We start from the raw sequence: 44296 nt of genomic DNA on the forward strand, positions 1-44296 counted from the left end.
CAGATATCCAATGTAATTTATTGTCGGAATGCGCTTTAAAATAGTGGCGGCTTCGCGGATATTATCCAGCCCTTTACTCTCTTCTGTACCAATGTTAAGCAATGCTACCGCGGGATTAACCACACCGACCACTTCCTCTGCCATCACTGAACCCATGATGGCGAATTGCACTAGCATGCGGCTATCGCAATTAACATTGGCGCCTAAATCCAATACGACAGTTTGCCGCTGTTTCAGGTTTGGTAACACGGTCATCAAAGCGGGTCTTTCAATGCCCTCTATCGATTTTAGCATTACTTTAGACAACCCCATCAATACTCCGGTATTCCCTGCACTGACACACGCCTGCGCTTCACCAGATTTCACTAAATCCAATGCAATACGCATTGACGTTCCGCGGCTATTACGAATTGCCTGCGACGGCTTCGCATCGTTAGCCACGACCTGTTCAGCAGGAACCACTTGCAAACGACTAAGCAACTCAGCATCACTGTTTGCAAGCATCGGGGAAATGGTATCGGGGGCGCCGACCAGCAATAATTTAAGTCTAGGGTTAGATGCCAGTGCCTGCAATGCAGCAGGCACCGTAACGCGAGGACCAAAGTCCCCGCTCATGGCATCTAACGCTAAAGTCAGATTAGTCAAGGTATCAACTTGCTAATGACTGGCGGAGATTATTTGTTGATGACTTTGCGGCCACGGTAGTAGCCATCAGCAGTCACATGGTGACGCAGGTGAGTTTCACCAGAAGTTTTATCTACAGATAGTAATGGTGCAGTCAGTGCATCATGAGAACGACGCATACCACGTTTAGAACGAGTTGGTTTATTCTGTTGTACGGCCATTGACCTTACTCCTTAAGTACTTTTCTTTAAGCTGGCTAATACGGCAAATGGGTTTGGTTTTTCAGCCTCTAGAGGTAATTCACCAAACACCATGTCCGCTTCGGACACTTCACAGTGTTCAGAATCATGTACCGGAACCACCGGCAGAGAAAGAATTATTTCATCTTCAATCATTGCCAGCAAATCTATTTCGCCAAATTCGTTAACGTCAATTGGCTCATACTCTTCCGGTAATGCTTCAGCCTGTTCATCATTGACGACCGGGCTAAAACAATATGTTATGTGAACGTGATGGCTGAAATTACCGCCACAACGCTGACATTCAAGCGTAACATCCACATCGGAATGCCCACGCACAACCGCCAGACGTTGGTTATCTATCTGAAACGATAAAACGCTGTCTACATCATTGTCCACGCTAACCACAGATTCCGCGATACGCAAAACTTGCTCAGGTGAATAACTACCTGCGTAGTCTAATCGTTTCTGAGCTGCGCGAAGCGCATCAATGGTCAGGGGTAATTTTACCTTTTGCATAAGGCGCGCATATTATCTTTGTAATGAGATATAGTCAAAGAAAAAGGCCACACATCTGCACCTTTCCGCCAAATATTCGCTTATTAAGCGGTGCCTAGTTTAAAATGCCTGCAATTATTTCGCCATGTCTTTTGGAAAAATTATGACACAAATCATTTTAGCTTCCACATCAGCTTACCGCCGCATGTTACTGGAAAAACTTCGTTTACCCTTTATATGCGCGGCTCCTAATACTGATGAAACACCTCGAATGAATGAAAATGCGGAACAGCTCGTTATGCGTTTGGCACAAGCCAAGGCACAGGCATTACAAACAAAATATTCTCAGCATTTGATTATTGGTTCTGATCAAGTTTGTGTTATTAATGGCGAAATCACCGGCAAGCCCCATAGTTTCGAAAATGCATTTAAACAATTACAGCAAGCCAGTGGTCATTGCGTCACCTTTTATACCGGCATTTCTCTCTTTAACAGCAAAACAGGTATAACTGATACCCGTTGTGAATTATTCAATGTCTATTTTAGAGAGCTGACTGATGATGAAATCTGGGCTTATTTAACCACGGAAAACCCCCTTAATTGTGCCGGAAGCTTTAAAAGCGAAGGGTTAGGAATCACTTTATTTGAACGACTTGAAGGGAAAGACCCGAATACGCTGATAGGTTTACCATTAATTACATTGACTGAATTATTAATCCGCCAGGGGATAAACCCACTGACGGCGATAGGTTAATTACTGTGATTCCGACGTAGCGTTTTTATACAATAGCGCAATTGCTCATCCATCGGTGCTTCAAGACGTAATGTCTCCCCCGTCGAGGGATGAGTAAATTTTAGCGCGCTGGCATGCAAGAATAGGCGGTTAAGACCCGTATTTGACAATTGCGAATCAAAAATTTTATCCCCATAGCGATCATCAAAAGCGATCGGATGCCCAGCATATTGAGCATGAACACGGATTTGATGAGTCCGACCTGTTACCGGGCTGGCTTTCACTAACGTTGCATTGGCAAAACGCTCTTCTACTTTAAAACGTGTTTCAGAAGGCTTACCTTCATTGCTTACTTTAACAATCCGCTCACCACTTTGCAGGATATTTTTCAGCAATGAAGCCTGAACCACCTTACAATGTGATTGCCATTGTCCTTGAACTAAAGCCAGATAATCTTTCTGCATCTGTTTAAGGCGTAATTGCTCGTGCAAGGCCCGTAAAGCTGAGCGTTTTTTAGCAATTAACAAAATTCCAGAGGTATCACGATCCAGACGATGCACCAATTCGAGGAATTTTGCTTCCGGACGCAATACCCGCAATCCTTCGATAACGCCAAAACTTAAACCACTACCGCCATGAACGGCCGTACCAGAAGGTTTATTGAGCACCAGAATATGGTCATCTTCGTATAAGATACAGTCGTCCAATGCAGCGACTTTATCCAGTTTAGCTGAAACTGGTATCTCTTGCCGTTCCGCAACCCGAACCGGCGGAATTCTGACAACATCCCCCTCAGACAATTTATACTCAGGTTTTATCCTGCCTTTATTTACCCGGACTTCGCCCTTACGCACAATCCGGTAAATCATGCTCTTAGGAACACCCTTCAAACGCGCTAATAAAAAATTATCAACTCGCTGTCCAGCCTCATCGTCATCAATAGTGACAAATTGTACAACTTGATTATTCGTTTTCATGATAGCAATTTTAATTATCACTCAAGCAGAGTGCTACTCATTTTTAAATTATGTGTAAAAATCACGCATACTTTCTGGTTGTTACCTTCCCTACTTTAAGATAAAGATTAAATATTAACTATTTCTTCCTATTTCATCAGAAAAACCGCTTAAAGACATAAAGTCACCTTGCTATCACCCCAACAGCAATGGAATAATACGTAGCCACCATCAGTTTTTTAATCCTGAATGGCGAAGTTAAACGTTTGTTCTATATTTGATTGCACAAAAACGCAGCAATGGCGTAAGACGTACTGGGAAATCAAATAATTAGCGGGCTATGGGTAGCAGATTACTGGAATTGGATCAAATCAGCTTCATTTATATTTGCAGATTATTCCTAGAAAAAGGTACTGTTTTCTAAGTGAAAATTCAGACCTGCCGAAAATATGCGTCTCTATACAAACGACAACCGGGAGGTTGGCGGATTTGTAAAAGACACGAGACCATCGGTTACCAGTCACTTATCTATATTTGCCCATAGCTCTATAACTAATGTAAAAAATAATGAGTAAGTTACAATGAAAAGAATGCTAATCAACGCAACTCAGCAAGAAGAGTTGCGTGTTGCTCTGGTTGACGGGCAACGCCTTTATGATTTGGATATCGAAAGCCCAGGACACGAGCAAAAAAAAGCAAATATCTACAAAGGTAAAATCACCCGAATTGAACCTAGTCTGGAAGCTGCTTTTGTTGACTACGGCGCTGAACGGCATGGTTTCCTTCCTATTAAAGAAATCGCCCGCGAATATTTCCCCAATAACTACCATCCTCACGGTCGCCCTAATATCAAAGATGTTTTAAGGGAGGGCCAGGAAGTTATCGTTCAAGTCGATAAAGAAGAACGAGGTAATAAAGGGGCTGCCTTAACCACTTTTATCAGCCTGGCGGGCAGTTATCTGGTACTAATGCCTAATAACCCTCGCGCGGGTGGTATTTCCCGCCGTATCGAAGGAGATGACCGAACAGAACTGAAAGAAGCTTTGGCATCGCTAGAAGTGCCAGAAGGAATGGGACTGATTGTCCGCACTGCGGGCGTCGGTAAGTCCGCAGAAGCACTACAGTGGGATTTATCATTTCGCCTTAAACACTGGGAAGCGATCAAAAAAGCCGCCGAAAACCGCTCTGCGCCATTCTTAATCCATCAAGAAAGTAATGTTATCGTCCGTGCTTTCCGAGACTATTTGCGCCCAGACATAGGTGAAATTTTAATCGACAACCCTAAAGTTCTCGATCTGGCACGCCAGCATATCACCGCGCTTGGCCGCCCAGATTTCACCAGTAAAATCAAGCTGTATAGCGGCGAAGTTCCCCTGTTCAGCCATTATCAGATTGAATCACAGATTGAATCTGCGTTTCAGCGTGAAGTTCGCCTGCCATCAGGTGGTGCCGTGGTTATCGATACCACGGAAGCATTAACTGCGATCGATATTAACTCTTCCCGAGCAACACGCGGAGGAGATATCGAAGAGACCGCTTTTAATACCAACCTTGAAGCAGCGGATGAAATTGCCCGTCAATTACGCCTGCGTGACCTTGGTGGTTTGATTGTTATCGATTTTATCGATATGACACCAGTACGTCATCAACGTGAAGTGGAAAACCGCCTACGTGATGCTGTTCGTCAGGATCGTGCTCGTATTCAAATTGGCCGTATTTCCCGCTTTGGTCTACTGGAAATGTCCCGTCAGCGCCTGAGCCCATCACTAGGTGAATCTAGCCACCACGTTTGCCCGCGCTGTAGCGGCACAGGGACTATTCGTGATAATGAATCCCTGTCACTATCCATTTTGCGTCTGATTGAAGAAGAGGCACTGAAAGAGAACACGCATCAAGTCCATGCTATTGTTCCAGTACAAATCGCCTCATATCTACTAAACGAAAAACGCCAGGCTGTCAGTGCAATTGAGCGCCGTCAAGGAGATGTTGGCGTGGTGATCGTGCCTAACGATCAAATGCAGACTCCCCACTTCTCTGTTCTGCGCGTGCGTAAGGGCGAGGAAATTTCTACCCTGAGTTATCTGCTTCCTCAATTCCATGAAACTGGAACGACAAATCCTCAAGAAGATGTCCAACCTGAACGTAAGCGTCCTGAGCAGCCCGCTATTTCTGCCTTTGCTTTGCCAGCCGATACGCCAGCACAACAATCATCACACAAAGCAAAAGAGAAAAAGCCTAACCACACTGCTCAGACTATAACGGAACAACCTGGTCTCTTAAGCCGCTTCTTGACTGCTTTGAAAAAAATGTTCAGTACAAAAGCAGAAGAAGAAAAACCGGCACAGAAAAAAGAGAACAAATTATCCGGTCATGATAACCGTCGCTCTTCTGAACGACGCAATCAACGCCGCCAAAATTCACGTAAAGATCGTGATGATAATAATCTGCGTGATGAACAACGTAATAACCGCGATCGTGACGAACAATGGAAAAATCGTAATACTCCACAGAAAAATGGCACTCAAGATAACAACGTGACGATAGATACTGCTGCTCGTGAAACCCAACAGCAACAGCAACGTCGCGAGCAACGTGCGGAACGTCAACGCCGTCGTCAGGAAGAAAAACGCCAGCAGCAACTTGAAACCCAGAAACCAGAAGTCGTTGAAAATGAGGTTGAAGAACGTCTACCGGTTATGCCACGTCGCCAACGTCGTCAGCTTGAACAAAAAATTCGCATCATAGATGAAGTGAAAGAAGTTACAACTGTCGCCTCACTGCCCGTACCTGTTGTTACAGAAGAGCAATTACCAGTACCTGTTGAAATACCCGTAGAAACAGCTCAGCCACAACAATTGACTGAAAATAAAGAGCAACAAGATAATGTTATGCCACGCCGCTCTCGTCGCTCACCTCGTCATTTGCGCGTTAGTGGTCAGCGCCGCCGCCGTTACCGCGATGAGAGAAATCTACTTCAATCACCGGCACCATTATCCATGGCTGTTGCATCACCAGAAATGGCTTCCGGTAAAGTTTGGGTTCGCTATCCAGTGGTTCCGATTTCCATAGAAATTCCTGAGGAAATTTCCATGATCGAACAGCAAAATGGGGTATTGCCAGCAATAGCAGCAGAAACAGTACCTGCAATCATCGTTGTCGCAGAGTCTGAACAAACCATCATTGAATCGCCTAAGGTAGCAGGGATGCCAGAAGCTCACCAGAATGGAATCAAATCTGAAACAGGCATTACAAAACAAAATGATATTGTTCTACAGCAAACTGAATCAGTGCAAGAAGAGCGGTCAGTTATTGAACTGGTTGCAATAACACCGATTATCCCTGAATTTGAACAGCAATCTGAAGCAGAAGAAGACATTGTTGTTTCTGAAGAAATTGCAGCAGTGATGATTATTGAAGAGAGTAAAGATGAAATGGTTAAACAACCTGTTGCTATTATAGACAAATTTCATCATTCTTATGCGCCGATGACCAAAGCGCCAGCCCCTGAGATGATTGAAAAACCTATTATTATCAGCGAATGGCAACGGCCTTTTTCTCATTTTGAAGGGAAAGGGGGAGCTGGAGGCCACTCAGCCACTAATGCGGCTACTTCACCAATGGCTAAACCGCAATTCTTTAAATAAACAACATTGTTTAATATTAGCAGAATGGCTCTTTTTAGGGAGCCATTTTTTTTGCCACTAACCCCACAAAAATACTTACCGTTAATTTTATTCTATCCACATAAGGGTTAGTTTAAACGGTCATTACCGTTACCCTGTTCAATTAATTATCATTTGATTTCTTATTTTAACCAGGAGAATAACCTATGAAACCGTGGCTTATTTTTGGTGCAGGTAGTGGCGTTGGACGTCATCTCGTGACCGTTGCACTGCAACAAAAACGTCCCGTCATTGCGCTTATCCGCAATTCTCAGCAGGCTACTGAGCTGAGTGCTTTAGGTGTCAAAGTGATACAAGGTGATGCCTGTAATGCTGAAGATATTGAAAAAACGGTACAACATGTCAGTTCAGAAGCAATCGTCTTTTCTACTATTGGTGGAATTGATTCAGATCTCTTTGGCAATATGACTATCATTGATACTATTGAGAAAGCTGGAATAACACGTATGTTACTCGTTACCTCAATAGGTTGTGGCGAAGGCTGGAAAACCCTGTCACCCAGAGCTAAATCATTGTTTGGCCAATCTGTCAGGCGTAAATCAATGGCAGAAAGCTACCTTCAAACAAGTTCCTTGAATTACACAATTATTCGTCCAGGAGGATTAACAGATAAACCGGGAACAGGCCATTGTCAAAGATATCAGCATGAAATTCATGGTGTAGTTAGCCGCCAAGATGTTGCACATCAACTGGCAACTATGGCAGAAGAAGAATCTTCATATCAGCAGATTTATACCTTAGTTGATCCAGAGCTTAAACCTGATTGGGCTGTTGCGTAGTTGGTAAAAATAACCACGCATTCATGCGTGGTTATTCTAATGATGCTATTTCAGTTCACCCATTGTTTTAAGCTTTTTAGACAATTCACGACGCTCCTTAGAAAGATCCGCATTTTTAATTATATGATCATCTATACGGTCTTCATAATCACTTCTCATATTCATAATGATGCTCTGAATATCCTCAATTGACATACCAGGCTTGATGTATTCGCTCAAGTTATCAAGCAATAAAACACGCTTCTGGTTATCGCGTATTTTCTTTTCATTGTCTGCAATTTCGCGCTGTAACTTATTCTTACGACGAAACATATGTACAAACTCCAACACATTGTGGAATGATGGCTTATTTACGTTGTCCATTTTCATACCTTTCTTTAACTCAAACGCACAGATTATCCAATTGGATTACACAATACAACTTAACGTTATTAATAGACAAGTCAGTTTCCATTCCTTATTGATTTTAATTGATTACGTAAACCTGTTAGCTTGCTGATGAAGAGTTCAGCATATTGCTTTAATCGAAAACAACGGGTTAATATAGGTGAATAATTCAGCAAAAACCTTTCACTGGTAGAAGCACAGTTCTTTACGTCCCTTCCCCATTCCTTAACTACCATCTCTTCCTTCCAGCGCTCAAAGTGCAATGATCATTAATCACTATAATCCCTGGAATTACTAAGCTAATGTAATAATAAATTTATCGGAGCATAATTTTATATATCTAATACCCCTTCAGCAAACCCGGTAAGCCAACCGCTGTCACCATCACCAATTGTTGCAACCATTTTTTCCGCAATTTCTTTAGATCCATCCATTAAAAAACCCTTTCATCCCAAATACTATATGCGCCGGTTGAGCAGGCCACATTATTCCATGTGATATTTATGTACTCGATTGAAAGAATCTCCTGTGACATCATATGATTGCTGGTTAATGAATGCGGGTAATCTGATTTCAAACTAGCAATATATGCCTGCCCAAGACGGATTGTATAATAAAGTTCAAGTCCACCATTTTCATTAATACGATAAAATTCAAAGAAATACTCTAATTTTTCGTTATCATCCAAACTTTTTGCCAATTGAATCTCTTCCACCACAGCCAGCAAAAATTAACCCTTGGTTCTGGCCATTAATCTTTAAATAAATTAAATTTTACATATTCACCCTATTAATAATTTCAACATTTCGCCTACATATTGAAATAAATATGTCAACGTAGTCAAGGATAATCGGCCTTAAAATATACAATTTTTTATTTCAAGTACCCAAAATGTTAATCATTGGCTTCCTAATCGCAGAACAGAAAGTAGGAAAACATGTATACAATGTTATTGCAATTACCTGGATTCTCTAAGATAGTAAGCAATAATTGCCTGTATTTTAGGGTAAAAATACCATTTACTCCTTGAAAGAACAGCAGAAACAAACGATTAACATCATTGGACATTGAATAACAGTGAAAAACAGTAGCGAACAACCCACCTTTTACATTCATGACTACGAAACTTTCGGTCAACATCCGGCCTTAGATAGGCCAGCTCAGTTTGCCGGTGTTCGTACTGATATGGATTTCAATATTATTGAAGAGCCATTAGTTATTTACTGTTCACCCGCTGATGATTATCTCCCACAACCAGAAGCTGTCATGATTACCGGCATTACGCCTCAAATTGCATTAGAAAAAGGGGTCAGTGAAGCGGAATTTGCCCGCCAGATTCATAATGTATTCAGTGTGCCGAACAGTTGTATCCTCGGTTATAACAATATTCGGTTTGATGATGAAGTCAGCCGGAATATCTTTTACCGCAATTTTTATGATCCATACGCTTATAGTTGGCAAAAAGGTAATTCCCGTTGGGATTTGCTTGACGTATTACGTGCCTGTTATGCCTTACGCCCCGAAGGTATTGTCTGGCCAAAGAATGAAGATGGTCTACCTAGCTTTAAACTGGAACATCTGACCAAGGCAAATGGCGTTGAACATTCACATGCTCACGATGCCATGTCCGATGTCTACGCCACAATCGCAATGGCAAAATTACTCAAAGAAGTACAGCCAAGGATGTTCAATTATTTCTTTCAATTAAGAAATAAGCAGAAAATTAGCGCCCTCATCGATATCCCCCAAATGAAACCGCTGGTTCATGTTTCCGGGATGTTTGGCTCTGCTCGCAGCAATCTCAGTTTGGTTGCACCTCTTGCCTGGCATCCAGTAAATCAGAATGCCGTTATTGTATGCGATTTAGCTGGAGATATTTCACCATTACTGGAATTGGATGCAGATGCATTGCGTGAACGTCTATACACCCGCCATGATGAATTGCAGCCAGATCAACCACCAGTCCCCATAAAACTGGTTCACATTAATAAGTGCCCAATAATCGCCCCCGATAATACTTTGCGGACAGAAGATGCTGAACGTATCGGTTTGGATCGGGATCATTGTGAAAGAAATCTGGCTATTCTGCGAAATAATCCACAAATCAGAGAAAAAATTGTAGAGCTGTTTGCAGAGACCGAGCCTTTTCCTGAATCCGATAATGTTGACGCTAAGCTGTATGATGGTTTTTTTAGTCGTGCCGATAAAGCAGCAATGGATATTATCCGTGAGACACTGCCGCAGAATTTACCTGCTTTAAACCTGACTTTCCAAGACCCGCGAATTAAGACTCTGTTATTCCGCTACCGTGCCAAAAATTACCCCGCTACTCTGACTTATGACGAACAACAACGCTGGCTACGTCATCGTCAAGATGTATTAACTCAGGATAAACTCAGTGAATATATCTTTATCATTGAGCAACTCTTTATTGAACACCAAAGTAATGAAGAAAAATGCGGTCAACTTAAAGCACTGATGGAGTATGCAGTCAAATTAGTCGGATAATCAAACAAATAGTGGACAAATATAAAACGGCGAGTCATATATACTCGCCTTTCTTTTTAACAGGGTGATTTTCATAAACTTTTACAGATTTATACTTTCTTACTACCAGCATAGAATTGTAACTGCCGAGAATATTGGCATTAAGATCCTTCGCGCCAATTTTTCAGCTTGGATGTTTTTCCAATTCCTGGGTTGAGAATGTTAGTGGGATCAGCCATCCGATAAAAAGCCTTAAGTTGAGACTTAGCCTGATATTGATGGCCCACATTATGTTCCGCGGGATATTCCGCCCCACGCTGATCAAGAATCTCTATCATTCTTTCTTTCAGTGCATGTATATCCACGCCTTTTTTTACAATGTAATCATGATGGAATACATGGCACATAAAATGCCCGCAGTAAAGTTTATGCACTAATACATCATCAAATTCTGGCGGTAACTGTTCAAACCATTCACGATCATTACGACGCAGAGCAATATCAAGCGAAAGAATATTTTCCACTTCGTTACTATGTATGGCTTGATAACGGATCGCTGCACCGGCAGCCGAGAAACGATGCAAAAATGCTTTGGCGCCTTCTTCCGGCGTACAAGCAAAGAATGCTCCCTCTGCTTGGCTGAAATAACTGTCTAGCCAATTTCTAGCTTCCTCAACCCCATCACCAGACATCTTTAATATCAAATGGTGCTCAAAACGATTTCGATATTCTTTCAAACGTTTAGGTAAGTGGGAAGGAAATAAACGACTCAATCCTTGCATCATGCGATCAATAAGATGGGAAGGTAAAAATGGAACCTTATTGGAAATAGAGTCCATTTTCCCTTTCAAGGTGAAATAATTTGGCATTTTATCAGTACCAAGCTTATCAATCATGATAAAAGTATCTTTGCCGTAAATTTCTGCAACATCAAAAATATCCCGGTGCATATATTCACCCGCCACCGGCAAATTACGGAAATTGGCTAATATATGGCGACGTAATTCCGTTAATACGTCAGTGTGATTGGTGCCAATATAAAATACCTGAGACGAAGATTCTGCCGGAAAAGTATCGAGTCGGACAGCAAACACGACCAACTTACCTGCACAACCCGACGCTTCGAACAAACGACGTTCGTCAGAATTGAAACGAGATGGCGTATCGGCATCTACATCACGCACACGTTGGGCATACTCATAATCAGACGCTTTGCGTTGACCCTGTTCTATATCCTGATCACTATAACGTTGTTCTTCCAGACAAGAGAGAATCTCTTCCGGTGTTTCTCCCAGATAGATACCCAGATGATTAATTAACTCTGGCTTACCGTTCTCATTCACTCGCCCATATAACGCCATTTCGGTATAAGCCGGTCCACGATGAACTAAAGAACCTCCTGAGTTATTACAGATGCCCCCAATCACGGAAGCGCCAATGCAGGAAGAACCGATAACCGAATGAGGTTCACGCCCCAGTGGTTTTAACGCACGTTCAAGTTGCCATAATGTACTGCCCGGCAGTGCTACTACCTGGTTACACTGTTTCAGGATTTGGATCTTATTCATGCGCAGCGTGCTGATGATCACTATGTCACGGTCATAATCACTACCGCTCGGAGTAGAACCTTCGGTTACACCGGTATTAGCTGCTTGCATCAAGATGATTTTATCCGCCTCAACACAGGCTTTAAATACACGCCACTGTTCCACCAGCGAGCCGGGAAATATTACGGCCAAAGCATCGCCTTGACCCGAGCGAAAACCTTTACGGTAGCGTTCAGTTTTATGAGGAGCAGTCAGGATATGAGATTTACCGACAATATAGGTCAAGGCAGTAATGAATTGCTGATTTTGAGAAGTCTTTGCATCATTCATAGTCTCTTCCTTATAGTATAATTACCTCTCAGCATAGATTGTTTTTCTCTATTTACTGCCGGAATTTTTCTTATCTGCAAGCTGCCTCGCTGTTTTCTTTCCTAAGATCCTTCTTCTGCATTACTAAGACAAATTGGCAACCTCATGACAAAAATAATGGCGCCAAATTCGGCGCCATTATTCTTTTTCAAACTGGATATTAAACCATTTCAGAGCATTGAGGCATCGGCTGACGAAAGCGACGGGTCAGGAATACCATATAAACCAAACCAATTGCTCCCCAAGTTAGACCCAGCTCCATAGAACTTTGTTCCAAGTTCATCCACAACACTCCAACAGTACAGGCACCAATCACAGGCAATACCAGGAAGTTGATTGTATCTTTCAATGTACGGTTACGACGTTCACGGATATAGAACTGAGAGATGACCGACAGGTTTACAAAGGTGAACGCTATCAGCGCACCAAAGTTAATCAGAGCCGTTGCAGTCACCAGATCAAAGCTAATTGCAGACAATGCTACGATACCTACCAGCGATACGTTGATTACCGGAGTCCGCCATTTTGGATGAACATAGCCAAATATTTTCTCAGGAAATACACCATCGCGCCCCATAACATAGAGTAGACGGGAAACCCCTGCGTGAGCCGCCATACCAGAAGCCAAAACGGTGATACAAGAGAACACCAAAATAATGGATTGGAACAGGGTACCTGCTACATACAGCATAATTTCTGGCTGAGATTCATCCGGGTTCTTGAACCGAGAAATATCCGGAAAATAGAGCTGCAAGAAATAAGAAACCGCAATGAAGATAACACCACCGATTAATACTGTCAGGAAAATCGCTTTCGGGATCACCTTACCAGCATTCGGAGTCTCTTCGGACAACGAACTAATGCCATCAAACCCTAGAAATGAAAAGCACAAAATCGTGGCCCCAGTAATCATCGGGATTAAATGGGCATCTTCAGAAACGAATGGTTTCGCATTCCATAAAGTTCCTACTCCTTCTCCGTTGTACACACCGTGGATCAGTAAACCCACAAATACAACCATAATCGCAACCTGGACAATAACAATAGCCGTGTTGAGATTAGCAACAACGTTAATGCCACGCAGGTTAAAAGCTGTCATCAGTAATGCAAAACCCACAACGAAGATCCACGGATCTACGCTAGGAAAAATGGCTTGAAGATAAATTTTCGCTAACAAGATATTAATCATCGGCATGAACATATAGTCCAATAACGATGACCAACCCACCATAAAGCCAACATGCGGACTAATGGATTTTTGTGCATAAGTATATGCAGATCCGGCAGATGGAAAACGTTTTACCAATTTCCCATAGCTCACGGCGGTAAACAGAATTGCGATCAAAGCAATAGCGTAGGATGTCGCTACGTGACCGTCAGTCAAACCAGAAACAATGCCAAAAGTATCAAAGATAGTCATAGGTTGCAGATAAGCAAGACCCATCATCACTACCTGAACCAAGGTCAGTGTTTTTCTGAGTTGAACACGATTGTTAGCACCAGTCTGGTTGGTGCCTAGTGGGATTACAGTATTATGAGACATGAGCGAAACCTCCAATAACTCCGATTCGTGTTATGACACTACTTAATCGACAGTTACTGGGAAGACTTCGCTTCTGCCTATAGGCAGTAGAATTAGAGGCTGGATTATATGCGGAGCTCAATGCTCCGTAGTCATCAATGCAGCAGCATGTACCGATTGGTACAAGTGCAGAAGAGAATAATTGCTCCATATTAGCGTTCCTCATTACGGCAACCGATTCTCGTTGCGGTTGCTCGTGGGCCAATTATCTATCCGGCTCAGAGTCCGGCCTCTGGTTATAGTAAAAAATAAGTCAAAGCAAAAAAAATAACCGACACATATAAACGTATCAGTTATTTTCCAGTGGGCGAATTCTGCACTTGAAGACCTGAAATAGCAATACTCGCCGCACTAAAAGTTCATTATTTTTTACCACACTCATTGATGACGCTATGGAATTTAACGGTGTCATATACATTTCTTCGACATGACTAAGTTTTAACACAACACAAAACGGGTTGCTATTCAGTTTTTACAGGTACGAGCAAAAAACAAAAATCCCCTCTGCCTGCAACAAACAAAGAGGATTATGGCACAGTTAGTTAGAACGAATGATTAAAAGTCGTAATTGATACCAATGTTATAACGACGACCATCCAATACTATATCATGGGTGTCTTCAGTTACTTGCTTCTCAAATACGTTGTAAACCCCACCTACCAAGCGTAAACCATCAGCCAAATAATAACTGGCACCGATATCTACAAAGGCATAAGACGGTGTGCCTTTCTCCATAGAGGTACGTGATAAATAACTCGACGTTTTACCACGGTAGTTAACACGAGCCCAAGTTTGCATTTCTGGTAAAGCCTGCCAGTTTAAGGTTGCATTCGCCATATGTTTAGGCATCTTATTCAAAGGTTTCCCTTTGAAATTACCGCTCTTTTGCTCAGAATCAGTATATGTATAGTTTGCAGCCAATACCCAGTTATCAACAATATCCCAGTTCATCGTCGCTTCTACACCACGCATATTGGCTTTATCAATGTTCACACGGTCACTGATAAATTTATAAGCAGTGCCATCAATCACACATTTGCCCTGAGACCTACCACTTGGATCGGTACAACGGCGTAATTCAGTAATTTTGTCTTTAAATTCGGTGTTGAATATTGTTAAACCGACATTAAAGTTATCCCGATTGTTCCAGATAACACCAATTTCCTGATTGAAGCTCTTCTCTGGTTTCAAATCTGGATTACCGACGATAATCGCAGGATCACCACCGCCCCCCGTAATTTGCCCCCAATTAGATGCCGCCTGACGCAATTCTGGTGAACGATATCCTGTAGAAACACCACCTTTAATCGTCCATTGCTCATCAACATGCCATACACCGTACAAACGTGGAGTCCAGTGGTCACCAAAGTTTTCGTCTTTATCCATGCGGATACCACCGGTCAGAGCAAAGTCATTGGTCATTTGCCATTCATCTTCAGCAAATAACGCCCAACTCCAACGGGTTAGCTTATTAATATTTTTAGCAGAAGCTAATTGATTCCCTTCATCGCGCAAATCCTCATAACGATATTGACCACCTATGCTCAATGAATGGTCATCCAACATAAATACTGTATGAGTATTGAACAAATTATCGTAATATTTCATATCACGACCAGGATTACGTGATTCATCACGCTGGAAGTACGTTGTCGACGTTCCAAAATCATAAACGCCATTATGGGTAATAGAGTAGTTATTTCTTTTATATCGACTTTCACTATTACCTGGAGATCGCCAACTACTTGTCTTTGTTTTCCCTACAGTAGAATCACGATCTTGCTCATAACGTCCCGCTTCAAAATCAAAAGTATTCTGCTCATCGGGCGTGAAAGAGAAAGTGGCTGAACCATTACGCATTTCCTGTTTATTAAAACCACCGATAAATTTATCTTCATTACGGTGAGAATACAGGCCGCTCACTTTCAGCCCTAATAATCCATCAATAACTGGACCTGAAGTATAGACACTACTCTGATGACTATTACCTGATTTAGAACGCTCCTGTAAAGTGCTATCAGCGCGGAAGCTGGTTTTCCACTCTTTCCGTACCTTACGGGTAATGATGTTAATTACCCCCCCCATCGCATCAGAACCATAAAGAGAAGACATAGGACCGCGCACCACCTCGATACGTTCTATCGCGGCCAACGGCGGCAACCACCCCTGTTCAATCCCCGAATTATCACGGTTTGGACGAGTACCACGGGTATCAACACGCTTACCATCAACCAGAATCATCGTATATTGAGACGCCATACCGCGAATACTGATATCACTACTGCTAGCGCCACCGGTAACAACGACACCCGGCACATCTTTCAGTGCATCAGTCACATCACGGTAAGCCTTAGTTTCCAATTGCTCACGGCTCACCACAGAAATAGACGCTGGCGCATCTTCAATTTTCTGTTGAAAGCCTGCCGCTGTAGTGACAAGAATAGTGTCATTACTGCTACTAGCTGCAAAAACTGAGCCAGATGAGATTGCAGCAATAACGCCTAACGCGATTTTTCTTTTATTAAAAACACCCATTCCCGATTCTCCAAGAGATATAATTACACTTTATTTATCTATAAAAATGGATAATCAACATGTGCTCAAATAACGAGGATAAAATATTTACCTCTGTGTAGTTTTATTATTTTATTAGTTTGATTATATCTTATTACCATAAGATACAAGACAATATTCCCTATTAATTATATACCCGTTATCTTTCAAGTTGCCTCTTTGTTGGCTGCACTCACCCCGATCACATAGTTAGCTATGCGCCCGGGGATTCGTTCCCTTACCGTCGCGATACATCTTGAAATCCATAGGGTATAACAATCCATCTTATTAACTTATTCCATTTACTATCCTTCGCAGTAAAGAGTGAATCCCGGCATTAACCAGATAAAAAATGTGGCTTTAAAATATGGCTAGCTTTTAAATACACAGTAATACAAGGCAAATAAACCATTCCTCATACACGACGATGCACGTTCTGATTTTTGTGCGCATTCTGCGCCTATGCTTTATTACAAATACAATTTAAACAATAAGTTAAAATGAATTCTCAATTTCTAGCTTTGAAATCAATATCTGTAAAATACCCCTCTGATAACTGTGCTTAATTCCTTACTATGTCACAAAGCAGTATTAATGCCATATACAGCCACCCAAGGTAATAATATTACGACAATATGTTTATCGAGATACCAACTAAGCGGATCATTTAATAAAAATGAATAATCAACGCATACTAAGATAACGAGAACAAAATATTTGTGTCGTTCTATTAGCTTATTGACATCTTATTACTATAAAGTATAAAACTATATTTTTATTAACTATAATAATCTATTAGGTATAGGTATTACCCAGACAAAACTGTCACTTTTAAATAACAAGTTAAAATGAATTCTCACTCACTAGCTTTGAAACCAACCCATCAACTAATACCTGGGGAATACCCTGAGAACAACGCTCAATTCTACCTTTGACACCATAAACCTGTGCCAGACTCTCTGGCGTAATAACCTGCTCAGGAGTTCCCTCGGCAATTAAATGACCTTTTTGCAACATTAGTACATGGTCACCATGACGCAAAGCGATATTAATATCATGCACAACGACCACAGTAATCATATTCCGGCGATACGTTTCTTGTGCCACCAACGCCATTACGTGATATTGATAATTTAAATCCAGCGCACTAAGCGGTTCATCTAACAATAATAACGCTGGCTTACGAATTAACGATTGCGCCAATCCAACCAATTGCTTTTGACCACCAGACAGCTGATCTAAATAACACAACGCCAGGTGTTCAATCCCTAACTGACGTAACAACAACATCACTTCTTCTTCACTAGTTTCAGAATGACGCCCTCCAGATGCCCGTTGAGCAACAATAATCGATTCCAGTACATGCAAATGAACACCAGCGGGTAAGCTTTGTGGTAAATAAACCACATTTTCCGAGCGCTGGACAAAACTCATCTTCATCAAATCCTGACCATCAAGCCAGAGCTGACCTCTCGCACGATTTAAACCTGCCAGAGAACGCAGAAGTGTTGATTTACCGCTACCATTTGGCCCCAACAGCACCGTAATTTTCCCACGGGGCAGCGGAGAAACATTCAAATCTTCAATAACCGAATGTTTCGGATAACCCGCAAAGAAATGATTAATGGTTAATCCCGGACTCATATATTCCCCCTATGACGTAAAATTATGCTAAGGAAGAATGGAACCCCAACTAACGCAGTAACAATCCCAACAGGAATAACAACACCTGGGATCAGGTTTTTCGAAGCGATGGACGCCATAGACAACACTAATGCACCAATCAGGGCACTGGCCGGTAAATAGAAACGATGATCTTCACCAAACATCATGCGGGCAATATGTGGCGCAATTAAACCGATAAAGGCAATTGGCCCAACAAATGCCACGGCTAAAGCGGCAAGAATACTGATACGCAATAACGTCCCTAAGCGCAGACGACGAACATCAATACCAAAACTGATTGCACGATCTTCACCCAAGCGCAGCGCTGTCAGTTTCCAAGCATTCATCATTGAAATAGGAAAAACGGCTGCAAACACCAGCAACATAACACCCAGTTTTATCCAGGTTGCTCTGGCAAGGCTACCCATTGTCCAGAGTACCAACCCCTGAAGGGTATCTTCCGTTGCAATAAACTGCATCATGGAAACCAATGCTTCAAAGGTAAAGACTAATGCAATGCCAAATAATACGACCCCAGACGTAGCAACTCGTGTCCAACGAGTAATCGTATCCAGCACCAACGCTGCCAACAAAGCGAAAATGAAAGCATTCGCAGAGATGAACCATTGATCGGGCACGCCTGGAATACCAATACCAGATACAATCGCCAACGCAGCACCAAATGCAGCCGCCTGGGCAACCCCTAAAGTAGAGGGACTGGCTAATGGGTTATTTAAGATCGTCTGCATTTCCGCGCCAGCCAGCCCAAGAGACAGGCCAATCACTACCGCCATCAGGGCATAGGGTAAACGGATATCCCAAACAATTACCCGTGTACCCGCATCCACACTCTCTGGCGACACTAAAGTCTGCCAGAGAGATGACAAAGATAAACCCGATGGACCTATCGTAAAATCCAATACCAGTGAAACACCAATAATCAGCACGATGAAGACCATCATCACAATACGGCGGTGTAAAATATATCGGTAATGGACTTTTACATTGCTGTCATCTAATTGTTGTTTCACCATTGGCATAGGCTCGATAGTGGCACTCATTATTTCCGTTACCTGGCTTAATTAATTACTTCTCACTGACCCAGTAAACTCCTGATGGATCAACTGCCAGGAATTTACTGTGTAACTCATTCAGTGTTTTCTGCGGATCTAAATCTGTAAATTTCTCAGGATAGAACCATTTAGCAAATACCTGAGTCGCTACCACATTATATGGAGAGTTATAGTAATTATGCCAAATCGCATAATCTCTGCCCTCTTTGACTGCGGTCAACGAGCTAATACCTTTACGTTCAGTCATTTGTTTCAGACTGGCTTTTGCTCGTTCAGGCGTGGATTGCGCTCCCAGTTTTACACCAGGTTCATTGCTGTCTGGCGCTTTTGCCCCACTAGCAATGTAAATATAAGGGTCAACTGCAATAATTTTTTCGAGGTTCATATTACCAAGCGCACCTGGTAGCAAGCCTTTAGCAATGTTTTTCCCACCGGCCAAATCGATAAAGTTACCCATATTACCGTCACCGGCAGTCGCACAGCAGTCTTCAAAAGCACCCGCTCTCAAATCGATAAATACTGTTGGTTTTTTCTCTTCCGGGATTTTATTGGTGATATCAGTCACCAGTTTTACATTTTTCTCGTAAAAATCGGCATATTCCGCCGCTTGTTTTTCACGATTTAATACTTTACCTAGCATACGAATACTCGGTAGCGTGTTCTTTAACGGCTCAGTACGAAAATCAACAAAGACAACCGGAACACCGGCCTTTTCAAGTTGAGCGACCAATTCGCTGTTTTTACCAGGACCATGACCAGACAAACCAAAAATAGCGATATCTGGATTAAGAGTTAACACCTTTTCAGAGCTGACACTATCAGCACTGGTGTTACCAATCAAAGGAACCTTGTCAATCTCAGGGAATTTAGCTTTATAGACAGCGTAAGACTGAGGGTCCAATTTACGGAAATCACCTTGCCAACCCGCGATACGGGCCAGTGGTTTATTGCCTTCAAGTACAGCGATAGCATGGAACAAACGGCCTTCGCCCAACAAAATACGATTTACATTCTCAGGAACTTCAACAGTACGACCAACTATATCGGTGACCGTTTCCGCCCATGATGCGAAGCTTGCCACGACTGCCGAACCCGCTAACAGGCCGACACTGATACTCTTTGCCATGGTTCGAGACCTCAATTTCATTTTGTTAGCCCTTTCATATTAATAATTATGGCACTAACAATAGGACAGATGAGAATACTTATCAATATGATCTACACAAATTTTAGTAAATCACGTGATTCATTGTATGAATAACGCTATGAAAAATAAAAAATACTCATTTGATCACAAAATGGGTATTTTCTTTTAATTTCTTATCAAGAACAGCTTATCTGCTTAAATAAATAAAACATTAAGATAATAATAAATTAATCGTGAATCGAATTAAAAAAACCATAAAACCAAGCCGGTAGGAATTTTTTCAAAGATTCCTACCGGCCTGTTAATCACGATTTAACGTATTCACATTCACTGATTCGCGATATCAGGAAATTTCATCTCGCTATATTTAATAAAGTGAGTTTTCCTAACTAGTTTGTAACCAAACCAAATCAACAGGAATAGTGGAATACCAATATAAGTTGCAGTTACACCATACCAATCAATTTTATCTTGTAGAAATGCCTGATAATTCTGTCCCAATGTGATGGTCAGACACAAAACAAACGCAAAGATTGGGCCAACCGGGAAAAATCCTGAACGATAAGGTAATCTACTTAAATCCAACCCCTGAGCTATATAACCACGGCGGAAACGATAATGGCTAATAGCAATCCCCAACCATGCAATAAAACCGGTCATCCCAGAAGTATTTAATAACCACAGATAGACGGTCTGGTTACCGTACATTGAACTGAGGAAACACAACGCAGCAACCACCGTTGTTGCATACAAGGCATTACGCGGTACACCACCTTCGGATAATTTGCCAAAAATCCTCGGTGCTTTACCCTCTTTTGCCAATGTGAACAACATACGAGTCGATGCATACATACCTGAATTACCCGCGGACAACACAGCCGTCAAAATAACCGCATTCATCGCCGCCGCAGCGGATAACAAACCGGCGTTTTCAAATACCAACGTAAACGGACTAACACTAATATCACCGACCTCATTACGCAGCAGGTTTGGATCAGTATAAGGAATAATCAGACTGATAATCAGGATTGCAAAAATATAGAACAACAGAATACGCCAGAATACCTTACGTACAGCACTGGGAACATTTTTCGCCGGATCTTTTGATTCACCCGCCGCAATGCCAATTAGCTCGGTTCCCTGGAAAGAAAACCCAACTATCATTGCCACGCCAATCATGGCAGAGAAACCACCGGCAAAAGGTGCATCACCAACAGTCCAGTTATGCCATCCAGCACCTTCCGCCCCTTTCATAATGCCGGCTATCATCAGTAATCCGACCACAATAAAAACAATAACCGTGCTGACTTTAATTAAAGAGAACCAGTATTCAGCTTCACCAAATCCTTTCACTGAAATAAAATTCAATAGGAAAATCAACGCGAGGAATAGTGCACTCCAAATCCAACCTGGTATATCCGGCAACCAGTATCCCATAACCAATTGAGCAGCAACCAAATCCACCGCGATAGTCACCGCCCAGTTGTACCAGTAGTTCCAACCCAAGGCAAAACCAAACCCTTCTTCAACATATTTGGAACCGTAAGTTGAGAAAGAACCGGAAACCGGCATATAAGCGGCCAGTTCACCCAAACTGGTCATCAGGAAATAAACCATCAAGCCAATTAATGCATAGGAAAGTAATGCTCCGCCAGGCCCCGCCTGTGAAACTGTCGCACCGGAAGCCACGAATAACCCGGTGCCTATTGACCCGCCAATGGCAATCATCGCCAGATGCCGAGCCTTCAATTCACGTCGCAAATGTTGTACGGGTTTCTGGGAAACACTTTTTTGTTGTTGAGACATTCTGTTCCTGTTAGCTGCGAATAAATCTGATGGCGGATTGTAACAAATCCTCACTATCAAAATAGCGAGGAAGCGCTGTTATAAGATACCTTCATAATTCAGAGAAAATTATAAGTAACACAGGTGACTGCTCCCCGCCGTCAACGGCGAGGCTTCCCACTTCTCAGGCCGCAACCGTCTGTGTGACGGATTTACGCTGGCCTCCGTGGGCAGAAACGACGAGTCCCGCCGCCTGTAACTCCATTATGCCCTTACGCTGGATATTGATTGCCGCGTTTACATCGCGATCATGTTCAACACCACAGCAAGGGCATGGCCAGATCCGCTTATGCAGCGGCATTTCCGACACTTTGTAACCGCAGCAATGGCAGGTTTTCGAGCTGGCGAACCACTGATCCAGTTTGACCAGGTGGACGCCCGCCGCTGCGGCTTTGTATTCCAGTTTCATGATGAAACCATGCCAGCCAGCATCCCCGATAGCGCGAGCAAGGGGGTGATTTTTCATCATGTTGGCCGATTTCAGCGTCTCGACAATGACCGCTTGGTTTTCGTCAACCATTGTCCGGGAGAGTTTGTGTTGAAAATCGGCGCGGGCATGGGCTATCCGCTCATGGACGGCCGCCAGACGTAAGCGGGCCTTGCGGCGGTTAGCGCTGCCCTTTTGTTTGCGGGACAGCGATTTCTGCTTACGGCGCAGGTTACGGGTGGCATTAATAAGGTGACGCGGGTTATTCACCTTCTCCCCGTTCGACTGGATAAGATAGTGGGATAACCCCATATCACACCCTGTTACACGGGTGATAACGCCCGGCTTTTCCGGCGCATCCCTGCCATTGTCACACAGGATAGCGGCGAAATATTTTCCCGTGGCTGTTCGGGATAGTGTAATGCTCTTCACTTCTCCTTCAATTTCTCGGTGTAGGCGCGCCTTTATCGGTGATAATTTCGGGATCTTCACTGCGCCATCCCGTACTTTTATCCCAACACAGTGATAGCTGGATTGCCGGCCCTGTTTGCGTTTGAACGTGGGAAATTGGGCTTGCAACTTCGGATTAAAGAAATGATCAAACGCGGTATGCAGATTGATCACTGCCTGCTGTAACGCGATGGCGTCATATGCCTTGAGCCAGGCGTATTTGCGTGATTTCTTCGCGACCGCCAGTAACGGTTTGAGGTCCTTGCGCGGATTTAAACTCACGCCGTGACGTTGGTAAGCCTGCTTTTTGATGTACAGCGCCTTGTTGTACGCAAAACGGACCGCACCAAACTGGCCGTTAAGATACTCGGCCTGTTCGGGTGTGGGGTAGAGGCGGACTTTGGTTGCTCTTAACATATTCAGCGCTCATTGAGAGAGTGCCTTCATTTTAGCCGGTGACAGGAAGATATCAACGGGTTGTGCATGTAATATTCACGACAAAGTCCCGTCGAAAGCGCGTTGATGGACGGATGATAAACCCGTTACGTGATGCATTCAGTTCAGCGGCGGCAAAACGAGAATGTGAAAGGGTTGAGAGGGAGGTGAGCGTGATCATGTGCATTTGCGGATGCAGAGCAAAACCAGACTTCTGTGGTCGAGATCATACTTTGCCTGTAGCGCAACGAGAGAAACGTGAAAAGCGTACGTTGCCAGTCAGAATACGCCGGAGTAGCCAGCCCTAAAGCCCTTTGGGCTTTTCGCCTGATATCCCCGCCCGCACTGGGCAAGGGTTTACGGCGGTTTTTTGCTAATTTTGGATTTTAAACAGAACGTAAAATTTATCGGCAATAACTGAGCAATTTTTGCAGTGCGCTAGACATATGCTTTTGCCGATGATGAATCAGGTACAATGTTCTGAAAAGTCTTAATTCTGGCACTTTTAACTCCAGTAAAGTACGATTTTGCAATTGCTCTGCAACAACTCGTCTGGACAAGCAACTGATGCCCATACCAAATTTGACCGCATGTTTTATCGCTTCAGAATTTCCCAATTCCATCAAAATCTTGAACCCAGGTAAATGGGCAAACAACAGATGATCCAGCACTTCTCTTGTACCCGATCCCCTCTCCCTTAATATCCATGATGCCTTAACTAAATCATCCAATTTTAGATCCTGTTTAGCTAGCGGATTTTCAGGAGAAGAAAAAACAACCAACTCATCCTCCATCCATAGCTGAGTTATCAACTCAGGACTATGACAGGAACCTTCTATCAAACCAAGATCAACACGGAATTCCAGCACAGAATTGATGACATCCTGCGTATTATTGATATTTAACTCTAGCGGCGTATCAGGAAAATCCTGACGATAATTTGCCAGCATTTCCGGCAACATATAATTACCAATGGTACTACTGGCAGCAATACGTAACGCTCCTAACTCCTGTTTGAATAACTGCTGAATTTCCCCTGCCTGCTCTAGCAATGCCAGAGCCTTGGGATAGAGTAGACGGCCATGTTCATTCGTCACCAACCGCTTACCTACCCGGTCAAAAAGCTGTACGCCAAGTTGGCTTTCCAGATCCGTTAATGAGGCACTCACTGCGGACTGAGATAGCGCCAATTGCTGAGAGGCTTGCGTCGTTGAACCGCTTTTCAATACCTCAGTAAAAACTTCCAACTGCCTCAATGTGATGTGCATATTGCCCCGCAAAATATGGTGTCGGTCAAAGTTAGCTTGTTTTAATTTTATACGGCAATAGACAACTTAACAAAAATCCACTTTCTTACCAATTTTTTCGATTATATATAAAAATATTATCAATTTTAATGATAACATAGTCTGCTATATGCTTATGTTTAAAACATATAAGCAAAATGAGAAACATCTATGTCTGACATTCGTACCGAAAAATCCAGCAAACAATCATCTATTCCCGGTATGAAATTAATACTTGGGTTAATATTAGCGGCAACACTTACTGCAATTTCAATATATGCCGGAAATATCCCGTGGTTTATTAATATGGGACTGGGCACATTAACACTGGCGATTCTTGCAGGGATCATTGCCGGTAATACTGTCTATCCTTTACTCAAACCTTATTGTGATGAGGGTATTCATTTCTCAAAACATTATCTTCTGCGGGCAGGTATTATTCTTTATGGTTTCCGTCTGACATTTCAACAAATTGCCGATGTTGGCATTACCGGCCTTCTGATTGACGCTGCTATGTTGTCTTCCACTTTCTTTATTGCCATTTGGCTAGGCAGATCACTCTTTGGATTAGACCAACAAACGGTAATACTGATCGGTGCCGGTAGCAGTATCTGCGGTGCAGCAGCTATTATGGCAACGCAGCCGGTAGTGAATGCCCCTGCCAGTAAAGTTGCTGTTGCGGTATCGACAGTTGTCATCTTTGGCACTATCGCTATTTTCATTTATCCGTGGTTTTATCAACTCAATGAGCATTATCAGTGGTTACCACTTACTCAGGAAACTTTCGGCATCTTTACTGGCTCCACCCTTCACGAAGTTGCTCAAGTTGTTGCTGTTGGACATGCTATTAGCGATCAAACGGAAAACGCAGCCGTTATCAGTAAAATGATCAGAGTTATGATGTTGGCGCCATTCCTGCTGTTATTATCCCATTACATTAGCCGTGCCTGCACTAAAAATGGAAGAAACCATCAGGAGAAAACACCAATGACGATACCCTGGTTTGCGGTGATTTTTATTGCAATAGCGGGTTTTAATTCTTTCAATTTACTGCCGGCTGCAACAGTTAATTTTCTGATTAATATCGATACTATTATGCTTACTATGGCAATGGGGGCATTGGGTTTAACCACTCATGTGAGTGCCATCCGTCAGGCCGGATTTAAACCGATTTTATTAGCTCTAATTTTATTTGTATGGCTGATGGCGGGGGGTTTTTTGATAAATCTTGGCATTCAACATTTGTTTGGCTGATCAGAATCCACACGGAGAAATTCCAGGTTCATTGAGTGATTGAACAATGCCATAATGACGCAAAATAAGAAGGAGAAAAATATGAAATTTGTTGGAGCACATGTCAGCGCTGCCGGCGGAGTTGATCAAGCGGTTATTCGGGCACACGAATTAAAAGCTACCGCCTTTGCCCTATTTACAAAAAATCAGCGCCAGTGGCATGCTCCACCTTTAGCCGCTGATGTTATCGATAAATTTAAAGAAAATTGTGAACGTTATGGATATGGCAGCCGACAAATTCTCCCTCACGACAGTTATCTGATTAATCTTGGTCACCCAGAAATTGAAGCACTGGAAAAATCCCGACTGGCTTTTATTGATGAGATGCAACGTTGCGAACAATTAGGGATCGATTTATTGAATTTCCATCCTGGCAGCCATCTCAATAAAATAGATGTGGATAAATGCCTGGCGCGTATTGCAGAATCTATTAATATTGCTCTCAATAAAACCCAGGGAGTCACTGCTGTTATCGAAAATACGGCAGGTCAAGGTACTAATCTGGGTTTCAAATTTGAACATCTGGCAGCAATTATTGATGGAGTTGAAGATAAAAGCCGAGTGGGTGTCTGTATTGATACCTGTCACGCCTTTGCTGCTGGTTACGATTTACGTACAGACGATGTTTGTAAACAAACTTTTCAACAGTTTGAAAAAATTGTTGGCTTTCAATATTTATGCGGAATGCATTTAAATGATGCCAAAAGTGAATTCGCCAGCCGTGTTGACCGACATCATAGCCTTGGAGAAGGAAATATTGGTAAGACACCTTTCAGTTATATTATGAAAGATGCTCGTTTTGATGGTATTCCACTCATCCTTGAAACAATAAACCCAGATATTTGGCCGCAAGAAATTGCCTGGCTGAAATTACAACAAAATTAATTATTCTTTAATTAAAGCATTATCTAACGGGTATCAGTTCCACTTTAGCCATCATGGCAGCTAATTCAGGACGATTACTGATACCCACATTAGGCTGGCTAACGGCAAGTGCAGATACAGCGGTCGCTAATCGCAACGTGTGTTCACTGGATTCCCGCATCAGCAAACCATAAACCAAGCCACCAACCATTGAATCACCAGCCCCAACAGTGCTAACGACTTTACAATGCGGTGGTTTCGCCAACCATGCTCCAGACGCATTAACCCATAATGCCCCCTGCTCACCCAAGGATATGACAACATGAGCAATTCCCTGATCCCTAAGTTGATGTGCCGCTATGATGATATCGGATAACTCAGGTAACAGACGCCCCGCCCATACTTCAAGCTCATGGCGATTCGGCTTCACTAACCAAGGGGAGGCTTTTAACCCTGCAACCAATGCTTCACGGCTGCTGTCAAAAATAATGCAAGGACAAAGCTGACGTAGACAAGCCATCCAGTCGGTAAACGATTCAGCAGAGATACCAGCCGGTAAGCTACCACTCACAACAACCATATCAAACTGTCCAAGCCATGAAAGCGAATCATTAACAAATCCCGACCATTCAGCTTCACCGACATAAAAACCAGTGAAGTTAAAATCTGTCACTTCACCGTTTTCTTCTGTCAATTTGACATTAATCCGTGTTCTGCCCGGTACTAAATGAAAACGATTTACCATACCATTTTCATTGAAGAATTGTTGAAATCCTTCCTGATTTTCCTTACCCAAAAAACCACTCACCGTGACATCAATACCTAAGTCACGCAAAACTTTAGCAACATTATTGCCTTTCCCAGCAGCATGTAGTCCAGCGGTTTGCACTCTGTTGATCGCCCCCTTGACGATTTCCGAGCACAATCCTACCAAATCATAAGCAGGGTTTAAGGTGATAGTGGCAACTCTACGGCTCATTTTGCCCGATGTCTCCTAAGTAGATAATCATCATCATTACTATAAATTTTCAGTTCTATTTATATCACTAAAATTGAATCGTTTCAGTTAAATTCCATGCTTTATTGATCGTTGTCTTAAATTGATTTCCGGATAAGAATAGCATTGAATTTTTCTCAAAAAGAATTGTTAATTTATTGAAATTTAAATAAAAGGAATAAACCAAATGTCTGTCATTGTGGGTGTTGGCGTTGTTATTGTGAACGAACATGGTCAAGTATTACTCGGAAAACGTAGCAGTAAACATGCTCCATACTGGTCAATCTTTGGTGGTCATGTTGATGCCGGAGAAACTTTTGAGCAATGTGCAATCCGTGAAATTGCAGAAGAAACGGGTCTGACGATTCAATCACCAAAGGTCTATGGTATTTGTAATAACCTTCAGACTTACCAACAGGAAGGAAAACATACTATTTCAGTATGTTTACTAGCAAAATATCCAGGTGGTGAACCAAAATTGATGGAACCAGAAAAATGTGAACAGTTCATGTGGTGCGATCCCGATAATCTTCCTGAACCTCATTTTGAGGCCAGCCGGAATGCAATAAAAATGTGGCAAGAAAATAAATTTTATCTTACCGAATGAACTAACTTATGTTATTTCAATTTCAAATAATCCCTTATGGCATCTATTTACACTCTACAGACAAAAATGTATCTTTGAGCTAGTACAAAGAAACAATATACCAGCGGAGTTAATATGTCCATTGAGACAATTCAAAGTTTAAAACGCCCTCCCATACTGGGTGGTGCAATGATAATTGCCGGAACTGCTGTCGGTGCAGGAATGTTCTCTACTCCCATAGCGACTTCTGGTGTCTGGTTTACTGGCTCAATTATTCTGCTGGTTTACACATGGATGTGTATGTATTTTTCCGGCTTAATGATACTAGAAACCAACCTGAACTACCCATCAGGCGCAAGCTTCCATACCATGACTAAAGATTTACTCGGTAAAGGATGGAATGCAATCAATGGTATCTCTATTACATTCGTACTTTATATATTAACCTACGCCTATATTTCAGCAGGTGGCTCAATTATTGCCCTCAATTTTAAAAATATTATTCCGATATCACAGGCAAATGCTGGCTTTATTTTCGCCTTTATCGTTGCATTTATTGTCTGGTTATCAACTACAGCCGTCGATCGTCTGAGTACAATTTTAATCGGGGGTATGGTTATTACTTTTTTTATGTCGGTCGGCGGTATGTTTACCGAAGTTAAATATGCCATTTTGTTTAATCAAACGGATGCTATATCAAACGACACCGCAACAAATTATATGCCTTACGCTTTAGCCGCTCTACCTTATTTACTCGTTTCATTCGGATATCACGGCAACATCCCAAGTTTAGTAAAATATTACCATAAAGATAGCAAAGCCGTTATTCGCAGTCTGTTATTCGGCACGTTAATCGCATTAGCTATTTACATCTTGTGGCAATATGTCATTCAAGGAAATATTCCCCGCGAAACATTTAAACAGATTATTGCTGATGGCGGGAATATTGGTGATTTATTAAAACACATGGATAATACAATAAACAGTACAACCGTTCACCAGCTTCTCAATGCTTTCTTTTATATGGCATTAGCAAGTTCATTTCTTGGTGTCTCTTTAGGGCTATTTGATTACATAGCCGACTTCTTCGATTTTAAAGATAACAACACCGGCCGATTAAAATCTGCATTAGTGACATTTATTCCACCAACAGCACTCGCTTTGCTGTCCCCCAATGGTTTTCTATATGCTATTGGTTTCGCTGGATTCGCTGCAACCATCTGGGCTGTCATTATTCCAGCACTTATGGCTCGGGCAAGTCGCCAACGCTTCCCTGAGGCCAGTTACCGAGCACCAGGCGGGAAATTCCTCATTGGGTTCGTCATTCTGTTTGGTTTGATAAATGCTATAGCTCATATTTTGTCCTCTCTTGATTTATTACCTGTGTATCGTTGATATATAAGGCATTCTTACTACAACCCCAATGTAAAAAAACAGTGGGGTTTTTTAATCCTTACTTGCCTAATGTCTTGACTGCGAGTAATTTTGTCGCCGATTATTCTCTTGCGGTTTTATGGAAGGTTACATATGGCTAAAGCCAACGAAATTAAACGCGGTAGCGCCGTCAGTTATAATGGTAAGTTACTGCTGGTCAAAGATATTGATATTCAAGCGCCAAGCGCCCGGGGAGCTAGCACATTATATAAAATGCGCTTTACTGATATCCGCACCGGTCAGAAAGTGGAAGAACGTTTCAAAGGCGATGATATCCTTGATACGATCAGCCTAACTCGTCGTAGCGTTAACTTTTCCTACATTGATGGCGATGAATATGTTTTCATGGATGATGAAGATTTCACACCTTATCACTTTAAAAAGGAACAAATCGCAGAAGAACTGTTATTTATTCCTGAAGGTGGCCTGCTGGGTATGCAAGTTCTGACAATAGAGGGACAAGTCATTGCCCTTGAACTACCACAAACAGTCGATATGGTTATTGAAGAGACGGCCCCTGGAATTAAAGGCGCCTCAGCCAGTGCACGGACAAAACCTGCCAAAATGAGCACCGGACTCACCGTGCAAGTACCTGAATATATCAGTAGCGGGGAAAAAATCCGTATTCATATTGCAGAACGTCGCTATATGGGACGTTGCGATTAACAATATTAGCTAATTCTGAGTTGCCCGGTATAAAACAGGGCAACTCACTTTTTACTTATTCCATTCATTAAATCTGTCACTCATTCATTTTAGCTATAATAGATAAAATCCCGACGCTTCTTCAATTAAACATTGAAGAAATAATATGTAAAATTTCTCCTAACATCAATTATAGAAAATTGTAACAACACCAATTTTCTCTTTTCCTTTTATCCATTTAATCTCTGTTACACCCATTTGGTGTGGTAAATAAAAATAAATATCATTTTGCAAATCGAGCCTTCGTCGTTGGATAATCTTATGCCCTTTTCGCCAACAAGTGGTGTCAGCCCAGTTATCACGCCAATCAAAACGACACGGTGATTCAACGATCGCACCTGAAAAGCGAATAACCCCTGTACTTGATGTTGTTTCTGACTCACTATTGACAAGACTAGGAATCATCAGAAAAAAACAACCCATCATAACCCGGAACATAGACATAAAGCCCCCACCATAAAACAGCATCATTCGCTGCGATTTCCAAAAATGAAATCAATCTAGAAATCGGAAAAATTTATGAGCCTATGTATTGGTAACGGCTATTTTCGTTGTTTATTTATGATTTTTAGCGATTAAAACTGATTAAGATATTTATATCTTACAATATTAGAATTATCAGAAGTAATTCTCAATAAATTGAGAATTTACAACCTTAAACACCCCAACACCACTCAATAAAATCCATAGAATTAAACAAGAATAGTTACCAAAGTAAATAAAAAAACAACGAATTAAATTACAGGTTCATCAAGAACTGTGACATTATTACTCAATATTTGTTATATTAACCCACATAATTGTAAGTTTAGTTACCACTTATCTTATTTTTAACAAATAGGTCTCCCATGACACGCAATCACCCATTTGCCATATTTATACTGAACCTGTTAGGGATCACTTTATTTCTCTCCTGGTATTTACCAGAGCATCATGGTTTTTGGCTCAAGATCGACTCTGCAATCTTCTATTTCTTTAATGAGAAATTAACATCAGGTTCAACATTCACGGAATTTGTAGCATTTGTGAATATGAGGGCCTTCGATGTCATTTCACTTTTATGTATGGGATTACTGTATTACAACGCTTTTCGTAAGCAGAATTACGATGGCAAACGCAGATTATTCATGATTGGTTTGGTCATGATAATAAGCGCAGTTATACTTAACCAAATTGGTCATCTACTCCCTGTTATCCGTCCAAGCCCGACATTAACCTTTGATCATGTCAATCGTATTAGCGAAATGACCCATCTGGTAACAAAAGATGCATCAGGCGATAGCTTTCCAGGCGATCACGGATTAATGCTCCTGATTTTTAGCTGCTTTATCCTTCGATATATCTCAGGTAGAGCATTCTGCATTGCATTACTAATTATGGCAATATTTGCGTTACCTCGCATCATGGCAGGAGCGCACTGGTTTACTGATATTGCAGTTGGTTCTTTATCTCTAGTGCTAATCGGAACAAGTTGGCTATTATTAACACCATTAAGTGACATAATGATTAACTGGCTGGATAAGAATCTACCGCAAATTGGTCGTCCAATTTAAGATCTTTCCCATAAACTCTTTTTACTGAATAATATTGGAAAGGTATTCAACCTTCCCAATAGCTCATAAAACCCACATAGACAACATAAATTAGCAACACTCCTGATCCCTCCTACTTAGAAATCTAATTTTTTGTAAATTATGTCATTAAATACTCGCCTTTTCCTGATTGTTTCTGTACTCTCGGTCTGAATAACATTTATTGTAAATATCGTTATAAAACGTGGCATCAAACGCGTTTTTTCACCAAACGCGTTGTTTACTCATTGTTTTTTCTAACACCAGACTTCGAAGCGTTTGATATTTTTCAATAATAGCGACCAACTAAGGTAAGGATAGCAAGGGAAAACAAAAATAATGGTCAAGTCTCAACCGGCTCTGAGATACATTACGCGGCTGATACCCGCGCTGTTCGTAGCGATCACCTTATCCGCGTGCAGCTCACCAGATTCATCAAGGTTTCGTAACACACAAGCTGATACGCATGCAGTAAACGGTAAGAACGGCTTCTTACTTCAAGCGTCTCAGGATGAATTCGAAGCACTCGTTCGTAATCTGGATATAAAATCTAAAATTCTTAGCCAATACAATGGCTGGAAGGGGGTTGCCTATAGACTCGGTGGCGAGACTAAACGCGGTATAGATTGTTCTGCCTTTGTTCAACGTACTTTCCGTGACCAGTTTGGTATGGAACTGCCACGTTCAACATTTGAACAACAAAATATTGGCAAAAAAATCGACCGTTCAAGATTACGCCCTGGTGATTTAGTTTTATTCAAGACAGGTGCCCGCACCAGGCATATTGGCATCTATGTTGGCAATGACCAATTCGTTCACGCCTCTACTAGCAATGGTGTAATCGTTTCCAGGTTAAACAGTACATACTGGAGCAAACGTTATTATGGTGGTCGCCGGGTCATCAGCAATCGTATAGCGCCTAACGGCTAAAAATTTTTCCCTTGCCCACAAAAAAGCGCTCCCATCAAAGGAAGCGCTTTGCGCGTTTATACCCTTCATCTTTCAAGCTGCTGCTTTGTTGGCTGCTTTCACTCACCCCAGTCACATAGTTATCTATGCTCCTGGGGATTCGTTCACTTGCCGCCGCACTGCAACTCGAAATCTATTAGGTATATCAGAATGGATAAAGCGCGGTTATCTTTTCAGCAATGGCAGCGCCAAGTGTCTTCAAACGACACATAACCGCGCTTTCATCTTCACTATTAATAAATAAGCACGGCTGACCTTCCAACTCAATCACAGTGCTTCCAATTTGCATATCAGCAAGTGATTGCTGTAATTTTTGCATAACATTCCACGCAGCCCCGTCTTCATGGCTGAGTAATTTCAACCCCATCAGGCTGCTTTCCGCATTCACTTCATCAACCGGAAGCGGCTCAACTTTGATACCTGCAAAACCGGGTGACCACCTGTAACTTTGCGGCAGCCGATGTACTACCGAAAGCTGAATATTATTCACGAATCATTCCTACCTGAAAGAACATAGATACAAAAGTTAAAGTTAGCGGCTATCTTCAGGTGTTCTACTCGCCAAAACCGAATAACTAACCCCCAAAAAAGGTAAACGAAAAGTTAAATTTGTGTTTATAGTATTACATTAATTCCAAATTTCACCTTAGAAAAAGTGAGATCAATCTCTCATTTCTCATATATTTATACTTTTTTTAAAGAAAACTCAACTAATTTTTATTCAAAAACCCAACTTTATGTTTAATGATTGTTTACATATTTTATTTTTTCAACTCAACACTTTAACATAAAAATCAAATAAGAACTGTAAAAACAAATAGATAACAATGTGTTTTATAAGGTATAACTAATGACAACCTAATGATAACGCCATTTAATATTTTTTAATTTAACAAAAATACAACAATAACTTATAATTATCATCAATGCATCAATATAAATTTATTCACACAGAAAAACATTTCGGAATTTCCTTATAGTAGAAAGTTAGCCTCTCAGCTCAACAGGCATATAAAAATCAGCAAATACGCAACAGCAATAATAAAAAAATAATGAAGCAACAACAGTTTTACCTCGCCATAAATAGATCAGTATCACCATTTATAGCTATTAAGCATAACCAGTTGTTCAATTCGCCCGAATATTTAGGAAAAATATTCTCTTTAATAACATTATCGTTTTTAATGATAATATTAGTGATACAGAAAATGCTGCTGATACCAAAAAACCATTACAACTTCATTGCTTAATGGCAAACCCTAGAATAGCAAAAAACAGCACAACATTCTGATCTAATTGGTTATTTTTAATAAATAATATTAAACTTCTCCCCTGTCAATCAAGAATATATCAACGAAGGTAGATATATATTTTAGAATAAAAAAACTTCTCAATAATTTCACATAAAATTATAACCAGACAACATCATCAAAAATATTTTTCGCTTACCATAATTTTCTTTTTAAGGAAAAGGCTGCACGTGAAAACAGCCTTCTGTTTTTATTTACCGCCTCTTTTTTGCATATAGAATAAACAATACAGCCAAAATAACAGATAAAACCATAGAGCCAACCATTGGCCAGGCATTACGTGCAGGTAACATGGAAAGTAATATACCAACCAAGGCACTAATACCAAAACGAATTGTACCCGCCAATGAAGACACCGTTCCGGCCATATGTGGATAATCATCTAAAACCACCGCCATGACATTGGATGTAATCATTGCAATACCACATACATAAGCTGCAACACCGATGACCAGAGCAGTAAAGCCAAAATCGAGGGCGGTAGACAGTAGCAACCAAATCCCCATCATAAACTGCACACTCAAACCACAATACATCATCTTCAACGCACCAAAGCGCCGGACATAGCGACTATTTATTGTCGTCATCACAAACAGAAATACGATGTTAAGCGCAAAGTAATAACCAAAGTGCTGAGGCGAAACACCATTCAGCTCAATATAAACAAATGGCCCTGCACTAAGAAAAGAGAACATTCCCGCAAATGAAAAACCGCTGGCAAGCATGTAGCAAAATACACGACGCTGGCGAAATAACATAATAAACTGATTTACGGTTGTACGAAGATGAAATTTTTGTCTTTTCTCTTTTGGCAAAGTCTCTCTTATAAAGAAAGCGACAAGGAATACGGCAATAACAGAAGTCACCGCAATACTCCAGAAAATCGCATGCCATGTGAACCAAATCATTATCATGCCACCAAGAATTGGAGCAATTAATGGGGCAATAGTCATTACCAATATCACAAAAGACATGCTACGAGAGAATTCGTCTTTGGTGAACAGATCTCGCATTAGCGCATTAATGACAACACCCGCTGCGGCGGCGGAGAATCCATGCAAAAAGCGCATATAAATAAAATCATCGATATTCTGTACCATTGCACACGCAGCTGAAGCTAGGGCAAACACAGTAACCCCGCCTAGAATAACCGGCTTACGCCCCAAACTGTCAGCCATTGGACCATATACCATCTGACCGATAGCAAAACCAAGAATATAGCTGCTCAGCGTCATCTGAACCTGTCCGCTATCTACACCGAAATCCTCGGCAACAGTCGGCAAACTCGGCAAATACATATCAATGGCAAGGGGCATTAACATAGAAAGCAGCCCAAGGATTAAAATCAGTCCAAAATAGGATGATCGTTGTTGTTGCACGTATATTGCTCCAATAATTTAAAATAATTCACTAAAACCAAGATTAAGGAAGATTGACACTGGCAATTTCTTGCTCAGTTAATGATCGGTACTCTCCTGGCTCCAGTTCAGGATCTAAGATGATTTCACCGATTCGCTCACGATGAAGCGCGGTTACCCGATTACCTACCGCTGCAAACATGCGTTTTACCTGATGGTAACGCCCTTCACTAATCGTCAGGCGGGCTACTTGAGGTTCCAGAATTTCCAGTTGAGCGGGTTTTGTCACTGTTTTCTCACCATTAAGTTCAACACCTGCAAGAAATTTATCCGCCGTCTCCGCTGCAACTGGACATTCAAGTATGACTAGATATGTTTTTTTACAATGATGTTTTGGGGAAGTAATACGATGAGACCATTGACCATCATCAGTTAGCAAAACCAGACCGGTGGTATCCATATCCAACCTACCTGCCGTATGTAATTTATGCGCTGCTGGCTCATCAATAAAATAGAGCACCGTCGGATTTATCGGATCATCGGTGGAACAGACATACCCCTGTGGCTTATTTAACATAAAATAACGAGGCCCTGGTTGCTGTTGCAATAATGAGCCATCAAACATGACCTGTTGCTCTGGAGTTAATTTATAAGCTCCGGTTTTTACAATCTCATCATCAACAGTGATACGCCCCGCACGCAATTCGCGTCCTACGTCATTCCGACTGATACCAAGCTGTTGTGACAAAAATTTATCCAATCGCATGGATGAAGACACCTGTATTAATTAATTTAAAAATGAACGTGACCCACTACTATTTTGGCACTACAACACAGAGCCACCAAAAAAGAAGATATGAAATGAGCCCAAAAGCTTTCAAAGCTAATCATAACTATGTTTACTATAAACAACAATTATCTATTTATTATAACCAGTTATAGTTTCACTCAATCAGATAATTATCTTACCTTGACTTCCGCCCACGGAAAATTGATAAGAAAAATGTTACTCTTTTGCGAATATTTTTCGGTTACGGAACGATTATGACTTTTACTTTACGTCCCTATCAGCAAGAAGCCGTGGATGCCACCGTTAATCATTTCCGGCACCATCATGAGCCTGCGGTCATTGTGTTACCAACTGGCGCAGGTAAAAGCCTGGTCATTGCTGAACTGGCAAAATTAGCTCGTGGGAGAGTATTAGTATTGGCTCATGTAAAAGAATTAGTTGCACAGAATTACAGCAAATACTGCGCATACGGTTTACCAGCAGATATTTTTTCCGCGGGATTGCAGCAAAAACAAAGTGCAGGAAAAGTCGTGTTTGGTAGTGTGCAATCTGTCGCCCGTAATCTTGAACATTTTGATAATCAATTCTCTTTGCTGATAATTGATGAATGCCACCGTATCAGTGATGATGAAAATAGCCAGTATCAGCAAATTATTCATCACCTCCGACAAAATAATCCACAACTACGCCTTCTTGGCTTAACAGCGACACCTTACAGACTGGCTATCGGCTGGATATATCAATATCACTATCACGGCATGATCCGTGGTGATGAAAACTGTTTTTTCCGTGATTGCATCTATGAATTGCCCCTGCGTTATATGATTAAACACGGTTTCCTGGTCCCGCCAAAACGGCTAGATATGCCTGTTATGCAATATGATTTCAGCCAAGTTCGCTCCAGTCAGCAAGGCATCTTCAATGAAACTGATTTAAACCACGAAATTAAACGACAAAAACGCATCACACCTCATATTATCAGACAAGTCATTGAATATTCCGCTGACCGCAAAGGCGTTATGCTTTTTGCTGCAACTGTCGAACATGCCAAAGAGATTTTTCAATTACTCCCTTCCGGCCAAGCCGCATTAGTCAGTGCCGATACATCAACCGCTGATCGTGATCTGTTTATCGAAGCCTTTAAAACTCAGCAATTGCGCTATCTGGTTAACGTCGCCGTATTGACAACTGGATTTGATGCTCCCCATGTTGATCTGATAGTCATTCTGCGTCCTACTGAATCCGTCAGTCTATATCAGCAAATTATCGGTCGTGGTTTACGGTTATTTCCCGGCAAAAAAGATTGCCTGATTCTCGATTATGCAGGAAACCCTCACGATCTCTACACACCAGAAGTTGGCAGCAATAAACCGGACAAACAGAGCCAACCGATTCAAGTATTCTGCCCTATCTGCAACTTTGCCAATATATTTTGGGGAAAATGTACCTCCGACGGTGAAATTATTGAGCATTTTGGCCGCCGCTGTCAGGGTTGGGAAAACGATCAATACGGCAAACGCCATCAATGTGAGTTCCGTTTTCGTTTTAAACTCTGCCCTCATTGCAATGCAGAAAATGATATTGCAGCGCGGCGTTGCCACAGTTGCCAGGAGGTGCTGGTTGATCCCGACGATATGTTGAAAGCCGCATTGAAGCTTAAAGATGCACTGGTACTGCGTTGTGGTGGCATGCAACTCATCACTGAAACTGACAGTAAAGGCGAATGGCTGAAAATCATCTATTACGATGAAGATGGTGCTGATGTTTCGGAACGCTTTCGGCTTACAACCCCGGCCCAACGACTAGCCTTTGAGCACCAATTTCTTCGTCAGCATCAACGTGCCCCGGCTATACCTTTTAACTGGAAAACCGCCTTAGATATCGTTCACCAGCAACCTTTATTACGTCATCCAGATTTTGTTGTCGCCCGTAAAAAAGGTCGATTCTGGCAGATTCGTGAAAAAATCTTTGACTACCAAGGGCGTTTCCGACGAGCAGACGAATTATATTAATAGGTTTAGATTAACCTATTCCATTTGCTGTAACTGCCATTTTTCGCTAGAATGCCGCCCGCTTGACACTATGTTAGGCCAAATCTCGAACCTGCTGCTGGGTCGCCTGTAGCAGGATTTATTTTCTTCTTAAAGAGAAAAAATAATGTTTACTATTAATGCAGAAGTACGTAAAGAGCAGGGCAAAGGTGCGAGCCGCCGCCTGCGTAGAGCTAACAAGTTTCCAGCTATCGTATACGGTGGCAACCAAGAGCCAGTTTCTATTGAACTGGCTCACGATCAGGTTATCACTATGGAATGCAAAGCTGAATTTTATAGCGAAGCTCTGACCCTGGTTATCGACGGTAAAGAGACTAAAGTTAAAGTGCAGGCTGTACAGCGCCATCCGTTTAAACCAAAACTGGCGCACATTGACTTCCTGCGTGCTTAATTAGCCACAGCCGAGCTTTTCGGGACGCCGAGTAAATAACGCCGCAAATGCGGCGTTATTTATTTTTTGGCCTCAATAACCACCACTCTCAATGATCACCTCTACGGCGCTGTAACTGGTCACGTAAATTTGGTGGCGTGCCTTTAATGGTTAAAGTATCCGTTGCCGGATCCCAGAAAATTCTTTCACCAAATAACATCGCATCGAAATTAATTGTTAATCCACCACCACTGCCAGCAAATTTAGTTAGCTGACGCAACGTACTACGATCCGCCGGGAAACTCTCTTCCAGTTCATATCCCTGATCTTGAGAAAACTGCTGAAAATTCTGCTCGCCAAATGTGGGTAATGCTTGAGACAACGCCTTAATTTCAATTTCCTCTCCCGCCTGCAATTGATCATTACAATAGCCGTATACTTGCTGGCGATACGCTTGACGCTCATTCTTATTCAGCTCACCAGATTCACAATAATCATTAACTGCTTGGAGCAGTCCTTTATTCTGAACTTTAGCATTCATACCTTCACTAGCAGCGAGAAAATCCATAAAGAAATCTGAAACTTTACGCCCTACCCGGCCTTTCAAGAATGTTAAATAACGGCTTGATTCAGGATTAGCTTCCCACTCCGTCAAATCTATACGAGCAACAATATCAGCATGAGGAATATCCAGATAACGAGTGGTATTTAAATCCAGATTATCGTTAACAGACATACTATTACAGCTATTAAGCACAGCAATCAATAAATACTCTACCGCCAGATAGCGATACTGACAAAACAGGACCGTCCCTCCCTCGGCAAACGGATATTTCGCCAGTTCATCCCTCAAACGTGCGGTTGCCGCACGACTGAACCCAAGAAAATCTTCATCACCTTTACGCTGATGTCTGAGTGCTTCTGCCAATTCACTCTCTTCATTAAATAAGCCGTAAGCTTTACTTTTTGCGCTGTATACTCGGTGTAATTCAGCCATCATATCTTCCACCACGTGATCGGTGGCGAGTAAAGAATCACGCAACACAACATCTAATGTCTGTTCATCACGCTTGATTAATTGATGCAAGGCAATCTGGTCTATTTGCAGACTCATTCTTTCTACTCCTTTCGCGGCTGACTTCATGCGTTTTTAAACACGCATTCAAACACCGATAACAAACGACTGCAATAAAAAACCCCGAAAGAAAATAACGTTTCATCATCTGCCATCAACTATAATTTGCTGACAGGTATCAAAAAATTGCTAAAAATAGGCTATTACTGCAACATAATCTTAACCGTGAATTAATTTGCCACAAAAGAGCAGAAAATCACGCATCTATACGGTAAGATAATGTGCTTTGTTAGTTCAGGAAGTTTAAATCTATGCCACAGTCATCTCGTTACAGTGACGAACACGTTGAACGTTTATTAACAGAACTCGTCAGTGTTCTGGAAAAAAACCGTACGCCGACAGACCTTTCTTTAATGGTACTGGGCAATATGGTAACAAACTTAATCAATACGAGTATATCTCCTGCACAGCGCAGACATATTGCTGACTCGTTTGCACACGCGCTTAAATCTTCGGTAAACGAAGATAAAGCCCATTAATTTTTTAACTAAGACTACAACGTAAACAAAATATGGTGACTAGCCGTCAGCGTTATCGTGAAAAAGTTTCCCAAATGATTAGCTGGGGGCATTGGTTTGCCCTATTTAACATTCTGTTCAGTCTTGGATTAGGTAGTCGTTACCTGTTTGTTTCTGACTGGCCGAGCTCACTGTTCGGCCGAGTCTATGCTCTGGCTAGTTGGCTTGGGCATTTTAGTTTTATTATTTTTGCCGCTTATTTGCTGGTCCTGTTTCCACTGACATTTATTGTCATGTCACAACGCCTGCTAAGGTTTCTTTCAGCCATTTTGGCCACCGCCGGGCTGACACTGTTAATATTCGATATTTCCATATACAACCGTCTCCATCTTCACCTTACACCTTTGGTATGGGATTTAGTTATCAATCCTGATCAAGGGGAGCTAACGCGAGAATGGCAGCTAATGTTCATCTGTATTCCAGTCATTTTTCTGATGCAGATGTTATTTGGTACCTGGAGTTGGCAGAAACTACGCAGCCTGAATCGGCAACGGTTTGGTAAGCCACTGGCTGCCGTCCTTATTTCGGCTTTTTTAGCTTCCCATTTGATGTATATCTGGGCTGATGCTAATTTTTATCGACCGATTACCATGCAACGTTCTAACCTGCCGCTCTCCTATCCAATGACAGCGCGTAAATTTCTTGAAAAACATGGTCTGCTGGATCAACAGGAATATCAGCACCGCCTTATGCAACAGGGTGATCCTGCTGCGCCGACCGTAGAATATCCACTTAATGATCTGACTTATCAGGATAAAGGCAGCGGACACAACCTGTTAATACTGGTAGTTGATAAACTGGATAATAGAGATATTACCGAGAATATGCCTGCGCTCTCTCATTTCAGAGAAACCAGCATTCAGTTCAATCAGCATTTCAGTACTGGCATTCAAAATGATACCGCCCTATTCGGGCTGTTTTATGGCATTTCTTCTGATTATCTGGATGGAATACTGGCTGGACGTAAATCGTCAGCTCTGATTAATGCCCTGACTCATCAGGGATATCAATTTGGCCTATTCTCTTCCGTGGGATTTGATACTCCGCTTTATCGTCATGCATTACTTTCCGACTATTCACTGCCCACTGAGATCAACCAAAGCAACCAACTCACGGTAGAACAATGGCAGCAATGGCTAAATTTACCCAATACTAACGCTCCGTGGTTCTCTTTCTTGAGGCTAAGTGGCTTGGATAAAATAGATTCTGTAGGAAATGCTGCTGCTCTTGATAGTCAGATTAATACTGTACTAGAGATACTAAAAAGCAAAAATGCACTGAACAATACTGTCATTATAATTACCGCTGAACATAGTGAAATCGCCGCAACACATCCACCTAGATGGATAAACAATGGCAGATTTAATCGTGCGCAAATGCATGTTCCACTGCTGATTCATTGGCCAGGAACACCATCACAGACAATTAGTAAACTGACAAGTCATCAGGACGTCATGACAACATTAATGCAACGTTTGTTGCACGTCAGCAATACTCCTGCTGATTATTCTCAAGGCCAGGATCTATTCGCAGCACAACGTGATAATCCGTGGGTGATTACCGGTGATGATGGTTCCCTGATCATTACAACCAGCGAAAATACCTTGTTCTTGGATAAAAATGGTGACTATCACTTATATGACCTAGAAGGCAACGAAATCAAAGATGCTAAGCCCAATTTGGCGCAACTGTTACAGATACTAACCGAGGTTAAACATTTTACAGCCAACTAAATGCTTAAAAATCAATCAGTCACAAAATTCAGTGCTTGCTTTTAGGAAAAAAATCAGTACTATAATACGAATTATCGGCATGTAGCGCAGCTTGGTAGCGCACCGTCATGGGGTGTCGGGGGTCGTAGGTTCAAATCCTATCATGCCGACCAAATTTCCCCAGAAAAACCAACCTCTTAGGGTTGGTTTTTTTATGGCTGGGATTTGCTTGGGGAAAAACTAGGGCAAAACTGGGGAAAAACCCCAACTTCAAATCTGGTATTTATAGCTACTGATAAGCCAGCTTTTCTTACCTAAAAACATAAAATTATCTAATTATTCCCCATTGCTTCGGCACTCCTGGCCGCTCGACATCAGGGCTTACAGATATCTACTCTCAATCTCATCCAGTATTTCGTGATATGTACTGCTATCAGTGCCTATCAGATAGCCCTTCCTTGATTTTGTTACAAAAATCACATTTATAGTCGAAAAAACGACTAATTAATCCTTGCTATATAGTCGAAAAACGACTATTATAATTTCATCAAAATAAACAACACAGAGGCTAACAAAATGAAATTATTCCACGGCTCAGCCAGTGAAGTAGCTTCTGTAGTAAAAATAGGTGATTTATTTCTTAAACATGGTGCGACTAATGTATTTGATGGTCTGTTCACGCACCTTGATTTTGATACTGTAGAAATAGATGATGAACATGGAACTTCATATCTTATCGTTAATCCAAAAATTATTGCGGAGTAAAAGCAATGCTACTCACTGAATATATAGATAGAAATTTCCACGGCAATAAAGCCGAATTTGCGCGCCACATGGGAGTAGATCCTCAGCACGTTAACAAATGGATAAATGGCGGCTGGATTGTAGTTAACGATATTCTTTATAGTCCGAAGAGAGAGATAAAGATCGGTATTCAATTAAACAGTCAGGAGGTATTGAATATCGCCGAAGCAATCATGGATTCAGCAAGAAAGGAATATCGTGCTAAGGATTTTGAAAACCCCTTATCCGAATAATTCCACGTAAAGCGGTCTTATATTATGACTAATAAAGAATTACAGGCATTACGAAAGCTATTGATGCTAGATGTTAAAGAAGCAGCTGAATGTATAGGTGGGGTATCCTCGCGCACTTGGCAATATTGGGAAGCAGGGCGTTATCCCATTCCGCAAGATGTGGAAAGTGCAATCAAAGATTTTGTTAATCTGAGAAATAGCCTTCTTAAACGAAGAATTTCAGAATGGAGATTTGCGAGTTCTGAAATATTACATAGCACTTGATGAATTTGAACAAGCAACAGGCAAACGTAATATTGTTATGTGGCGCATTACTAATTCTGTTGCTGCTGAAATATTATCAGAAAAATATAGCTAATTTAAGCCGGTTACCCGGCTTTATCATTTATTTAGGTACAGGCGGCCACTCAATATCAGGCGCTTGTAAAATATCTACACGAGCGAGTAATACTCTGTATTTCTTCCACTCCAATAAAGCGGCTTCTTCTACTGTGGTAGCAATTTCAAGGTCAACCGAGTCTTGCAGCAATGAGCAGGGCGGGATTCCACTTTGTATTTAATTTAATCAAAGAGAAGCTGGCTACGAAATTCTCCTGACCAAGTCGCTCTTCGACGTTTCGCTGCTTGACTATCTTTTATACTCGTATTTTGTTTAATCACATTTAATGCTATTCGATTAAAAAGAGCCATTTGTGCTGCACCATCAGGATCTTTAAGCGAGATAGCATCTTCCCGAAAGATGACGTCTAAAACCCAGTGTAGCTCATTTTCCACTGACCAATGCTTTCTTATTGCCGTGGCAGCCCGCTCCACATCTAAAGGCAACGAACT

The 44296-nt window shown here is 41.7% G+C and carries 41 protein-coding genes, 1 tRNA gene and 1 pseudogene (1 of these 43 running past the window's edge); 20 read left to right on the plus strand and 23 right to left on the minus strand.

What is annotated here, in order from left to right:
- The 3 genes in view from plsX to yceD are tightly spaced (at most 29 nt apart) and all read right to left on the minus strand, a layout consistent with a single transcriptional unit that may run on beyond the window.
- Positions 1 to 645, minus strand: partial view of a phosphate acyltransferase PlsX gene (gene plsX / locus D3222_RS11395; protein WP_118986262.1) — the 5' portion only. It extends 393 nt beyond the left edge of the window; only the first 645 of its 1038 coding nucleotides appear in the window; it begins with the start codon at positions 643 to 645; the stop codon falls past the left edge of the window.
- 29 nt (positions 646 to 674) lie between these two features.
- Positions 675 to 845 carry a 50S ribosomal protein L32 gene (rpmF, locus tag D3222_RS11400; RefSeq protein ID WP_011147057.1) on the minus strand — a complete coding sequence of 57 codons (171 nt, stop codon included), beginning with the start codon at positions 843 to 845 and terminating at the stop codon, positions 675 to 677.
- 12 nt (positions 846 to 857) lie between these two features.
- Positions 858 to 1382 carry a 23S rRNA accumulation protein YceD gene (gene yceD / locus D3222_RS11405; protein WP_036782159.1) on the minus strand — a complete coding sequence of 175 codons (525 nt, stop codon included), beginning with the start codon at positions 1380 to 1382 and terminating at the stop codon, positions 858 to 860.
- A 142-nt stretch (positions 1383 to 1524) separates the two neighbouring features.
- Between yceD and D3222_RS11410 the strand changes: the two genes are divergently transcribed.
- Positions 1525 to 2115: a Maf family protein gene (locus tag D3222_RS11410; protein ID WP_118986263.1), complete on the plus strand. Its 591-nt coding sequence runs from the start codon at positions 1525 to 1527 to the stop codon at positions 2113 to 2115.
- On the opposite strand, the gene rluC is transcribed toward D3222_RS11410, so the two are convergent.
- Positions 2112 to 3071, minus strand: a complete 960-nt coding sequence (gene rluC, locus D3222_RS11415) for a 23S rRNA pseudouridine(955/2504/2580) synthase RluC (RefSeq protein WP_118986302.1) — start codon at positions 3069 to 3071, stop codon at positions 2112 to 2114. The two genes, D3222_RS11410 and rluC, sit on opposite strands and share 4 nt — an antisense overlap.
- 560 nt (positions 3072 to 3631) lie before the next feature.
- Here rluC and rne point away from each other — a divergent pair.
- Together rne and D3222_RS11425 are read left to right on the plus strand one after the other, a co-directional pair.
- Complete coding sequence (gene rne, locus D3222_RS11420) at positions 3632 to 6694, plus strand: ribonuclease E (protein WP_118986264.1); 3063 nt, start codon at positions 3632 to 3634, stop codon at positions 6692 to 6694.
- A gap of 185 nt (positions 6695 to 6879) precedes the next feature.
- The gene (locus D3222_RS11425; RefSeq protein ID WP_118986265.1) at positions 6880 to 7512 is read left to right on the plus strand and encodes an NAD(P)-binding oxidoreductase; all 633 of its coding nucleotides are present in this window, start codon (positions 6880 to 6882) and stop codon (positions 7510 to 7512) included.
- A 45-nt stretch (positions 7513 to 7557) separates the two neighbouring features.
- Here D3222_RS11425 and tmaR read toward each other — a convergent pair whose 3' ends face one another.
- Positions 7558 to 7875, minus strand: coding sequence for a PTS system regulator TmaR (gene tmaR / locus D3222_RS11430; RefSeq protein WP_112878499.1), 318 nt, complete (start codon positions 7873 to 7875; stop codon positions 7558 to 7560).
- A gap of 457 nt (positions 7876 to 8332) precedes the next feature.
- Positions 8333 to 8617: a type VI secretion system tube protein TssD gene (gene tssD, locus D3222_RS11435; RefSeq protein ID WP_232832489.1), complete on the minus strand. Its 285-nt coding sequence runs from the start codon at positions 8615 to 8617 to the stop codon at positions 8333 to 8335.
- A gap of 359 nt (positions 8618 to 8976) precedes the next feature.
- Between tssD and sbcB the strand changes: the two genes are divergently transcribed.
- A complete protein-coding gene (gene sbcB / locus D3222_RS11440) occupies positions 8977 to 10407 on the plus strand; it encodes an exodeoxyribonuclease I (RefSeq protein WP_118986267.1) in 1431 nt (476 codons plus the stop codon).
- Positions 10408 to 10547: 140 nt separating this feature from the next.
- On the opposite strand, the gene dld is transcribed toward sbcB, so the two are convergent.
- The 8 genes from dld to D3222_RS11485 form a co-directional block, all read right to left on the minus strand.
- Positions 10548 to 12263: a D-lactate dehydrogenase gene (gene dld / locus D3222_RS11445; RefSeq protein ID WP_118986268.1), complete on the minus strand. Its 1716-nt coding sequence runs from the start codon at positions 12261 to 12263 to the stop codon at positions 10548 to 10550.
- Between the two features lie 199 nt (positions 12264 to 12462).
- Positions 12463 to 13845 (minus strand): APC family permease, encoded by a 1383-nt coding sequence (locus D3222_RS11450; RefSeq protein WP_118986269.1) that lies wholly within the window; start codon positions 13843 to 13845, stop codon positions 12463 to 12465.
- A gap of 594 nt (positions 13846 to 14439) precedes the next feature.
- On the minus strand, positions 14440 to 16419 hold the full coding sequence (locus tag D3222_RS11460) for a ligand-gated channel protein (RefSeq protein WP_118986271.1): 1980 nt from the start codon (positions 16417 to 16419) through the stop codon (positions 14440 to 14442).
- Positions 16420 to 17280: 861 nt separating this feature from the next.
- Positions 17281 to 18081, minus strand: coding sequence for an ABC transporter ATP-binding protein (locus D3222_RS11465; protein ID WP_118986272.1), 801 nt, complete (start codon positions 18079 to 18081; stop codon positions 17281 to 17283).
- Complete coding sequence (locus tag D3222_RS11470) at positions 18078 to 19163, minus strand: FecCD family ABC transporter permease (RefSeq protein WP_118986273.1); 1086 nt, start codon at positions 19161 to 19163, stop codon at positions 18078 to 18080. The genes D3222_RS11465 and D3222_RS11470 overlap by 4 nt, the downstream gene beginning before the upstream one ends.
- Positions 19164 to 19188: 25 nt before the next feature.
- Positions 19189 to 20322, minus strand: coding sequence for an ABC transporter substrate-binding protein (locus D3222_RS11475; RefSeq protein ID WP_118986274.1), 1134 nt, complete (start codon positions 20320 to 20322; stop codon positions 19189 to 19191).
- Between the two features lie 327 nt (positions 20323 to 20649).
- Positions 20650 to 22128, minus strand: coding sequence for an amino acid permease (locus tag D3222_RS11480; RefSeq protein ID WP_118986275.1), 1479 nt, complete (start codon positions 22126 to 22128; stop codon positions 20650 to 20652).
- A 163-nt stretch (positions 22129 to 22291) separates the two neighbouring features.
- A complete protein-coding gene (locus tag D3222_RS11485) occupies positions 22292 to 23461 on the minus strand; it encodes an RNA-guided endonuclease InsQ/TnpB family protein (RefSeq protein WP_118986276.1) in 1170 nt (389 codons plus the stop codon).
- Positions 23462 to 23520: 59 nt separating this feature from the next.
- Here D3222_RS11485 and D3222_RS11490 point away from each other — a divergent pair.
- Positions 23521 to 23741 (plus strand): annotated as a pseudogene (locus D3222_RS11490) (transposase); the annotation flags it as partial.
- A 142-nt stretch (positions 23742 to 23883) separates the two neighbouring features.
- Here the strand turns inward: D3222_RS11490 and yieE are convergent.
- Positions 23884 to 24747 carry a DNA-binding transcriptional regulator YeiE gene (gene yieE, locus D3222_RS11495; RefSeq protein WP_118986277.1) on the minus strand — a complete coding sequence of 288 codons (864 nt, stop codon included), beginning with the start codon at positions 24745 to 24747 and terminating at the stop codon, positions 23884 to 23886.
- Positions 24748 to 24936: 189 nt separating this feature from the next.
- Between yieE and D3222_RS11500 the strand changes: the two genes are divergently transcribed.
- Both D3222_RS11500 and nfo read left to right on the plus strand, forming a co-directional pair.
- Complete coding sequence (locus tag D3222_RS11500; RefSeq protein ID WP_118986278.1) at positions 24937 to 26019, plus strand: YeiH family protein; 1083 nt, start codon at positions 24937 to 24939, stop codon at positions 26017 to 26019.
- A gap of 81 nt (positions 26020 to 26100) precedes the next feature.
- Positions 26101 to 26943, plus strand: a complete 843-nt coding sequence (gene nfo / locus D3222_RS11505) for a deoxyribonuclease IV (protein WP_118986279.1) — start codon at positions 26101 to 26103, stop codon at positions 26941 to 26943.
- 19 nt (positions 26944 to 26962) lie between these two features.
- Here the strand turns inward: nfo and fruK are convergent, their stop codons facing one another.
- Positions 26963 to 27901: a 1-phosphofructokinase gene (gene fruK, locus D3222_RS11510; RefSeq protein ID WP_118986280.1), complete on the minus strand. Its 939-nt coding sequence runs from the start codon at positions 27899 to 27901 to the stop codon at positions 26963 to 26965.
- Between the two features lie 205 nt (positions 27902 to 28106).
- Between fruK and D3222_RS11515 the strand changes: the two genes are divergently transcribed.
- From D3222_RS11515 to yeiP, 3 genes are all read left to right on the plus strand, one after another.
- Positions 28107 to 28526 carry a nucleotide triphosphate diphosphatase NUDT15 gene (locus tag D3222_RS11515; RefSeq protein WP_118986281.1) on the plus strand — a complete coding sequence of 140 codons (420 nt, stop codon included), beginning with the start codon at positions 28107 to 28109 and terminating at the stop codon, positions 28524 to 28526.
- Positions 28527 to 28640: 114 nt separating this feature from the next.
- Positions 28641 to 29900 carry a tryptophan permease gene (gene mtr / locus D3222_RS11520; protein WP_118986282.1) on the plus strand — a complete coding sequence of 420 codons (1260 nt, stop codon included), beginning with the start codon at positions 28641 to 28643 and terminating at the stop codon, positions 29898 to 29900.
- 132 nt (positions 29901 to 30032) lie between these two features.
- On the plus strand, positions 30033 to 30605 hold the full coding sequence (gene yeiP / locus D3222_RS11525) for an elongation factor P-like protein YeiP (RefSeq protein ID WP_118986283.1): 573 nt from the start codon (positions 30033 to 30035) through the stop codon (positions 30603 to 30605).
- A 165-nt stretch (positions 30606 to 30770) separates the two neighbouring features.
- Here the strand turns inward: yeiP and D3222_RS11530 are convergent, their stop codons facing one another.
- On the minus strand, positions 30771 to 31115 hold the full coding sequence (locus tag D3222_RS11530; protein WP_225816246.1) for a hypothetical protein: 345 nt from the start codon (positions 31113 to 31115) through the stop codon (positions 30771 to 30773).
- A 377-nt stretch (positions 31116 to 31492) separates the two neighbouring features.
- On the opposite strand from D3222_RS11530, the gene D3222_RS11535 reads away from it, so the two are divergent.
- Together D3222_RS11535 and mepS are read left to right on the plus strand one after the other, a co-directional pair.
- The gene (locus D3222_RS11535) at positions 31493 to 32197 is read left to right on the plus strand and encodes a phosphatase PAP2 family protein (protein WP_118986284.1); all 705 of its coding nucleotides are present in this window, start codon (positions 31493 to 31495) and stop codon (positions 32195 to 32197) included.
- A gap of 357 nt (positions 32198 to 32554) precedes the next feature.
- Positions 32555 to 33145, plus strand: coding sequence for a bifunctional murein DD-endopeptidase/murein LD-carboxypeptidase (mepS, locus tag D3222_RS11540; RefSeq protein WP_118986285.1), 591 nt, complete (start codon positions 32555 to 32557; stop codon positions 33143 to 33145).
- Positions 33146 to 33329: 184 nt separating this feature from the next.
- Here the strand turns inward: mepS and D3222_RS11545 are convergent, their stop codons facing one another.
- From D3222_RS11545 to rsuA, 3 genes are all read right to left on the minus strand, one after another.
- Positions 33330 to 33674, minus strand: coding sequence for a YejG family protein (locus D3222_RS11545; RefSeq protein ID WP_118986286.1), 345 nt, complete (start codon positions 33672 to 33674; stop codon positions 33330 to 33332).
- 1014 nt (positions 33675 to 34688) lie between these two features.
- Entirely contained in the window at positions 34689 to 35873 is a 1185-nt protein-coding gene (locus tag D3222_RS11550) for a Bcr/CflA family multidrug efflux MFS transporter (RefSeq protein WP_118986287.1), read from the minus strand.
- A 43-nt stretch (positions 35874 to 35916) separates the two neighbouring features.
- A complete protein-coding gene (gene rsuA / locus D3222_RS11555) occupies positions 35917 to 36618 on the minus strand; it encodes a 16S rRNA pseudouridine(516) synthase RsuA (protein ID WP_118986288.1) in 702 nt (233 codons plus the stop codon).
- Positions 36619 to 36896: 278 nt separating this feature from the next.
- On the opposite strand from rsuA, the gene D3222_RS11560 reads away from it, so the two are divergent.
- Together D3222_RS11560 and rplY are read left to right on the plus strand one after the other, a co-directional pair.
- The gene (locus D3222_RS11560) at positions 36897 to 38654 is read left to right on the plus strand and encodes a DEAD/DEAH box helicase (protein WP_118986289.1); all 1758 of its coding nucleotides are present in this window, start codon (positions 36897 to 36899) and stop codon (positions 38652 to 38654) included.
- A 145-nt stretch (positions 38655 to 38799) separates the two neighbouring features.
- Positions 38800 to 39084: a 50S ribosomal protein L25 gene (gene rplY / locus D3222_RS11565; protein ID WP_118986290.1), complete on the plus strand. Its 285-nt coding sequence runs from the start codon at positions 38800 to 38802 to the stop codon at positions 39082 to 39084.
- Positions 39085 to 39172: 88 nt separating this feature from the next.
- Here the strand turns inward: rplY and yejK are convergent, their stop codons facing one another.
- Positions 39173 to 40177, minus strand: a complete 1005-nt coding sequence (gene yejK, locus D3222_RS11570) for a nucleoid-associated protein YejK (protein WP_118986291.1) — start codon at positions 40175 to 40177, stop codon at positions 39173 to 39175.
- 272 nt (positions 40178 to 40449) lie between these two features.
- On the opposite strand from yejK, the gene D3222_RS11575 reads away from it, so the two are divergent.
- The 6 genes from D3222_RS11575 (at position 40450) to D3222_RS11600 (ending at position 43729) form a co-directional block, all read left to right on the plus strand.
- Positions 40450 to 40677 carry a YejL family protein gene (locus D3222_RS11575; RefSeq protein ID WP_118986292.1) on the plus strand — a complete coding sequence of 76 codons (228 nt, stop codon included), beginning with the start codon at positions 40450 to 40452 and terminating at the stop codon, positions 40675 to 40677.
- Positions 40678 to 40709: 32 nt separating this feature from the next.
- Positions 40710 to 42449 carry an LPS biosynthesis-modulating metalloenzyme YejM gene (yejM, locus tag D3222_RS11580; protein ID WP_118986293.1) on the plus strand — a complete coding sequence of 580 codons (1740 nt, stop codon included), beginning with the start codon at positions 40710 to 40712 and terminating at the stop codon, positions 42447 to 42449.
- A 75-nt stretch (positions 42450 to 42524) separates the two neighbouring features.
- A tRNA-Pro gene (locus tag D3222_RS11585) sits at positions 42525 to 42601 on the plus strand.
- Positions 42602 to 43004: 403 nt separating this feature from the next.
- Positions 43005 to 43193, plus strand: coding sequence for a hypothetical protein (locus D3222_RS11590; protein WP_118986294.1), 189 nt, complete (start codon positions 43005 to 43007; stop codon positions 43191 to 43193).
- Between the two features lie 5 nt (positions 43194 to 43198).
- A complete protein-coding gene (locus D3222_RS11595) occupies positions 43199 to 43465 on the plus strand; it encodes a hypothetical protein (protein ID WP_118986295.1) in 267 nt (88 codons plus the stop codon).
- A gap of 24 nt (positions 43466 to 43489) precedes the next feature.
- On the plus strand, positions 43490 to 43729 hold the full coding sequence (locus tag D3222_RS11600; RefSeq protein WP_118986296.1) for an Aca2/YdiL-like domain-containing protein: 240 nt from the start codon (positions 43490 to 43492) through the stop codon (positions 43727 to 43729).
- Between the two features lie 121 nt (positions 43730 to 43850).
- Here the strand turns inward: D3222_RS11600 and D3222_RS11605 are convergent, their stop codons facing one another.
- Together D3222_RS11605 and D3222_RS11610 are read right to left on the minus strand one after the other, a co-directional pair.
- Entirely contained in the window at positions 43851 to 43994 is a 144-nt protein-coding gene (locus D3222_RS11605; RefSeq protein ID WP_304598670.1) for a tail fiber assembly protein, read from the minus strand.
- A gap of 32 nt (positions 43995 to 44026) precedes the next feature.
- On the minus strand, positions 44027 to 44296 hold a 270-nt coding region (locus D3222_RS11610; RefSeq protein ID WP_118985137.1), incomplete at its 5' end, for an ISAs1 family transposase.

Source organism: Photorhabdus sp. CRCIA-P01, from assembly GCF_003545805.1.
Taxonomy (GTDB): domain Bacteria; phylum Pseudomonadota; class Gammaproteobacteria; order Enterobacterales; family Enterobacteriaceae; genus Photorhabdus; species Photorhabdus antumapuensis.

Excerpts from the sequence above, each read along its gene's own strand:
- yejM (WP_118986293.1), top strand. The coding sequence starts at position 40,710 with ATGGTGACTAGCCGTCAGCGTTATCGTGAAAAAGTTTCCCAAATGATT.
- fruK (WP_118986280.1), bottom strand. The coding sequence starts at position 27,901 with ATGAGCCGTAGAGTTGCCACTATCACCTTAAACCCTGCTTATGATTTG.
- yejK (WP_118986291.1), bottom strand. The coding sequence starts at position 40,177 with ATGAGTCTGCAAATAGACCAGATTGCCTTGCATCAATTAATCAAGCGT.
- D3222_RS11470 (WP_118986273.1), bottom strand. The coding sequence starts at position 19,163 with ATGAGTGCCACTATCGAGCCTATGCCAATGGTGAAACAACAATTAGAT.
- D3222_RS11425 (WP_118986265.1), top strand. The coding sequence starts at position 6,880 with ATGAAACCGTGGCTTATTTTTGGTGCAGGTAGTGGCGTTGGACGTCAT.
- rluC (WP_118986302.1), bottom strand. The coding sequence starts at position 3,071 with ATGAAAACGAATAATCAAGTTGTACAATTTGTCACTATTGATGACGAT.
- rsuA (WP_118986288.1), bottom strand. The coding sequence starts at position 36,618 with ATGCGATTGGATAAATTTTTGTCACAACAGCTTGGTATCAGTCGGAAT.
- rpmF (WP_011147057.1), bottom strand. The coding sequence starts at position 845 with ATGGCCGTACAACAGAATAAACCAACTCGTTCTAAACGTGGTATGCGT.
- rne (WP_118986264.1), top strand. The coding sequence starts at position 3,632 with ATGAAAAGAATGCTAATCAACGCAACTCAGCAAGAAGAGTTGCGTGTT.
- D3222_RS11465 (WP_118986272.1), bottom strand. The coding sequence starts at position 18,081 with ATGAGTCCGGGATTAACCATTAATCATTTCTTTGCGGGTTATCCGAAA.
- D3222_RS11480 (WP_118986275.1), bottom strand. The coding sequence starts at position 22,128 with ATGTCTCAACAACAAAAAAGTGTTTCCCAGAAACCCGTACAACATTTG.
- dld (WP_118986268.1), bottom strand. The coding sequence starts at position 12,263 with ATGAATGATGCAAAGACTTCTCAAAATCAGCAATTCATTACTGCCTTG.
- yieE (WP_118986277.1), bottom strand. The coding sequence starts at position 24,747 with ATGCACATCACATTGAGGCAGTTGGAAGTTTTTACTGAGGTATTGAAA.
- D3222_RS11485 (WP_118986276.1), bottom strand. The coding sequence starts at position 23,461 with ATGTTAAGAGCAACCAAAGTCCGCCTCTACCCCACACCCGAACAGGCC.
- mepS (WP_118986285.1), top strand. The coding sequence starts at position 32,555 with ATGGTCAAGTCTCAACCGGCTCTGAGATACATTACGCGGCTGATACCC.
- D3222_RS11410 (WP_118986263.1), top strand. The coding sequence starts at position 1,525 with ATGACACAAATCATTTTAGCTTCCACATCAGCTTACCGCCGCATGTTA.
- tmaR (WP_112878499.1), bottom strand. The coding sequence starts at position 7,875 with ATGGACAACGTAAATAAGCCATCATTCCACAATGTGTTGGAGTTTGTA.
- D3222_RS11575 (WP_118986292.1), top strand. The coding sequence starts at position 40,450 with ATGCCACAGTCATCTCGTTACAGTGACGAACACGTTGAACGTTTATTA.
- D3222_RS11475 (WP_118986274.1), bottom strand. The coding sequence starts at position 20,322 with ATGAAATTGAGGTCTCGAACCATGGCAAAGAGTATCAGTGTCGGCCTG.
- D3222_RS11535 (WP_118986284.1), top strand. The coding sequence starts at position 31,493 with ATGACACGCAATCACCCATTTGCCATATTTATACTGAACCTGTTAGGG.
- D3222_RS11600 (WP_118986296.1), top strand. The coding sequence starts at position 43,490 with ATGACTAATAAAGAATTACAGGCATTACGAAAGCTATTGATGCTAGAT.
- yeiP (WP_118986283.1), top strand. The coding sequence starts at position 30,033 with ATGGCTAAAGCCAACGAAATTAAACGCGGTAGCGCCGTCAGTTATAAT.
- D3222_RS11450 (WP_118986269.1), bottom strand. The coding sequence starts at position 13,845 with ATGTCTCATAATACTGTAATCCCACTAGGCACCAACCAGACTGGTGCT.
- D3222_RS11595 (WP_118986295.1), top strand. The coding sequence starts at position 43,199 with ATGCTACTCACTGAATATATAGATAGAAATTTCCACGGCAATAAAGCC.
- D3222_RS11500 (WP_118986278.1), top strand. The coding sequence starts at position 24,937 with ATGTCTGACATTCGTACCGAAAAATCCAGCAAACAATCATCTATTCCC.
- D3222_RS11590 (WP_118986294.1), top strand. The coding sequence starts at position 43,005 with ATGAAATTATTCCACGGCTCAGCCAGTGAAGTAGCTTCTGTAGTAAAA.
- D3222_RS11515 (WP_118986281.1), top strand. The coding sequence starts at position 28,107 with ATGTCTGTCATTGTGGGTGTTGGCGTTGTTATTGTGAACGAACATGGT.
- D3222_RS11460 (WP_118986271.1), bottom strand. The coding sequence starts at position 16,419 with ATGGGTGTTTTTAATAAAAGAAAAATCGCGTTAGGCGTTATTGCTGCA.
- rplY (WP_118986290.1), top strand. The coding sequence starts at position 38,800 with ATGTTTACTATTAATGCAGAAGTACGTAAAGAGCAGGGCAAAGGTGCG.
- nfo (WP_118986279.1), top strand. The coding sequence starts at position 26,101 with ATGAAATTTGTTGGAGCACATGTCAGCGCTGCCGGCGGAGTTGATCAA.
- yceD (WP_036782159.1), bottom strand. The coding sequence starts at position 1,382 with ATGCAAAAGGTAAAATTACCCCTGACCATTGATGCGCTTCGCGCAGCT.
- D3222_RS11530 (WP_225816246.1), bottom strand. The coding sequence starts at position 31,115 with ATGATGCTGTTTTATGGTGGGGGCTTTATGTCTATGTTCCGGGTTATG.
- mtr (WP_118986282.1), top strand. The coding sequence starts at position 28,641 with ATGTCCATTGAGACAATTCAAAGTTTAAAACGCCCTCCCATACTGGGT.
- D3222_RS11560 (WP_118986289.1), top strand. The coding sequence starts at position 36,897 with ATGACTTTTACTTTACGTCCCTATCAGCAAGAAGCCGTGGATGCCACC.